Source organism: Bradyrhizobium sp. UFLA06-24, from assembly GCF_054967145.1.
Genome location: NZ_JADFUE010000026.1, coordinates 55,256 through 100,501, shown reverse-complemented (window position 1 = coordinate 100,501; position 45,246 = coordinate 55,256). Strand labels below are relative to the sequence as shown.

Here is a 45,246-nt window from a genome sequence, read left to right as displayed (position 1 = left end):
ACAGGTTTCGACCATGATACAGATGGAAAAAAGACGGCCAGAAAGGCCGGGGAGAGCTCATGGGGACGGTCCTGGATTCAGTCGGCAAAGTGATTGCCGCGTACCTCTCGAAGGAGGTGCCGGGTTACGAGCCGTTCACGCCGAGCGACCCCGAACACCTGCGCGGCGTGATCCAGCCCGGCGACGTCATGCTGGTCGAGGGCAACAACCGCATCTCCGGCATCATCAAATACCTGACGCAGTCGACCTGGTCGCATGCCGCGCTCTATGTCGGTCCTGTCGAGGGCGCGGCCGAGCCCGACGGCGAGCCGCATGTGCTGATCGAGGCCAATATCGGCGAAGGCGTCACCTCCGCTCCGCTGTCGAAGTACTTCCCCTATCACACCCGCATCTGCCGGCCGGTCGGGCTGTCCTACGAGGACCGCACCACGGTGTGCCGCTATGCGATCAACCGCATCGGCTTTGGCTATGACACCAAGAACATCATCGATCTGATGCGCTTCCTGTTCCCGCTGCCGGTGCCGCAGCGCTGGCGGCGGCGCATGATCGCGCTCGGCTCGGGCGATCCGACCAAGATCATCTGCTCGGCACTGATCGCGCAGGCCTTCGATGCCGTGCGCTACCCGATCCTGCCGAAGATCACCAAGGCCGGCAGCCGCGCCGCCCGCCGCGAGATCCTGCACATCCGCGATTCCTCGCTCTACATGCCCCGCGACTTCGATATCTCGCCCTATTTCGAAGTGGTCAAACCCACCATCGTGCACGGCTTCGACTACACGGCCTTGCACTGGGCCGACAAGCAAAAGCCGCTCGAGGAGGTGGCGGGCTCATTCGGTGTGTTTCCAGAAACGTTCCGTGCGCCGCCGCTCGTTCCTGAAGCGATTGACGAAGAAGCGCCGGCTTCGGCTGAGCAAGTGATGCCGGCGACGACGCTCGATCGCGTCACCGCCTCCGAACATGTGCCGCTGCTGAGGAGGCTGGCCGCGTATCGCCCGCGACGCCGCGGGCGGACGAGAGAGCGGGCGGCCTAGCCGCCAGCGTCGTCCCGGCGAAGGCGCCTCAACCGTCGTTGCGAGCGCAGCGAAGCAATCCAGAATCCCTCCGCGGAAACAGTCTGGATTCCTTCGCTGCGCTCGCAATGACGGCGGAGAGAACTACCGCTCCGCCCGTCCGATCACCGCCATCAGCTCCGCGATCTTCTCGCGCTGATCGGCCTTGTCGCCGCTCGCGATCGCGTGCTCGACGCAATGGGCGACGTGGTCCTTCAGGATCTCTTCCTCGACCCGGCGCAGCGCGGCGCGGACAGCCGATATCTGCGTCACGATGTCGATGCAGTAGCGGTCTTCCTCTACCATTTTCGACAGGCCGCGAACCTGGCCCTCGATCCGGCCGAGACGTTTTCCGACAGATGCCTTGATGTCCTTGCGCATGCGGTCTATATACCCTTACCGGGTATAGGTTGCAAGACCGAGTCAAGGACCGGAGCATGGAAATGAGCGACGCGGATCACGGGCATCATCACAACGGACAGACTCACGGCGGATGCGGTTGTTCCAGCAAGGCGGCCGCTGCTCCCGCGCCCGCGACTTCCTCCTGCTGCGGCGGCCATGGCGACCATTCCGGCCATGATCACGGCCATGACGCCGCCGTCACAAAGGTTCTCGATCCCGTCTGCGGCATGACGGTCGATCCTGCGACCTCGAAACATCGCTTCGAGCATCACGGCGAGACCTTCCATTTCTGCTCGGCCGGCTGCCGCACCAAATTCGCCGCGGATCCCGCCAAGTATCTCACCAAAAACAAAACGGCCGAGCCCGAGATGCCGGCGGGCACGATTTACACCTGCCCCATGCATCCCGAGATTCGCCAGGTCGGACCCGGCAGCTGCCCGATCTGCGGCATGGCGCTGGAACCGGAGGTCGCGAGCCTGGAGACGGGACCCAATCCCGAGCTCGCCGACATGACGCGGCGCTTCTGGATCGGCGGCGCGCTGGCGTTGCCGCCCGTCGTTCTGGAGATGGGCGGCCATCTCGCCGGGCCGCACAATTGGATCGATCCGACCTTATCGAACTGGATCCAGCTCGTGTTCGCAACGCCCGTGGTGCTGTGGGCCGGCTGGCCGTTCTTCGTCCGCGGCTGGCAGTCGCTGCTGACGCGCAACCTCAACATGTTCACGTTGATCGCGATGGGAACCGGCGTCGCCTATGTCTACAGCCTGATCGGCACCATCGCGCCGCAGATTTTCCCCGCAACCTTCCGCGGCCATGAAGGCGCGGTCGCGGTCTATTTCGAGGCCGCCGCCGTCATCACCGTCCTCGTGCTGCTCGGCCAGGTGCTGGAGCTGCGCGCCCGCGATGCGACTTCTGGCGCGATCAAGGCGCTGCTGCAGCTCGCGCCGAAAACCGCGCGCCGCGTCGACGCCGATGGCAGCGAGCACGAGGTCGAAATCGACACGCTCCATGCCGGCGATCGCCTGCGTGTTCGTCCCGGCGAGAAGGTGCCGGTCGACGGCATCATTCTCGAGGGCCGCTCCTCGCTCGATGAATCGCTGGTGACGGGCGAATCCATGCCGGTGACAAAGGAGGTCGACGCCAAGGTCATCGCCGGCACGCTCAATCAGTCCGGCAGCTTCGTCATGCGCGCCGACAAGGTCGGGCGCGAGACGCTGCTGTCGCAGATCGTGCAGATGGTGGCGGATGCCCAGCGTTCGCGCGCGCCGATCCAGCGGCTGGCCGATCAGGTCGCCGGCTGGTTCGTGCCGTCGGTCATCGCTGTCGCCATCGCGGCCTTCGCCGCTTGGGCCTGGTTCGGACCGGAGCCGCGGCTGGCCTTCGGCCTCGTCGCCGCCGTCAGCGTGCTGATCATCGCCTGCCCCTGCGCGCTGGGGCTCGCCACCCCGATGTCGATCATGGTCGGCGTCGGCCGCGGTGCACAGGCCGGCGTGCTGATCAAGAACGCCGAGGCGCTGGAGCGGATGGAGAAGATCGACACGCTGGTGGTCGACAAGACCGGCACGCTCACCGAAGGCAAGCCCAAGGTGGTCGCGATCGTGCCGGCATCCGGTTTCGCGGAAAAGGACATCCTGCGGCTTGCCGCCACCGTCGAGCGCGCCAGCGAGCATCCGCTGGCTGACGCGATCGTGCGCACCGCGAAGGAGAAGCAGCTTGCGCTGGGCCAGGTGGAAGAATTCGACTCGCCAACGGGCAAGGGCGCGACCGGCAAGGTCGACGGCAGGAGCGTGGTGCTCGGCAACGCAAGATATCTGACATCGATCGCCATCGACACCAAGCCGCTCGATGCCGAGGCCGAACGCTTGCGTGGCGACGGCGCGACCGTCATCAACATGGCGGTCGACGGCAGGCTTGCCGGCCTGTTCGCCATCGCCGATCCTGTCAAGGCCTCGACCCCGGACGCGCTGAAGGCACTCGCCGCTGAGGGCATCAAGGTGATCATGCTGACCGGCGACAACAGAACCACGGCCGAAGCGGTGGCGCGCCGGCTCGGCATTGCCGATGTCGAGGCCGAGGTGCTGCCCGACCAGAAGAGCGCGGTGGTGGCGAAGCTGCAGAAGGCCGGCCGCAGCGTCGCAATGGCCGGCGACGGGGTCAACGACGCACCGGCGCTGGCGGCGGCCGAGGTCGGCATCGCCATGGGCACCGGCACCGACGTCGCGATGGAAAGCGCAGGCGTCACGCTGCTGAAGGGCGATCTCACCGGCATCGTGCGGGCGCGAAAGCTGTCGCAGGCGACGATGAGCAATATCAGGCAAAACCTGTTCTTCGCCTTCATCTACAACGCCGCCGGAATCCCGATCGCCGCAGGCATCCTCTATCCGGCCTTCGGCCTGCTGCTGTCGCCGATCATCGCGGCCGCCGCGATGGCGCTATCCTCGGTGAGCGTGGTCGGCAACGCGCTGCGGCTGCGCGCAACGCGGTTGTGATGACCTCTCCTCTCCCTCTCCCCGTTCTTACGGGGAAAGGGTTGGGGTGAGGGGCCGCCTCCGCGAATTCATTGCAAGTGAGACTTGCGGAGGGTCCCCCTCATCCGAAATTCAAGCTACGCTTGAATTCCGACCTCTCCCCGCACGCGGGGCGAGGTAAGAAACAGCGGTACCCGCGGAGAGGGCCTGATGCAGCGGATTACCATCACGATCGAGGACGATCTTCTGGCGGAGATCGACGCCGCGGCCGAGGCGCGCGGCTACCAGAACCGCTCGGAGATCATCCGCGATCTCGCCCGCGCGGGCCTGCAGCAATCGAGCGAGGACACTGCACAAACGGGCGCCTGCGTCGCCGGCCTCGTCTATGTCTACGATCACGCCGCCCGAGACCTCTCGAAGCGGCTGGTGCAGGAATTCCACGGCCATCATGACCTCGCGCTCGCGACCCTGCATGTTCATCTCGACGACAACAATTGCATGGAGATGACGGCGCTGAAGGGCGATGCTGCCGAGGTCCGGCACTTTGCCGACCACATCATCGCCGAGCGCGGCGTCCGCTACGGGCGTGTGGTGATGATCCCGACGGGGGACAGCAAGCCGAAGGGGCGGAAGCACGGCCATCGGCACGAGTGAGCCTAGTGCTCGTGCCCCGGACAGGAATCGTAGGGTGGGCAAAGGCGCACTTGCGCCATGCCCACGATTAATCCCAGACGGCGTAGAGGTCGTGGGCACGCTTCGCTTTGCCCACGCTACGATACTGCCCGAGTGGCGAGATCACGCCGCCTTCGCACTCGCACCCGGCAACCCCGCCCGCGCGAGGCCGCCGTAGAGCTGCTCGTTCGGCATTTCCTCCCGCAAAATCTTGCGCACCGCGATCAGCCTGTCGAGATCGATCCCCGTCGCAAAACCCTTGCTCTCGCACAGGAACACGAGGTCCTCGAACACGACGTTGCCGGTCGCGCCGGGCGCAAAGGGGCAGCCGCCAAGGCCGCCGAGCGAGCCGTCGAGGATGCGGACACCTTCGTCCAGCGCCGCGGCGGCGTTGGCGATGCCCATGCCGCGGGTGTCGTGGAGATGGATGCAGATCGGCTTTGTCCCCGCGAGCTTGACTGCGGCGCGCGACAATTCAGCCACCTGTTTCGGCCCGGCATAGCCGACCGTGTCGGCGATCGCGACGAAATCGACACCGGCCTCGAGGCATTTGTCGACGAGACGCAGCACCTCTTTCGGCTCGACCGCGCCTGATATCGAGCAGCCCAACGCCATCGAGATCGCCGCGTTCACCAGCGGCTTGTGGCTGCTGGCATCGCGCAGCTCGCAGAGCCGCTTGATGTTGGCGATCGCCGAATCGCGCGAGCGATGCGCATTGGCCTGGCTGTGCTCCTCGGTCGCCGATACCACCGAGGCGATCTCGCCGACGCCTGATTGCAGCGCCTCGTTGACCCCGCGCTCGTTCAGCGCGAGCGCGATGCCATGGGCGCCTGGAAGGCTCGCCACCGTTCCGATGACCTCGCGGACATCGACGAATTGCGGAAAGGTCTTGGCCGGCAGGAACGAGCCGACCTCGAAATGCCTGACACCGGCAGCGTACTCCTCGCGCACCCAGCGCCGCTTGGCTTCGGTCGAAGGAAATGTCTTCACGAGCTGAAGCCCGTCGCGCAGGCCGACTTCGCGCAACACGACGCGGTCAGCAGGATAAATCGTCTCGATCCGGCTCATGCGCGCCTCCCAGCGGCTTTTGACGTGATATCGTTGCTGTCGACCTCGGCGCGAACCGCCGAGGTGTCGGCGCCGAGCGGCGCGACCTTGAGGCCTTCGCCGAGATGATCACCGTTCCACTCGATCGGCAGCGTCGGCACGTGGAACGGCTTGCCGTCGGCGGTGACGTTGGTGACGAGCCCGCCCGGCCGCAGCACGTGCGGATCGGCGAGGAGATCCTCGGGCCGGTTGATCGGGGAGAAGCAAATGTTGAGCGCGTCGAGCTTTTGCGACAGCTCGGCCACGTTCCACTGGCGGATGATCTCCGCCACACGCGGAAGGATCCGCGGACGCGCGAGGATGCGATCGGTGGTGGTGCGCAAGGCGGGATCGTCGAGAAACTCGTTCAAGCCGAACTCGCGGCAGAACGCCTGCCAGTGGCCCTCGGTCACGACGCCGATGAAGATGCGGCCCTCACCGGCGGCATCGAAAATGTCGTAGATCGGCCAGGCGTGCTCGCGCTCCGGCATCGAGCGCGGCTTGTTGCCGGTCATCTCGTATTCCACCATGTGCTGGGCAACCAGGAACAGGCAGTTCTCGAACAGCCCGATGCGGATGTCCGCACCGTCGCGCTTGCCGCCGCGTTTCTGATAGAGCGCGGCGAGAATCGCGATCACGCCGAACATGCCGCCCATGATGTCGTTGGCGGAGGAGCCGACGCGCTGCGGCTTCTCCTTGGTGCCGGTCATCGCGGCGAGCCCCGACATCATCTGCACGACCTCGTCGAGCGCGGGACGATGCTCATAGGGGCCGGAGAGAAAGCCCTTGTGGCCGGCGATGATCAGATGCGGATGCCTGCGGCGCAACTCCTCGGCGCCGAGCCCCTGCTTCTCGAGCAAGCCGTCGCGAAAATTTTCCAGGAACACATCGGCGGTCTCCAGCAGCCGGTGCATGGTGTCGCGATCCTCAGGGACCTCGAAGTCCAGCACCACGCTACGCTTGCCGCGGTTGAACAGCGGGAAGAACGCGGTGCCCATGCCGCCCAGGGAGCGGGTCTTGTCACCGGCGGGCGGCTCGACCTTGATCACCTCGGCTCCCAACTGCGCGAGGATCATGCCGCAGGTCGGGCCCATGACCATGTGGGTCATCTCGACGACCCGCACGCCCTCGAGCGGCAATCCGGTCTCAGCCATCCGTCACTCCCTGTCGGTTCGGCGCAAAGACTAGGTCTTCACAAGCCTTCTTAAAAATATAATCTGTCGAAGAATGCCTTCGCAGATCTAGAACGTTGGCCCGCTCATGGATTCGCGCCAGCTCCGCTATTTCATCGCCGTTTACGAGCAGCGGAACCTGTCGCGCGCCGCCGACCAGGTGAATGTCGCCCAGTCCGCGCTCAGCCATCATATCTCGAATCTGGAAGCCGAGTTCGCCACGCCGCTGTTCGAGCGCAAGTCTCGCGGCATGGATCCGACCGCGGCCGGCGAGCGGCTCTACGAGCATGCGCGCATCATCCTGCGCGCGATGGCGGAGGCCGAGACCGAGGTGCGCGAGGGTGCCCGCGTCATCGCCGGCGAGATCTCGATCGGCATGGCCAATTCCGGCGTCAAGGCGATCGGCGTCGAGCTGATGCGCACGGTGCTGACGAAATATCCAAAACTCAAGCTGTCGCTCACCGAGAGCCTGTCGGGCGCGACGCTGATGCATCTGATGGTCTCCAATGTCGACCTCGCCCTGGTCTACAATCCGCCCTCCGAGAAGGAGCTGATCACCGAGGCGGTGCTCGAAGAGGAGATGTTCCTGGTCGGCATCCCCAAACTCGTCGGCAAGGGCAGGGCGCCGATCCGGTTCGAGGAGCTGAGCCGGCTGCCGCTGATCCTCTTGCGCTACGGCCTCGGCCTGTCCTCCCGCGCGCTGCTCGATGATCCCGTGCTGCTCAAGCGGCTGGAGGGCGGCGCGATCCTGCACGCCAACTCCATCACGGGCATGACCGGCGCGCTGGTGGAGGGGCTCGGCTGCACCATCGCCACAAAGCTGTTCGCGCGCGAGGAGCTGGCCGCTGGCCGCCTGGTCGCGCGCAAGGTGGTCGAGCCGAAATTGACCCGCACGCTCTATCTCTGCCGCCTGCGCAACCGCCCGATGACCTACGCCATGGAAGAGATGCGTCGGTTGATGCTCTCGCTGATCGCCGACCAGGTGCGCAGCGGCGGCTGGCAGGCGACACTGGCGGGGTGAGGGGGCGGCCTCCGCCGAAACGGTGAGCGCCGCCGTCATTGCGAGCGCAGCGAAGCAATCCAGAGTCTTTCCGCGGAGGGATTCTGGATTGCTTCGCCTGCGCTCGCAATGAGGTGCGGATGGTTCGTTCGAAAATCTCGAACGCTTCCATCGATATGTTCTTCTGGATTTCCGGCTTCCAACCGCCAACATGGCACGATCCGGCAAGGTTCACAAAAGACCACAGAGATGAGCCGCCGGAACCGCGCGCTTATAGCGCGCCACGGGAGGACATCATGAGCGTCGTGGGAATCGACACGAATATCGGGATCGACACGCCATCACCATCAGGACCCGACGAGATCTCGCGGCGGCTCGAGGCGATGCCGGCGACAGGCTATGTCTGGAGGCTCGTCATCCTGCTTTCGCTCGGCGGCTGCTTCGAGATCTACGATCTGTTCCTGACCGGCTACATCGCGCCTGGCCTCAGCCGCAGCGGCCTGCTCTCCACGACGACGCAGGCCTTCTTCGGCTTCTCCGGGATCGGTGCCTTCGTCGCCGCAACCTTCGCCGGCCTGTTCGTCGGCACCTTCTTCCTCGGCTTCCTCGCCGATCGTTTTGGCCGGCGCGCGATCTTCACCTATGCCCTGCTCGCCTACACCACCGCGTCCGTGATCATGGCCTGCCAGACCTCCTCCGGAGGTCTTCTGCTGTGGCGCTTCCTCGCCGGCATCGGCATCGGCGTCGAGGTCATCACCATCGATGCCTACATCACCGAGCTGGTGCCGAGCCGGATGCGCGGACGCGCCTTTGCGGTGAACCAGTCGATCATGTTCGTCGCGGTGCCCGTTGTCGCCTTCCTCGCCTGGTGGCTGGTGCCGCTCGCGCCTTACGGCGTCGAAGGCTGGCGCTGGGTGGTGCTGATTGGCGCCGCCGCCAGCATGATCATCTGGGTGCTGCGGCTGTTCGTGCCCGAAAGCCCACTCTGGCTGGCGCGTCACGGCCGCACCGAGGACGCGTTCCGGATCCTCGCAACCCTCGAAGCCAGAGGCGGCGCAGCGATGAACCCCTCAACTTCGCCCGCGCGGCCAGCGACTCAGACGACCACACGCGTCGCCTTCGCCGATCTTTTCCGGCCGCCTTATGTCTCGCTCGTCGTCCTGTTCATGGTGTTCAACCTCTGCCAGGCCTTCGGCTTCTACGGCTTTGCCAATTGGGTGCCGACGCTGCTGGTGGAGAAAGGCATCACCGTCACCAAGAGCCTGCAATATTCCTTCATCGTCGCCTTCGCCTATCCGATCGCGCCGCTGCTCGCCGCCAGCTTCGCCGACAGGTTCGAACGCCGGTGGATCATCGCCGGCGCCTGCATCGCCATCATCGTGTTCGGGATGGCGTTCGCGCAGATGACCGCGCCGGCCTTGCTGATCGTCTGCGGCGTGCTGCTGACCGCCTGCAACACGACGATGTCCTACGCCTATCACGCCTACCAGACGGAGGTGTTTCCGACCCAGATCCGGGCGCAGGCCTCGGGCCTCGTCTATTCGATGAGCCGGCTCTCCGCGACATTCTCCGGCTTCATCGTCGCCTACATGCTGAAGGAGGCCGGCGTGACCGGCGTGTTCGGCCTGATCACCGCGGCGATGCTGATCGTGGTGATCGCCATGGCGCTGTTCGGCCCTGATGTGCGCGGCAAGGCACTGGATACGGTGTAGCTGAGTTCGCCATTGCGAGCGTAGCGAAGCAATCCAGAGTCCGTCCGCAGAGACAGTCTGGATTGCTTCGTCGCGAGAGCTCCTCGCAATGACGGAGGAGAGAGCGCCGATAGGCTCACGCCGCCAGCAGATCCTGCAACGCCGCGCCGTTGGGAACGCCGAGGCCGGAGCAGGGATCCCAGCCGGGACCGGCCTTGTACATGCCGTGCAGCGAGCCGGTGATGTCGTTATTGCCGACCGTGATGTCGCGGAACACGCCTTGCGCGTGCGAGGCGTAGATCAGTGGGTTGATGAAGCCGACCGTCTTGCCGAATTTCTTGGTCGTAGCCTCGTTGATGCGGGCGATCAGCCCGGCCATCAGCGGCGCCACCGCACTGGTGCCGCCGATCGTGGTCATCACACCGTTGAGGAATATCTGATAGCCGGTCGCCGGATCGGCATCGCCGGCGACGTCAGGCACGCCGCGGCCGCTCCGATGGGCCGGCGATTTCGGGACATGCGCGTTGGCCTGGTATTTCGGCTCCGCGAACATCACGCTGACGCCGCCACCACCCGCGCCGTCCTGCGGACCGCCGTTCCAGACCACCTCTGTAATCGAACCATTCGGCGCTCTGAGATTGGTCCCACCGCAGGCCAGCGCAAAGGGGCTCGACGCCGGGAAATCGGCATGCGGCTTGCCATCCCAGCCCTCGGCCATGTCGGCCGAACCGTTGTCACCGGACGCGACGCAGACGGTGACGCCCATGGCGGCGGCATCTCGGATCGCTTCGTTGAGACCGTCCACGAATTGCTGCGAGCTCTCCGGATCCTCCGGTCCGCCCCAGCTGATCGAGATCACCGAGGGTTTTCGCGCGTTGTCATGAACGGCGGCCTTGACCGCATCGATGAAGCCGTTGGTCGTGTTGGGCGCGAAATAGACGACCATCTTGGCGCCGGGCGCGACCGCGCCGGCCACCTCGATATCGAGCACGACCTCGCCGTCGGCGTCGGAGTGGCCGGGCTTGTTGGCACCGCCGTCGACGCTTGCGGGTGCGATCTGCGGCATCGGGATGCCCGCCTTCTTGAAGAACGTTTTCAGATCCGAGGTCTTGTAGCCTGCGCCCGTGGGATGACCCTTGGTGTCGATGTCGTTGAGCTCGATGATGGCGATGCACTGCCCGGCGCCGGTCTCGCCGCCCGGGAAGTTGTAGAGCTTGGCGATCTCTTCGACCGAGAAGCTGCCGCCCTGCCCTGCTCGCGCGGTCGCCCCCTTCTTCGCTGTCTTGCTGGCCGACTTGCGCCGGAAATGCGGCTGCGCCACCGGCCGGTTATCGAGGCCATGCACGCCGACCACGATGCCTTCGAGCTCGGCCGGGATCTGCACATTGCCCTTGCGCATGCGATAGGTCGCGCCCTCGTGCTTGACCTTGTTGAGCTTGACGCCGAAAGCCGCACCCATCGCTTTCACCGTGCCGGTCAGCTTCACCGTGCGGGAAGCCAGATGCACGCTCTTGACGTTGAGGTCATGGTGATGGGCGAAATCGTCGATCTTGGCGACATCGGCCGTATCGGCGCCCATCTGTTCGGCGAACTCGGTGCGGGAAAGATATTGTCGCTCGCGCGGCGGTTGCGCGCCGAGTGCCATCACCTGTTCGTCGTCGGCGCGTTTGGCGCGGAGACGAACGCTGATCTCGATTTCCTGCTTGGGGTCGGCCGCGCCGACGAGCTTGGCTCCCTTCGGCAATTTGCGGGCGCTGTTCGCCAGCGTGACACGCTTAGTCGAGCTTGCCATGACTTCCTCCGTTTGTGATTGGAAGGCTGATTGTCGCACCTCAACTATAGGTGTAATCTCAGCAGCGAATTGGTTCAGGTGATTGATCGATTATTTTCGCACGCGAGCTTGTTTGATAGGGCGAGCGCCCTTCACTCTCAAACCGACACGGAATGGGTCAATAGCCCCGACCATTCCGTGAATGGATTTTCGATCTAAGATTGCAACCGTCGGCTGATCCGGCCGACCAACGAAATACGTTTGTCAAAAACAATTGGGCGGAGACCGCGTGATGCCTGCAGACCGCAAATGGGTTGAGAGAAATCTGGGGTTCGATCCGATCACCACGCCGCCGCCGCGCGAGACCTTTACAGTCAAGCGTATCGCGGATGCCGCCGTGAGGAAGACCGCGAAGGTCGCGCCCGAGGACTTTCAGCGCGAGATCATCGATTTCGATTCCGAATCGACCGAAGGCCGTGAGTTCATGGCCTTCTCGACCGCGACCGGACTGTCGCGCTTCACCGACATTCCCTGGCCCAAGGGGCTCGCCCCGCAGACCGGGCCGAAGCCGGGCAACGGCAAGGGCCCGCTGCCCCGTGCCGACGTACTGGTCGTGACCTGGACCGTCGACGAAGGGCACGCAACCAGCCGCGTGCTGACGCCAGGCAAGGATTCGCACAACGACTACGTTCCTTACACGCACAACTACGCAACCATCTCGAAGAGGATGCGGAATGGCTGCCCGGCCAAGGAGCTGAAGCGGCTCGGCAGCTTCTGGACCACGACGATCGGCAAGAAGAAGGTCGTGGTCTTCAAATCCGATTCGCACATGTCGCAGGACGGTCCGCAGTTGCCGAACATCGACGTCTGGCGCCAGATCATCACGGAGGTGCAGCCGACGCTCGTCATCACCACGGGCACGGCCGGCGGCATCGGCAGAAAGGTCGAGGTCGGCGATGTCGTCGTCAGCCCGATCGTGCGCTTCGACTGCCTGTCGAAATTCAAGAAGCAGCCGTTTGCGCAGGCGCATTTCTCCAGCAAGCCGGCCAAGACGACGAAGTTCGCAACCGCCAAGACGCTGTTCAAGGCCAATGCCGGACAGCTGCCAAAGGACAACACGAGGCCGCCGAAGATATTCGTGGTCAAGCCGAGCGAACTGTCGTCCTCCGTGGTCACGACCGATTTCTTCGGCTTCGACACCTCGGACAATCACTTCAAGCTTCAAGGGCTTGGCGACGTCTCCGAGATGGGCGATGCCGTCCTCGGCCTCGTGGTGCAGGAGATGGGCGCCAAGGCGCCGCGCTGGCTTGCGATCCGCAACGTCTCCGATCCGCAGATCAAGGCCGAGGGCACCTTGAAGCAGCAGGAGCAGGTCGCCGCCCAGATCTACAAGGGGTTCGGCCGCTGGAGCACGGTCTGCAGCGCCATTGCCTGCTGGGCCAGCATCGCAGCGGAGCCTTAGGACTGATCAAGCCAAGGGTCAGCCTCCCTTGCCGAAGCGGCCCGGGGTGTCTACCTCTCGCGGATGGTTTGGTGAGAGGTTCCCATGCTGGATGCCGCCGTCAAGGCGCTGTCGCAAATGATGTCGCCGCCGATGCGATCGATCCTGTGGCGGTCGATCGGTCTTGCGCTGGTGCTCATCGTGGTGCTCGCGATCGGGCTGCAGCGGCTGCTGAGCTGGTTCGCGACCTATGGCGAGGTCTGGCTGGAGGGCCTGCTCGGGCCGAGCTGGCACTCCTCGCTGGAGGTGCTGGCCTGGATCATCTCCATTGCCGCCGGCTTCGGCGTCGTGTTCGGCAGCGTATTCCTGATGCCGGCGATCACCTCGCTGGTGGCGAGCTTCTTCGTCGACGACGTCGCCGACATCGTCGAGCGCGAATATTATCCGGCCGAGCGGCCGGGCATGGCGCTGCCGTTCAACCAGGCGATCCTCGAAGGCATCAAGACCGCGCTGTTGACCATTCTGGTCTATCTCGCCGCGTTGCCGCTGGTGTTCCTGGCCGGCGCCGGTTTTCTGATTTTCTTCCTTGCGGCAGCATGGCTGCTCGGGCGTGAATATTTCGAGCTTGCCGCGATGCGCTTCCGCTCGCCGGAGGATGCGAAAGCGATGCGCCGCGACAATGCCGCGACGATCTTCACCGCGGGCCTGTTCATCGCGGCTTTCGTCTCGATCCCGGTCGTGAACCTGGCGACTCCGATCTTCGGCATGGCCTTCATGGTCCACATGCACAAGCGGCTGTCGGGCTCCCGGCCCGAGCTGATCGAGCCGGCGCGGCAGGTGCGATAGCGGTGCTCACACCGTCTTCTCCGGCCACCGGCAGAGGTCGTTGATCAGGCAGACCTCGCAGCGCGGCTTGCGCGCAAGACAAGTGTAGCGGCCGTGCAGGATGAGCCAATGATGAGCATGCAGCATGAATTCGGCCGGGATCACCTTTTCGAGACCAAGCTCGACCTCGAGCGGCGTCTTGCCGGGTGCAAGGCCCGTGCGGTTGCCGACGCGGAAGACGTGCGTGTCCACCGCCATCGTGTGCTCGCCGAAGGCCATGTTGAGCACGACATTGGCGGTCTTGCGTCCCGCGCCCGGCAGCGACTCGATCTCGGCGCGCGTGCGCGGCACCTCGCCGCCGAACTCGGCGAGAAGTTTCGCCGATAGCGCGATCACGTTCCTGGCCTTGGTGCGATAGAGGCCGATGGTCTTGATGTAGTCGCGCAAACGCTCCTCGCCGAGGTCGAGCATCTTCTGCGGCGTGTCGGCGATCTTGAACAATTCCCGTGTCGCCTTGTTGACCCCGGCATCGGTCGCCTGCGCCGAGAGCACCACGGCGACCAGCAGCGTGAAAGGATTGACGTGCTCGAGCTCGCCCTTCGGCTCGGGATTGGCCTTGCGGAAACGGCTGAAGACCTCGCGAACTTCGGCCGGTGTCCAAGGCTTGATGGAATTGGGTTTCGCCGCCTTGAGAGATTTCTTCGCGGGCTTGTTCTCAGCGGGCCTGGGCTTCGCGGCGGCCGCCTTTGCCGTTTTCTTCGGCACCGCCGCTTTGCGCGGGGCCGGCTTGCGGGTGATTTTCGCCATGATCGGGATATACTGAGGGACGATGAGCACAGGCAACGAAATTGAGCGCGAGAATGAGCAGCAGATCTTCTCCGCGCTGCTGACGCCGCATCGCTCGCTCAACCGCACCGGCTTTCTCGCCGTGATGCTGTTCCTGAGCGTCGTCAGCTTTGCCACCGGCATCGTCTTCCTGATGAAGGGCGCCTGGCCGGTGCTCGGCTTTTTCGGCCTCGACGTGCTCGTGGTCTGGTGGGCCTTCAAGGTCAATTTCCGCACCGCCCGGGCGCGCGAGGAGATCACCGTCACGACCTCCGAATTGCGCGTGCGGCGGATCAGCCATCGCGGTCAGGTCGCCGAATTCACCTTCAATCCGCTCTGGGTCCGCCTCGACATGGAGGTCGACGAGGATTTTGGCATCGAGCATCTCTACCTGATCTCGCGCGGTCAGCAGATCCAGATCGCGCGGTTCCTCGGACCGGATGAAAAAGCAAGCTTTTACAAAGGCTTGATTGAGGCGCTCAACGCCGCCAAGCGGGGCCCGACCTACAACCCGATCACCTGATCGGCGGGTCGGAAATCGGGTGGTTTCGACCCGGTGCCGGGCCTACATTTCCGCTCATGATGACACTCGCCATACATGACCAGCGCCTGGCCAGACCGGGCTCCCAGACCGCCGCGTTGCGCGACTATGATTCGGTGCGCCGGGCGATCGCTTTCATCTCGGAAAACTGGCGCGCGCAGCCGACCATCGAAGCGGTGGCGGACGCGGCCGGCGTCACGCCGGATGAGCTGCACCATCTGTTCCGCCGCTGGGCGTCGATCACGCCGAAGGCTTTCATGCAGGCGCTGACACTCGACCACGCCAAGGGACTGTTGCGGGACTCTGCGAGCATCCTCGATGCGGCACTCGACTCCGGGCTTTCAGGTCCCGGCCGCCTGCACGACCTCTTCGTCACCCACGAGGCGATGTCTCCCGGCGAATGGAAGAACGGCGGCGCAGGACTCACTTTGCGCTACGGCTTCCATCCCTCGCCCTTCGGCACCGCGATCGTGATCGCGACGGACCGCGGCCTTTCAGGTCTCGCCTTCGCCGATTCGGGCGAGGAGCAGGTCGCGCTCGCCGACATGACGCGGCGCTGGCCCAACGCCACCTATGTCGAAGACCACGAAGGCACCGCACCGCTGGCGGCGCGCATCTTCGACACCAAGCTGTGGCGGCCGGACCAGCCGCTCCGCATCGTGCTGATCGGCACCGATTTCGAGGTGCGGGTATGGGAGACGCTGTTGAAGATCCCGATGGGGCGCGCGGTGTCCTATTCGGACATCGCCTGCAACATCAACAATCCGAAGGCCTCGCGGGCCGTCGGCGCCGCCGTCGGCAAGAACCCGGTCTCCTTCGTCGTGCCCTGCCACCGCGCGCTCGGCAAGAGCGGCACGCTCACGGGCTATCACTGGGGCATCACCCGCAAGCAGGCGATGCTGGGCTGGGAAGCCGGACAGCTGGGAATGCAATGATCTTTCTTCCCCCTCGCCCCGCTCTTGCGGGGAGAGGGTCGGGGCGAGGGGCGGCTTCCGCAAAATCGGAGGCAGCTGGACTCGCGGAGAGTCCCCCTCACCCGGAATCCGCGCTGCGCGCGAATTCCGGCTCTCCCTGCAGGCGGGGAGAGCCGAAGAAGCCTATCCCGCCAGATCCAGCTTCGACGCCACCGTCGAATCCGCATTCAGCCGGTAGATGATCGGAACACCGGTCGCGAGTTCGCGCTTCAAGATTCCTTCGGGCGAGAGCTTTTCCAGCACCATGATCAGCGCGCGCAGTGAGTTGCCGTGCGCGGCCACCAGCGTGCGCTTGCCGTTGAGCACGCCAGGTAGAATCTCCTGCACGTAATACGGCAAGGCGCGCGCGAGCGTGTCCTTCAGGCTTTCGCCGCCGGGCGGCGGTACATCGTAGGAGCGGCGCCAGACATGGACCTGCTCCTCGCCCCATTTCTTGCGGGCGTCGTCCTTGTTGAGGCCGGAGAGATCGCCATAGTCGCGCTCGTTCAGCGCGAGGTTCTTCGAGGTCGGCAGGCCCTGCTGGCCGAGTTCGCCGAGAATGAGATCGAGCGTGTGCTGCGCGCGCGTCAGGACCGAGGTGAAGGCGACATCGAACACGAGCCCCTGTGCCTTGAGCTTGCGCCCGGCTTCCCTGGCTTCCTTCACACCAAGCTCGGTGAGGTCAGGATCTTTCCAGCCTGTGAACAGGTTCTTCAGATTCCATTCGCTCTGGCCGTGGCGCACGAGCACGAGAAGACGTTCGCTCATTGACTGCTTTCCGTTCGCTAATTTGGTTAGATGTCGGCGAGGCCGAGCACGTCGGCCATGGAATAGTGCCCCGGATTCTTGCCATGCGCCCACAGCGCCGCCTTCAGCGCGCCATGGGCGAACAGCATGCGGTCCTCGGCCTGGTGCGACAGCGTCAGGCGTTCGAACGGGCCGAGGAACGTCACGCTGTGATCACCGGCGACGGTGCCGCCGCGCAAGGAGGCAAAGCCGATCGCGCCCGGCTTGCGCGCGCCGGTGATGCCATCGCGGCCGCGCTCCGAATGCGCCTCATCGAGCGGGATACCGCGACCGCTCGCCGCCGCCTGCCCCAGCATCAGCGCGGTGCCGGAGGGCGCATCGACCTTCATGCGGTGATGGGATTCGACGATCTCGATGTCGAAGCTCTCGTCGAGCGCCTTGGCGACGCGCTTGACCACCGCGGCCAGCAGATTGACGCCGAGGCTCATATTGCCTGACTGCACCACGACTGCGCGGTTTGTGACACTCTTGATCACGGCGTTGTCGGAGCCCGAAAGCCCGGTGGTGCCGACGACGTGGACGATGCCGCGCTCCGCCGCGATCGCGACATTGGCGATCGTTGCGGCCGGCACGGTGAAATCCAGGATGCCGTCGGCATCCTTCGACATCGCCCAGAGGTCGGCGGACAGCTTGATGCCGTTGGCGGGCAGACCGGCCAGCACGCCGGCATCCTTGCCAAGCAGCTCCGAGCCCGGCGCCTCCAGGGCGCCGGCCAGCACCGCGCCTTTGCTGTCGGCAATCGCCCGTACCAGGGCGCGGCCCATCCGGCCGCCGGCTCCGGCTACAATCAAGCGCATGTCTGACATGGTGTGATCCTCTCAGCTGCGTTGTAGCGGCGCGATGCAGTTCCGGCAACCGAGGGGGATCTGAAGCCGTCATTCCGGACCGCCCCAAGGGCGAGCCCGGAATGACGGGGCGCCTCAACCGTCCTGCGGCTGCGGGCCGTCATAGCCCTCGATGATGATGAGGTCGGCGATCGAGTGCGGCTGCCGCACCTTGATGTTGGCCTGGTATTCCGGCGAATTGTAGCAGGCGATCGCGGTCTGATAGTCAGGGAATTCGATCACGACGTTGCGGGTTCGGCTGGCGCCCTCGACAGTGGTGAACTTGCCGGCGCGGACCACGAAGCGGCCTCCCCATTTCTTGAAAATGGGACCGTTGGCGACGGCATAGGGCTTGTAGCCCTCGTCATTGCTCACGTCGACGCGCCCGATCCAGTAGCCTTTTGCCATTGTTCTTCTCCTTGGTTTTTGCCGTTAGCCGAGTGCTTGCACGATCTCGGCCTGGATGGCGTCAGCCGCGGCCTTGGGGTCCGCAGCTTCCACCACAGGACGCCCGACGACGAGATAATCCGCGCCAGCGCTGATCGCGCGAGCGGGTGTCATGATGCGCTTCTGATCTCCGGTTGCCGAGCCCGCCGGGCGAATGCCGGGCGTGACCAGAGCCATCTGGTGGCCGACGATCTTGCGCAAGGCTCCGGCTTCTTCGGGCGACGACACCAGCCCGTCGATGCCGAGCGCCCGCGCCTGTTGCGCGCGCGCTTCGACCAGTTCGGAAACGCCGAGCCGGAAGCCTGCCGCGCGCAGATCATCGTCATTGTAGGAGGTCAGCACCGTGACGGCGAGGAGCTTCAGCTTTGAAGAACCGCGACCTTCAACTGCGCCCTTCATGGTCTGCGGATAAGCGTGCACGGTCAGGAAGGTCGCACCGAGCTTTGTGATGCTCTCGACGCCCTGAGCCACGGTGTTGCCGATGTCGTGCAGCTTGAGATCGAGAAAGACCTTCTTGCCGCTGTCGGCAAGCTTTGCCACCAGCGGCAATCCACCGGCATAAGCGAGGCGATAGCCGATCTTGTAGAAGGTGATGCTATCGCCGAGCCTTGCGATCATCGCCTCCGCAGCATCGACGCTTGGCAGATCGAGCGCGACGATCAGACGATCCTTCGGGGCGATTTCGGCTGGCGTCATGTCACCTCACATCATGCGTTGGGAAATGTCGATCAATTGCCGCGCCAGCTCCTTCAGGGCCGCGATGTCGCCCTCGTTCTTCAACCTGTCCATATCGTCATAGGCCTGGTCGGCAAAGGCGAGCGTGAGCTGGCTGGCAATCACATTGGCGTGGCAGGAGGTCAGGATCAGCCGCAAGGCCTGGAGCGCGCGGGCGGCACCTAGCCGGCTCTGCGATGCGCCGGCGAGCGCAAAGGTGCGATTGCGGAACACCTCGCCGCGGGCCTCGTGCAGTTCGTGGACGCGGCTGACCCAGTCGATCGCGTTCTTGAGCAGCGGCGGCACCGAGGCGTTGTATTCGGGCGAGACGATCAGCACGCCATGATGCGCACCGATCATGCGCTTCAGATTGATCGCATTCTTGGGTACCCCCGACTTGGCCTGGAGATCGCCGTCATAGATCGGCAGCGGAAAATCGGCGAGCGAGATGCGGGTGACGTCAACGCCGGCCTGGGCGAATTCATACGCGGCGACCGCGGCCAGCTTCACATTGTGAGAGCCGCTGCGGGTCGAACCAGGAATGACCAGGATTTTCGGAGCTGACATCCGGGCGGCGAACTCCGTTCACCTCTCCCGCTTGCGGGGGAGGTCGACGCGCGAAGCGCGGCGGGAGGGGGCTTTCTCGACTGGGGGAATCCACCGTGGAAACACCCCCACCCCAACCCTCCCCCGCAAGCGGGAGAGGGAGCGCACCGCGTTCGTGGCGACAGATTAGTCCTTGCGATACACCCAGACGCGGGCCGGCGGAAGGTTCATCCAGATCCGTTCCGAGGCCTCTGTGGACACACCGGGCAGTGATTTCGGGATCGGCGGCACGACCGCATAGGTGAACTGGACGAAGGGCGCGCCGGGCGCGAGCGCCGTGAAGGCGTCGCGGATCAGCCGCAGCCGCGTCAGCATCGGTTTCGTGACCAGCGGCAGGCCGGAGACGACGGCGCTCGCCGGCGCGCTCAGGACATTCCAGAGCGTGTCGCGCAGACGATAGGCATCGCCCTGCACCACCTTGGCCTGCGGATAGCGGTCGCGCAGCAGGGCGCAGAAGCCGGGATTGTATTCGACGAGGACGAGACGCTTCTGGTCGACGCCGCGCTCGACCAGGGCCGAGGTGATGGCCCCCGTGCCGGGCCCGAGCTCGACCACCGGCGCATCCGAATCGGGATCGACATAGTGAGCCATGGTCCGCGCCAGCAGCTTGCCGGACGGCATCACCGCGCCCATGTGCAGCGGCTTTTCGATCCACGACCTGAGAAAACGCACCTCGTCATCGAGACGGGGCTTCTTCAACGCACGCGCGGACGATGGCAAGGGCATGTCAGGACCGGACGGGACCGCGGGACCGCGGCGTGTCAGAAAATGGTCATAAAGACGTATAGGCCGAACACGATACGGTCAAGCCGAGTCAGTTCGCCCGATTACCGAAGAAATCCTTGACCTTGGCGAAGAAGCCCTCGGATTCCGGCTGGGTATTGCCGGAGGAGAGCTTTTCGAACTCGGCCAGCAATTCCTGCTGTTTCTTGGTGAGGTTCTGCGGGGTCTCGACCACGACCTGGACGTACATGTCGCCCATCTGCCGTGAGCGCAACACCGGCATACCCTTTGACGCAATGCGGAATCGGCGGGCGGACTGGGTTCCGGCGGGGACCTTCACCTTGGCCTTGGCCTTGTCGATGGTCGGCACCTCGAATTCGCCGCCGAGCGCGGCGGTCACCATCGAGATCGGCACGCGGCAATGCAGATCGGCGCCGTCGCGCTGGAAGAACTGGTGCTGGGCCAGCGAGAGGAAGATGTAGAGGTCGCCGGGCGGGCCGCCACGGACGCCGGCCTCGCCTTCGCCGGCAAGCCGGATCCTGGTGCCGTCCTCGACACCTTGGGGAATGTTGACCGATAGCGTCCGCTCGCGGGTGACGCGGCCCTGTCCCGAGCAGGAGGGGCAGGCATCCTCGATCATCTGGCCACGGCCCTGGCAGCCGGGGCAAGTGCGCTCGAGGGTGAAGAAGCCCTGCGACTGCCGCACGCGGCCGGCGCCGCCGCAGGTCGAGCAGGTCTTCGGTTTGGTGCCGGCCTTGGCGCCAATGCCCGAGCAGGCCTCGCAGGTGACCGAGACCGGGATCTCGATCTGAGCGGTCTTGCCGCTGAAGGCCTCCTCGAGGGTGATTTCCATGTTGTAGCGCAGATCGGCGCCACGCTCGCGGCCGCCGCGGCCGCGCTGCCCGGCCATGCCGAACAGATCTTCGAAGATGTCGGAGAAGGACGAGGCAAAGCCGGCGCCGAAACCGGCACCGCCGCCGCCACCCTGCTCGAAAGCGGCGTGACCGTAACGGTCATAGGCGGCGCGCTTGTCCTTGTCCTTGAGGACCTCGTAGGCCTCGTTGATTTCCTTGAATTTGACTTCGCTGGTCGCATCGCCGGGATTGCGGTCGGGATGGAATTTCATCGCCAGCTTGCGGAACGACGACTTCAGCTTGCTCTCGTCGGCATCGCGTTCGACTTCGAGGGTCTCGTAGTAGCAGCGCTTTGTGGACGTGGACATGTCTGACTCAGGTCTATCCGATCGCGATTCAGGTCGGGGCGAAACACCGTCGCCACGCGACGATATAGGCAGCCTTCCGCATCTCCGCAGAGGGCTGCATGGCAGTGTTGAGCATAGCGGCTGGGAATTGATCCATCGTAACGGGCCGATCGCCCGCCCGCTCCGACACGAAAGCCTCCCCCCTCAGGGGGGAGGCCAGAGAAGCGTGTCGGGTCCAAGCCGTCCGCATCATACCCTCGCGGGCTTTAGGCGGACTTCTTGCTGTTCTTGTCGTCGTCGACCTCGGTGAATTCCGCGTCGACGACGTCATCCTTCGCAGCGTCCTTGGCCGCGTCGGATTCGGCCTGCTGCTTGTACATGGCCTCGCCGAGCTTCATCGAAGCCTGCGCCAGCGTATTGGTCTTGGCCTTGATCGCCTCGGCATCGGTGCCCTTCAGCGCTTCCTTGAGGTCGCTGACGGCATCCTCGATGGCGCGGCGTTCGGTCTCGGAGACCTTCGAACCGTGCTCAGCCAGCGCCTTCTCGGTCGAATGCACCAGCGCGTCGGCATGGTTCTTGGCATCGACCGCTTCGCGGCGCTGCTTGTCGGCCGCGGCATTGGCCTCGGCGTCCTTCACCATCTTGTCGATGTCGGCTTCCGACAGACCGCCGGAGGCCTGGATGCGGATCTGCTGCTCCTTGCCGGTGGCCTTGTCCTTGGCCGAGACGTTGACGATGCCGTTGGCGTCGATGTCGAAGGTCACCTCGATCTGCGGCATGCCGCGGGGGGCCGGCGGAATGCCCATCAGGTCGAACTGGCCGAGCATCTTGTTGTCGGCCGCCATTTCACGCTCGCCCTGGAAGACGCGGATGGTGACGGCATTCTGATTGTCTTCAGCCGTCGAGAACACCTGGCTCTTCTTGGTCGGGATCGTGGTGTTGCGGTCGATGATGCGAGTGAACACGCCCCCCAGCGTCTCGATGCCCAGCGACAGCGGGGTCACGTCGAGCAGCAGCACGTCCTTGACGTCGCCCTGGAGCACGCCGGCCTGGATCGCAGCGCCAATCGCCACGACTTCGTCCGGGTTGACGCCCTTGTGCGGCTCCTTGCCGAACAGCTGCTTCACGACTTCCTGGACCTTCGGCATGCGCGACATGCCGCCGACCAGCACGACTTCGCCGATCTCACCGGCGGTGACGCCGGCGTCCTTCAGCGCCTTGCGGCAGGGCTCGACGGTCTTCTGGATGAGGTCGTCGACCAGCGCCTCGAACTTGGCGCGGGTGAGCTTCATCGTCAGATGCTTCGGGCCGGTCTGGTCCGCGGTGATGAAGGGCAGGTTGATCTCGGTCTGCGTCGTCGACGACAGCTCGATCTTGGCCTTCTCTGCGGCTTCCTTCAGGCGCTGCAACGCGAGCTTGTCGTTGCGCAGGTTGATGCCCTGCTCCTTCTGGAATTCGTCGGCGAGATAGCCAACGAGCCGCATGTCGAAATCTTCGCCGCCGAGGAAGGTGTCGCCGTTGGTCGACTTCACCTCGAACACGCCGTCGCCGATTTCGAGAATGGAGATATCGAAAGTGCCGCCGCCGAGGTCGTACACGGCGATGGTGCCGGCCTTGGTCTTGTCGAGGCCATAGGCGAGCGCGGCCGCGGTCGGCTCGTTGATGATGCGCAGAACTTCAAGGCCCGCGATCTTGCCGGCGTCCTTGGTCGCCTGGCGCTGGGCGTCGTTGAAGTAGGCGGGAACGGTGATGACGGCCTGGTCGACCTTCTGGCCGAGATGGGCTTCCGCGGTCTCCTTCATCTTCTGCAGGATGAAAGCGGAGACCTGCGAGGGCGAGTAGGTCTGGCCGTCGGCCTCGACCCAGGCGTCGCCGTTGGAAGCCTTCACGATCTTGTACGGAACGAGCTTCTTGTCCTTCTCGACCATCGGGTCGTCGTAGCGGCGGCCGATGAGGCGCTTCACTGCGAAGAAGGTGCGCTCGGGATTGGTGACGGCCTGGCGCTTGGCCGGCTGGCCGACGAGGCGCTCGCCGTCATCAGTCACGGCGACGATCGAAGGCGTCGTGCGCATGCCTTCGGAATTCTCGATGACTTTGGCGTTTTTGCCATCCATCACGGCGACGCACGAATTCGTGGTGCCGAGGTCGATCCCAATGACCTTTCCCATGGTCCTGATATCCTTCTTTTTGCGGCAGGTTGGTTGGGCCCAGAAGGCACCCAATCCGAAACCCCCTAAGATCAAACATTCGCGAGATTGCGATGGTTGAGGCTCATATAGGAGGGGGGGAGGGGCCCGCAAGGACCGAACGCAAGTTTGGACCGTGAAAACATTGGGATTTGGCAGATCATATCCGGGCTCGACCGAGCTTGCGGATGAGGAATTATTAACAGGTCGGTGGTCTGCCGGCGCTTCCGCCGGGGAGATGCCCCGCCCTGTTACCGGCCCGCCAAACCCGCTAAAAGGCGGACCGGCCGAACGGCTGGAGGCTCGCCCTCGGGGCTGCTTTGCGCGACAAAGCGGCCCGCCTGCCGACCATCGAACGGCCTCAATGTGAACCAATCAGAGTGCCCATGAAGCTGACCCGCCCCCTCGCCGCGCTCGCCCTCCTCGTCGTCTCCGCATGTCAGGCGCTCGCTGCCGACGCCGTCTATCCGCCTGGGCTGCGCCTCGGCATGGTGCCGCTGGTCGGGCTGAACACGGCAAAGACCTTTCCGGGCTTCGAGAGCGAGGACGGCAGCGTCAAGGTGCTGGTCACCGAGCTGCCGCCGGCGGCCTATGGCGAAGTCGTGGCCGCCTTCAACGCCAATCCGGCCGGCAGCAACGGTGTCAAGCCGGACAAGATCGAGACGCCGGCGGGCCTTGCCTATTTCACCACCGAGAGCGGCAAGTCCGGCGAGACCCCGGTGAAGCGCTATTCGATGATCGTGCCCGGCGCCGGCTTCTCCGGCTACGTCGCGGTGCAGGTCCCCGAAAAGGCGTCGAAGATCTACACCGACGAGGCGGTGAAGCAGATGTTTGCGACCGCCGTGACCCGCAGGGAGGTATCGGCGGAAGAACAGCTCGGACTGATGCCGTTCAAGATCACCGAGCTTGCCGGCTTCAAGGACATCCGTACGCTGGCGCCGGGAGCCAGCATCATCCTGGCCGACGGCAGTGAGAGCGCAGGCTATGAATCCAAGCCGTTCATGATCCTCGGCGTGATCGGCGCGACGCCGCAGGCCGCCGACGACCGCGCCCGCTTCGCCCAGGAGGCCGCGCTTCAGATTCCCGGTCTGCGCGAATCCCGCGTCACCATGTCCGAGCCGATCCGCATCAACGGCCAGCAGGGCTTTGAGACCCGGATCGATGGCGTCAGCGGCAAGGACAAGACGCCCGTCACGGTGGTGCAGTGGATTCGCTTCTCGAGTGGCGGCGCGTCGCTGCGCATCATCGCCAGCGCGCCGCGCGATCAGTGGTCTGACGCCTTCACCCGCTTCCGCGCCGTGCGCGACGGCATCCAGCCGAAGGGGTAGGGCGACGGTGACGGGCCCGACAGCCCAACCGCTCACCAGCGCCGGCTGCATTTTCAGGCTTTCGTTCGTACACGAACGGAACTAGGCTTCCCGCATTGGATCAGCTTTAGATCATCCTTCAGGGGAGGCGGACGATGCTTAATCGACGACAGATCTTGGCCGCGCTGGGGACGACCGCGCTTGCGAGCTTCGCCCCCTCAACTCTTTTCGCAGCAGCCGCGATCAAGCCGGACGATAGTTCCGCGCTGCTCGTGATCGACGTCCAAAACTGCTTCCTGCCCGGGGGCAGTCTCGCGGTGAAGGAAGGCGAGCAGGTCGTGCCCGTGATCAACAAGATCGCGAAGGGCTTTGCGAACGTGGTGATGACGCAGGACTGGCACACGCCCGGCCACGTCTCGTTCGCCTCTGTGCATTCCGGCAAGAAGCCGTTCGAGACCATCGACCTGCCCTACGGCAAGCAGGTGCTGTGGCCCGACCATTGCGTGCAGGGCACCGAGGGCGCCTCGCTGTCGAAGGACCTCTCGATTCCGCAGGCCGAGCTCATCATCCGCAAGGGCTTTCACAAGGACGTCGACAGCTATTCGGCCTTCCTCGAAGCCGACGGCAAGACGACCACTGGCCTTGCCGCCTATCTGAAGTCACGCAAGATCAAGCGCGTCTTCGTCGCGGGTCTCGCCACCGACTTCTGCGTCGCCTGGACCGCGCTCGATGCGCGCAAGGCGGGCTTCGAGGTCTATGTCGTGGAAGACGCCTGCCGCGGCATCGACAATCAGGGCTCGCTGGCCAAAGCCTGGGCCGATATGGCCAAGGCCGGCGTGAAGCGCATTCAGTCCGCCGACATCGCGGTCAGCTCGTAAAGCTCTCACGCAGTCATTCCAGGGCGCGCATCAGCGCGAGCCCGGAATGAGGAGAGCAGGAAGCGCGCTGACGCCGCTCAGTTCGCGTCGTTGCTGTTGGCCGCGGGCGCGGGCTTTGCGCCGCCCTTGGCGACGCCGACCAGCGCCGGGCGCAGCACGCGCTCGCCGATGGTGTAGCCGGCCTGCATGACCTGCACGACGGTGCCCGCTGGCACCGAGGCGTCAGGGACTTCGTACATCGCCTGCTGGAAGTTCGGATCGAATTTCTGGCCCTGCGGGTCGAACTTCTTCACGCCGTGCTTTTCCAGTGCGTTGAGCAGCGAGCGCTCGGTGAGTTCGACGCCCTCGATCAACCCCTTCAGGCCGGCATCGGCATTGGCGCGCGCTTCCGCCGGAACGGCATCGAGAGCGCGCTGCAGATTGTCGGCGATGTCGAGCACGTCGCGGGCAAAGCCCGTGATGCCGTAGAGGCGGGCGTCAGCCACTTCCTTGGTGGTGCGCTTGCGGAGGTTCTCCATCTCTGCCAGCGTCCGCAGCATGCGATCACGCGCTTCACTGGCTTCCTTCTGCAACAGCTCGACCGAGCCCGGCTCGGGATCGTCGGGCATGATGTAGGGTTTCGACACTACGGGCTCGCCGGTCGGCGCGGTCGTGTCTTGGGGTTGCCGGTCTTGCTCGCTCATCGGCGGTAATCTCGAACTCGTTTCAAGGGATTTTGCTGGCCCGGATATCGTGCTTCGGGCGCCGAAAATCAAGCGCCCGTGATCGCAGGCAAATACCGGTCAGCCCCCCAACAGGCGGCTGACGATGCGGGCGGCATAGTCCACGGTCGGGATCACACGGGCATAATTCAGCCGGGTCGGCCCGATCACGCCCAAAACGCCGACGATATGGCCGGCGGCATCCCGATAGGGCGAGATGATGGTGGAGGAGCCCGACAGCGAAAACAGCTTGTTCTCGCTGCCGATGAAGATGCGCACGCCCTCGGCGGTTTCGGCGCGTCCCAAGAGGTCGATCACGCCGCGCTTGGTTTCGAGATCGTCGAACAGCAGCCTGACACGCTCGAGATCCTCCAGCGCATGCAGGTCTTCCAGCAGGTTGGCGTGGCCGCGGACGATGAGCTGGCGGTCCTCGTTCTCGCCGCCGGACCAGCTGGCGATGCCCGCGGAAATCACCTTTTGCGCGAGCTGATCGAGCTCGGCGCGGGCCTCTGCGAGCGCGGTTTCCAACTCGAGGCGCGCCTCGGCCAAGGTGCGGCCGCGGATCCGCGCGTTGAGGAAATTGCCGGCTTCGGTGATGGCCGAGGAGGGAACTCCGGGCGGCAACGTGAGCACGCGGTTTTCGACCTGGCCATCCTCACCGACCAGAATCACCAGGGCCTTTTCGGGTTCCAACCGGACGAATTCGATGTGCTTCAACCGCGCATTGGACTTCGGCGTCAGCACCACGGCGGCCGCACGGGTGAGGCCGGAGAGCCGGGTCAGGGCCTGATCCAGCGCGGCTTCAACCGAGTGGGCCTCGCCGACGGACGTGAGCTGGCTCTGAATCGACTGGCGTTCGGCCTCGTTGAGATCGCCGACCTGCATCAGCGCATCGACGAAGAAGCGCAGGCCGAGTTCCGTCGGCAGCCGGCCGGCCGAGGTATGCGGGGCGTAGATCAGGCCGAGCTGTTCCAGATCGGCCATGACGTTGCGGACCGAGGCCGGCGACAGCGGCATGGCGATCAGCCGCGAAATGTTGCGCGAGCCGACCGGCTCGCCGGTCGCGAGGTAACTTTCGACAATTTGACGAAAGATGTCGCGGGAACGCTCGTTGAGCTGGGCGAGGCCTGCGCGCGGCGCGATCAGATGGATCGGATCGTGATGGGCCACAGACGGTAACTCCTCTCAGATCCTCATAATTTGTCCATCCGGGGCGGTTCTGACAAGCGTTGCGTTTGCGGGGTGGATATCCGGGGGTGAAAAAGCCTTGCTGCCCACCCTCACCCCCCCTACAAGCACCGCGAACAGCCCTATCCCTTGCGAGTTTTGGAGGATTTTCCCATGCGGCCAAGCCGCCGTGCGCCCGACGAATTGCGCCCCGTGACGCTTGAGCGCGGCGTGGTCAAATATGCGGAAGGCTCCTGCCTCGTGAAATTCGGCGACACCCACGTGCTGGTTACCGCCACGCTCGAAGAACGCCTGCCGCCCTGGCTGAAGGGCCAGGGCCGCGGCTGGGTCACCGCCGAATACGGCATGCTGCCGCGCGCGACCTCGGAGCGCACCCGCCGCGAAGCGGCCGCCGGCAAGCAAAGCGGCCGCACCGTCGAGATCCAGCGCCTGATCGGCCGCTCGCTCCGCACCATCGTCGATCTCGAAGCGCTCGGCGAGCGCCAGATCACGGTCGATTGCGACGTGCTGCAGGCCGACGGCGGCACCCGCACCGCCTCGATCACCGGCGCCTGGGTCGCGCTCGCCGACTGCATCGCCTGGATGAAGGCGCGCAACATGATCAAGACCAATGTGATGCGCGACAACGTCGCCGCGATCTCCTGCGGCATCTACAACGGCACCCCGGTGCTGGATCTCGACTATGCCGAGGATTCGGAAGCCGAGACCGACGCCAATTTCGTCATGACCGGCGATGGCCGCATCGTCGAGGTGCAGGGCACCGCGGAACGCGAGCCATTCACACAGGACGAGTTCCTGGCGTTGATGACGCTGGCGCGCAAGGGCGTGTCGCGGCTCGTGGACTTGCAGAAACTGGCTGTCGCGTAGTCAATAGGCCCATGCACCGTCGAATCACCGGAAAGCTCGTCATCGCCACCCACAATCCCGGCAAGCTCGCCGAGATGCGGGAGCTGCTCGCGCCTCACGGCGTCGAGGCGGTGTCGGCCGGCGAGCTCGGCTTGGGCGAACCTGAAGAGACCGGCAACGATTTCCGCAGCAATGCCGCGATCAAGGCGATCGCCGCAGCACAGGCGACCGGCCTTCCGTCCTTCGCCGACGATTCCGGCATCGTGGTCGACGCGCTCGACGGCGCACCCGGCATCTACAGCGCCCGCTGGGCCGGACCGTCGAAGGATTTCGCCGCGGCGATGGCGCAGATCGAACGCCTGTTGCAAGAGCGCGGCGCCACCACGCCTGACAAGCGCAAGGCCCATTTCGTCTCGGCACTCTGCGTCGCCTGGCCCGACAATCACCTCGAAGAGGTCGAGGCGCATGTCCACGGCACGCTGGTCTGGCCGCCTCGCGGCACCGCCGGTTTCGGCTACGACCCGATGTTCCTGCCCGACGGCCACGCGCGCACCTTCGGCGAGATGACTAGCATCGAGAAGCATGGCCTGCCGCCGCTTGGCCTTGGCCTGTCGCACCGCGCCCGCGCCTTCGTGAAACTGGCGGAGATCTGCCTTGAGCCGCGCTAATAAGGATGCGTTTGGCGTCTACGTGCATTGGCCGTTCTGCCTGTCGAAGTGTCCCTATTGCGACTTCAACAGCCATGTCCGCCACGCCGCGATCGACGAGGCGCGGTTTGCGAGCGCCTTCGCCCGCGAGATCGCAACCACGGCCGAGCGCGCGCCCGGCCGCGAAGTGACGTCGATCTTCCTCGGCGGCGGCACGCCGTCTCTGATGCAGCCGGCAACCGTCGGCGCCGTTCTCGATGCGATCGGCAGGCATTGGAGCGTCGCCAAGGACGTCGAAGTGACGCTGGAAGCGAACCCGACCAGCGTCGAAGCCACGCGCTTCGCAGGCTATCGCGCCGCCGGCGTCAATCGCGTTTCGCTCGGCGTGCAGGCGCTCGACGATGCCTCGCTGAAAGCTTTGGGCCGCATGCACAGCGCGCGGGAAGCGCTCGATGCCGTCGCCATCGCGCGCCGCTCGTTCGACCGTTACTCGTTCGACCTGATCTACGCCCGCCCCGACCAGACGCCTGACATGTGGGCCGATGAATTGCGCGTCGCCATCGGCGAAGCCGCCGAGCATCTGTCGCTCTATCAACTCACCATCGAGGAAGGCACGCCGTTCTTCGGCCTGCATCAGGCCGGCAAATTGAAGACGCCGGACGAAGCGATCGCGCGCGCTCTCTACGACATGACACAGGAGACCTGCGACAAGCTCGGCCTGCCCGCCTACGAGATTTCCAACCATGCGCGGCGCGGTGCAGAGTGCCGGCACAATCTGGTGTACTGGCGCGGCGAGGAATATGCCGGCATCGGCCCCGGCGCGCATGGCCGCCTCGACATCGACGGCGTGCGCCATGCCACCGCGACCGAGAAGCGTCCCGAAGCCTGGCTGATGCGCGTCGAAAGCAGCGGCCACGGCGTCGTCACCGACGATCTCCTCAACAGCGAAGAACGCGCCGACGAATTCTTGCTGATGGGATTGCGCCTGGCCGAAGGCATCGACCCCGAGCGCTACAAGACACTCTCCGGCCGCCCGCTCGACCCCCGCCGTATCGCGCTGCTGCGCGAGGAAGGCGCGATCACCGTCGATGCGACGGGCCGCGTGCGCGTGACCAGCAGCGGATTCCCGGTGCTGGATGCGGTGGTCGCGGACCTCGCCGCGTAGCGAGATCTCGTAGGCTGGGCAAAGGCGCACTTGCGCCGTGCCCACGATCTCTCTCGATCACGAAGAATGCGTGGGCACGCTTGGCTTTGCCCACCCTACGGCACAGTCGCCCTGGGCTACGCCCCAAAGCTCTTCGGCGAGCCTGCGACCGCCACACCGCCGCCGGTCGTCACCTTCATCACCGCAAGGCCCCGCTCATTGGTGCCGTCGGCGCGGAAGCGGAACAGGCCGTCGATGCCGGCGAAGCCGGAAGGATTGGTGAGCACGTCGGACGAGAAGCGCGTCGTGCCTTGCGTGCGCGCGAGCGCGGCGACGAGCGCGACGGCGTCATAGGCGAGCGTCGCGGTGCGGATCGGCTCGGCGCCGTATTTGGTGCGATAGCGGCCGGAGAAGGCGCGGAAGCCGGCCGGATCCGGCGCAGCGTAGAGGCCGCCTTGCAGCGCGGGGCTGGCATAGACACGTGGATTGTCCCACAGGCCGGTGCCGAGCATCTGGATGTTGCGCAGATTCGCGCCGGCCGCAGTCATCGCATCCGCGACCGCGACGACGGCATCGCCATCATCGGCGATGAACAGCGCATCCGCACTGCCGAGCTGCTGCGCAACGTTGCGCGCCGGCGTGGCGCGATCGGCGCCATATTTCTCGAATGCGACGATGCGGCCGCCGCGGCGCGGCACCGCGGCCTTCACCGTGGCTTCGACCACGTTGCCATAGGCATTGTCGGGCACCAGCACGGCGACCGAGCGTTTCCCGATGCCGGCGGAATATTCGATGATGCGATTGACGTCGGACTCCGGCAGGAAGCTCAGCAGGTAAACGCCGCGGCCGGCGATGCTCGAATCGGTCGAAAACGCGATCACCGAGATGTTGCGCGTGCGCGCGACCTGCGCCACCGCCGGCACCGATTGGGCGAACAGCGGCCCCAGAATGATCTCGGCGCCTTCGTCGACCGCCTGCTGCGCGCCCGCTTGCGCGCCTTGCGGGCTGCCATTGTCGTCCTTGATCAGGAGCTGGATGTTCGGATTCTGGAACTCGGCCAGCGCCATCTCCGCGGCGTTGCGCATGGATTGCGCGGCGAGGCCGGCATTGCCGGCGGCCGAGAGCGGCAGAATCAGCGCGACCTTGACCCCGCCGGTGCCGGCCGTGGTGGCCTGCTGCGGCGGGCCGGCGGGCTGAGCCGGTGGCGCGGAACTTGAGAACGGACTGGAGAACTGGCTGAGACTCTGCTGCACGCCGGCGCAGGCCGAGAGCAGGGGCGCGCCGAGTAGCAGGCCGAGCGCGCTTCGCCGGGTCGCCCTTGATATCAGGGGCCCCTGGACGGGAGACTTTGGATGACGCGGGCCCTGCATGGCAGCTTCTCTTCTGACCGGCCGTTGCCAGCCCGTCACAACATTCGTCACGTTTGCCGCGACACAAGCCGCGGATTCAGACATATTGTCGGCAAATAGTTAACCAAAACAAAAGGATAATGACCGCTGAAGGCAGCGTTCCTCCCGTCCTGGCCAGCCATTCGCCGCCCCTGGCGCAGCATCAAGGCGGCGTTTCCGCCGCCAATATGGCGTGAGCGCTTCATTCCCTCTCGAATGCAATCCAGTTGGATCACATTCCCGTCTTTCCTCGCCCCTTGCCTCGGCACGATCTTTTTCGGAGGACCAGTTCCCAGCCCTCCAGATCGTACCTAAGTTGACCTTATTATGCGCGCAAAGCCGGCCCCGATAAATACGCCTGAAGCCCTAGACCCCGCCGCGCGCGGCTTCTCGATCGATGCCCATCGCATCACGGTACCGAAGGCCGCGCCCGGCCTTCATCTGGTCGCAACCCCGATCGGAAACCTCGGCGACATTACGCTGCGGGCGCTGCAGACCCTGGCCGGCGTCGACGTCATCGCCTGCGAGGACACGCGCATCACGCGCCGGCTGACCGAGCGGTACGCCATCGCGGCGCCGCTGAAGCAATACCACGAGCACAATGCGGAAGCCGCACGGCCAAAAATCCTGGAAGCGCTTGCGGCAGGCGGTTCGATCGCGCTGGTCTCGGATGCCGGGACACCGCTGATCTCCGACCCCGGCTTCAAGCTGGTGCGAGAGGTCTGTGCGGCCGGCCATGCGGTCCATGCGCTGCCCGGTCCGTCCTCGGTGCTGGCGGCGCTGTCTGTCGCGGCGCTGCCGACCGACCGCTTCTTCTTCGAGGGGTTTCTGCCGGCGAAGTCGGCGGCGCGGAGGTCACGCCTTGCGGAACTCGCGCGCATCGATGCCACGCTGGTGATGTTCGAATCGGGAAATCGGATGCAGGACACCTTGACCGATCTCGCCGAGATCATGGGTGATCGCGATGCCGCGGTCTGCCGCGAGCTGACCAAGCTGCACGAAGAAGTCAGGCGTGCGCCCCTCGCCGAACTGGCGCGACAAGCAGATGCGCCCGAGACGCGCGGCGAGTTCGTGCTGGTGATCGGGCCGCCCGCCGCGGATGCCGACGTGCTGACATCCAATGCGCTGGACGATCTCCTGCGCGAACAGCTTGCCGCGCACAGCGTCAAGGATGCCGTGGCGCATGCGGTTGCTCTCTCGGGGCGACCGCGCCGCGAGGTCTATGCCCGCGCGCTCGAGCTCGCCAAGGACCTGCGGGGCGGCGATGGCGAAGAGTGAGGTCCCGGCGGAACCGAAAATGGCCTCGCCCGCGCGCGTCGCCGCGTTCCGGACCGGCATTTCCGCCGAGAGCCGCGCCGCCGCCTACCTCATGGCGAAGGGCTACCGCATCCTCGCCAAACGCTACCGCACGCCGCATGGCGAGATCGATCTGGTGGCGCGGCGCCGCAACCTGATCGCCTTCGTCGAGGTCAAGGCGCGCGCCAGCCTCGACGAGGCGGCCTATGCCGTGACACCGCGCCAGCAGCAGCGCATCATCGACGCCGCGCAGGGCTGGCTTGCCGCGCATCCCGAGCATGCGGAATTCGAATTGCGATTCGACGCCATGCTGATTGCGCCACGCTCGCTTCCACGCCATGTGTTGGCGGCATTCGACGCCTCGACCTGAAAGGCAGACCATGAAACTGAACGTCGCCGTCCAGATGGACCCTATCGCCCGCATCAACATCAAGGGCGATTCGACCTTTGCGTTGCTCCTGGAGGCGCAGAAGCGCGGCCACGGCCTGTCTTATTACACGCCCGACAAGCTCTCGATGGTCGGCGAGGAGATCGTTGCGCCCGTGCAGCTGCTCACCGTGCGCGACGACGCCGGCGATCATTTCACCCTGGGCGAGCCCAAGCGCGAGGCGCTGAACGGCTTCGACGTGGTGCTGCTTCGCCAGGATCCGCCGTTCGACCTCGCCTACATCACCTCGACGCACCTGCTCGAACGCATCCATCCGAAGACGCTCGTGGTCAACGATCCGGCTTCGGTGCGCAATGCGCCGGAAAAGCTGTTCGTGATGAACTTTCCGCAGCTGATGCCGCCGACGCTGATCTCGCGCGACATGGATGAGATCAACGCGTTCCGCGACAAATACGGCGCCGTGGTGATGAAGCCGCTGCACGGTCATGGCGGCGCCGCGGTGTTCCGCGTGATGCCGCAGGACATGAATTTCGGCTCGCTGTTCGACATGTTCTCGGTCACCTTCAAGGAAGCCTGGGTGATCCAGCAATTCATCCCCGAGGTGAAGCACGGCGACAAGCGCATCATCCTGGTGAACGGCGAGTTCGCCGGCGCCGTGAATCGCGTGCCTGCCGCCGACGACCTCCGCTCCAACATGGTGCGCGGCGGCGCCGCGCAGGAGACCGAGCTGACACCACGCGAGCGCGAGATCTGCGCCACCGTTGGTCCTGCGCTGCGCGAGCGCGGCCTCTTGTTCGTCGGCATCGACGTCATCAACGGCAATCTCACCGAGATCAACGTGACCTCGCCCACCGGCATCCGCGCCATCGCACGGCTCGGCGGCCCCGACGTGGCCGCGAAGATCTGGGACGTCATCGAGCAGAAGCGAAAGAAGTAGGTACCCGCGTAACTCGGATGGAGCGCATTTCGCCAAGGGATCGATTCCCGGATTTCGCTGCGCTCCATCCGGGCTACGGGCATCGATACAAGTGCCCCCGGCCTTTCACTAACCACACGTTCACCATAGCGCCCTGCGTGAAACTACGGGGCCACTGGCCGAGCGAATAACGCGCCGTTCACCATCTGCCTAAAACGCGGGCCGTCACGCGACATCACACTCGGCCTCGCAACATCCCTTATACTTTTACTCCCTACTCATCGATGCGGGGGGAACCCGCCACGTGCGGTCCGAGTGCCCCGCGTATGAGTAGAGCGTATGAACACCGCACGCATTGTCGTTCTCGTCATCGCACTGGGCGCCGGTGGCGTCGCTGCGTATCTGGCTAGCAACTACGACAAACAGCCCGCGCCCGTTGTCCCGGTGGCCGAGAAGCTGCCGACGGTCGAGGTGCTCGTCGCCAAATCCGACATCCAGCTCGGCCAGGCCGTGAAGGCGGAGGATCTGCAATGGCAGACCTGGCCGCAAGCGACCGCCAGCAGCGCCTTCATCCGCCGCGACTCCAGGCCCGACGCGCAGACCCAGATCGCCGGCTCGATCGCGCGCGTGCCCTTGATGCAGGGCGAGCCGATCCGCGACCAGAAGCTGGTGAAGGCCGACGGGTCCGGCTTCATGGCCGCGATCCTGCCGTCAGGCATGCGGGCCGTATCCACCGAGATTTCAGCCGAGACCGGAGCCGGCGGCTTCATCCTGCCGAATGACCGCGTCGACATCGTGCTGACACGGCGCCTGAAGAATCCCGATACCAACGGCCCGACCGCCGGCAACGACCTGGTCGTCTCGGAGGTCGTCCTGACCAACGTCCGGGTGCTCGCGATCGACCAGGCGCCGAAGGAAAAGGATGGCCAGAACGCCGTGATCGGCAAGACCGTCACGCTCGAGCTCCGGCCCGACCAGGTCGCGACGCTCTCGGCCTCGCGTCAGGGCGGCACGCTGACGCTCGCGCTTCGCAGCATCGCCGACGCCAACGCAGCCGACAATTCGGCCGAGGACCTCGCGCTCAAGCAGCATCAGACCGGCGTGAACGTGATCCGCTACGGCGTATCGGCAAGACAACTGACGTCACAGAAGTGATGGGGACAGCATGAAGGACGGGGGATATCGGACGGGCCTGCGCATTCGGGGGAAGCGCGCCGGCTCGTTCTGGGCGGGGGTGATGCTGATGCTGGGGCTGATCGCAGCCCCCGATCTCGTTCGCGCCGCGGATGCGCCGGTCGGAGACCAGGCGCCGATGCAGGCGCCGGATCTCGGCGTGTCGACGGTCGCGACCATCGCACCCGCCAGGACACGCTTCCTGTCGCTCGGCGTCGGCAAGTCGGTCGTCATCGACCTGCCGCGCGAGGTCAAGGATGTGCTGGTGGCCGATCCCAAGATCGCCAACGCGGTGATCCGTTCGTCGCAGCGCGCCTATATCATCGGCGCCCAGGTCGGCCAGACCAACGTGGTGTTCTTCACCGCCGACGGCCAGCAGGTCGCCGCCTACGACATCGCCGTGAAGCGCGATCTCAACGGCATGCGCGCGGCGCTGCGGCAGTCGATGCCCGGCGTGCAGATCGAGGGCGTGGGCGACAGTGTCATGCTGACCGGATCGGTGTCGAGCCCGGTCGAGGCCCAGCAGGCGGGCGACGTCGCCGCAAAGCTGGTCGGCGGCGCGGACAAGGTCGTCAACAACATCGTCGTGCGCGGCCGCGACCAAGTGATGCTCAAGGTCGTCGTCGGTGAAGTCCGTCGCGACATCGTAAAGCAGCTCGGCGTCGATCTCAGTGCCAGCCTCAACGCCGGCACCGCGGTCGTGAATTTCAACAACTCCAATCCGTTCTCGGTCTCGGGCGGCCCGATCGTCAGCAACAACGGCCTCGGCGTCACCGGCCTCGCCAAGGGCGTCGCCACCGTCAACGCCACGATGCGCGCGATGGAAAGCGCGGGCGTGATGCGGACGCTGGCCGAGCCGAGCCTGACGGCGATCTCGGGTGAATCCGCGACGTTCGTCGCCGGCGGCGAATTCCCGATTCCCGGTGGCTACGCCTGCGATCCGGTCACGCACGTTTGTACCACCCAGGTCACCTACAAGAAGTTCGGCATTTCCCTGAACTTCACCCCGGTCGTGCTCAGCGAGGGCCGCATCAGCCTGCGCGTGATGACCGAGGTCTCGGAGCTGTCGAACACGAATTCGATCACCTTGACGCAGGCGGTCTCCGCGAACTCGAACAACTCGATCACGATCCCCTCGCTCCAGACCCGCCGCGCCGAGACCACGCTGGAAATCCCGTCGGGCGGCTCGATGGCGATGGCCGGCCTGATCCAGCAGCAGACCAAGCAGGCGATCAACGGCCTGCCCGGCCTCGACCAGGTGCCGATCCTCGGTGCGCTGTTCCGCAGCCAGGACTTCGTCAACAACGAGACCGAGCTGATGGTGATCGTGACGCCGTACGTAGTGCGCGCGGTCGCCCAGAAGGAATTGTCGCGGCCCGACGACGGCTTCGCGCCGTCCTCGGATGCGCAATCGGCGCTGCTCGGCCGCATGAACCGCCTCTATGGCATCGCAGCGCGCCGCATCGATCCGATCGACGGCGCCAGCGGGGATTTCGGCTTCATCATCGACTGACACGAACGGTTTGGGGACCGGGCAGGACACGGGAAGAGGGGACCAGGCGATGACGAAGACATCCGCCGATCGACGCCGCAATTTGCGCATCGCGCTCGCGCTGACGGGGCTCTCCGTCATGCTGGGAGCCTGCAACACCACCGGTGACGTCGTCACCACCCAGACGGTGCCGACCGACTACCGCATGCGCCACCCGATCGCGGTGCAGGAAGGCAAGCGTTCGATCGTGATCTTCGTCGGTAAGGCGCGCGGCGGGCTCTCGGATGCCCAGCGCGCCGACGTGATGGGCATTGCCCGGGACTGGGTGCGGGAAGGCACCGGCTCCGTCGTCGTCGACGTGCCCATCGACACCGCGAATGCGCGCGCCGCGGCAGCGACCTATCACGAGATCCGCGCCGTGCTCGGCGGCGGCGGCGTGCCGTCGCGCGCCATCGTCCAGCATCCCTATCGTCCGGAAGATCCCGGCCTGCTGCCGACCATCCGCCTCAGCTATTCCAAGATCACCGCAGTCGCCGGCCCCTGCGGGCTGTGGCCCGAAGACGTGGGGCCGTCGATCCTCGACCCCGGCTACAACGAGAACCGGCCCTACTTCAATCTCGGCTGTGCCAGCCAGCGCAACCTTGCAGCCATGATCGACAACCCCGCCGATCTCGAGCAGCCGCGCGCCGAGACGCCGGCCTATACCGCACGGCGCGACATTGCCTTCGACCGCTACCGCAAGGGCATGACGACCACGACCACTTATTCCGAGGCTGACAAGGCCAAACTCAGCGAAATAGGCAGATGACTGAGATCCACGACGAAGAAGCGGACGATCCGCAGCACCCCGAGGAACACATTGCGCCGGTTCCCCGCATCTCGGTGCAGGCCTTTTGCGAGACCGAGCAAACGCTCAAAGCGGTGACTGCGGCCGGCGAGGATCGCCGTCTCGCCAAGGCGCATCTCACCGCGAAGAGCGGCGGCCTCGCCGCTGCAATCGAAGTCTATGAAACGATGCCGACGCCGAACGTCATCGTGATCGAATCCGACGGCACCCGGGATATTCTCGAAGGCCTCGACGATCTCGCCGGCGTCTGCGATCCCGGCACGCGCGTGGTCGTGATCGGCAATCCGAACGACACGGCGCCCTATCGCGAGCTGGTGCGCCGCGGCGTCAACGACTACGTGGTCGGGCCGGTCGAGACCATCGACGTGGTACGCTCGATCTGCAGCCTGTTCTCGGCGTCGGAAGCCATCATCACCGGCCGCATCATCGCGGTGGTTGGTGCCAAGGGCGGCGTCGGCGCGTCCACCGTCGCGCACAACGTCGCCTGGACCATCGCGCGCGACCTCGCGCTCGATTCCGTCGTGATCGATCTCGACCTCGCCTTCGGCACCGCCGGTCTCGACTACAACCAGGATCCGGCGCAGGGCATCGCCAATGCGGTACTGTCGCCCGATCGGCCGGACACGGCCCTGATGGAGCGCCTGCTGGCCAAATGCAGCGAGCATCTCAGCCTGCTGGCCGCGCCTGCCACGCTCGATCGCGTCTATGATTTCGGTGCGGAAGCATTCGATGCGATCTTCGATACGCTGCGCATGACCACGCCCTGCATCGTGCTCGACGTGCCGCATCAATGGTCGGCCTGGACCAAGCGCGCGCTGGTCAATGCCGACGACATCGTCATCGTGGCCGAGCCGGACCTCGCCAATCTGCGCAACACCAAGAACATGCTGTCGGTGCTCAAGACGGCGCGGCCGAACGACCGGCCGCCGCTCTACTGCATCAACCAGATCGGCATGCCCAAGCGGGCCGAGATCGACGTCAAGTCCTTCGCCAAGACGATGGAAGCCCAGCCGCTTGCCGTGATTCCGTTCGATTCGAAGCTGTTCTCGACCGCAGCCAATAACGGCCAGATGATCGCGGAGGTCTCCAAGAGCCATCGCACCACCGAGCTGTTCCAGACGATGGCCAACCGCCTCGCCGGCCGCGGCGAGGTGCGCAAGCCGAAGCGCTCGCTGCTCGGGCCGCTGCTGAAGAAGCTGAAGGCAAAGACCGGACGCGGATCGGCGCCGCACCGCAAGGCGTCATAGACGCACTTAAGAAAGAGCGGATTACTTGTCCGCCCGCTGCTGCTGCTTCTTCGCCAGCAGCTGGCGCAGCGCCGTGATTTTGGCTGCGGCCTGGTCCGGCGGCAGATCGGCCTTCACGAGGATTTCGGCCTCGCTCTCGCGGCCCTCCAATCCCAGCACCAGCGCGAGATTGGCGCGGATCCGCGCATTGTTCTGATTGCGCTGATAGGCGCGGCCGAGCACCTGTTCGGCCTTTGGCAGATTGTTTTGCAGCACATAGGACAGGCCCAGATTCGACAGCACGCTGGGCTCGTCCGGCACGATCTTCAGCGCGGCCGCATAATATTGCTGCGCTTCCTCGTTGCGGCCGAGCTGATCGAGGACCGCGCCCTGTGCCGACAGAATGCGCCAGTCGGGATCTTCGGGCGTATGGGCCCGGCTCAGCACGTCGAAAGCCTGCTGGAAATTGCCGTTGTCGGCGAGCGCGCGCCCGTAGCCGGCGAGCAGCGCCTTGTCGCTGGGATGGCCGAGCACGGCCTGCTCCATCACCGCGACGGCCTGGGCGCGCTGGCCGCTCTCGCGCAGCGCCTTGCCGTAATCGAGAGCGATTTTGGGATCGTTTGGCTTGGCGCGGTAGCGCTCGCGCAAGCCGTCGATTTCGCGCCCGCCGTCGGCCGCCGCCGCCGGTTCCGACTTGCCGCCGAGCGCGCCGGTGACGTCCTCCAGGCTCGTGGTCTGGCAGCCACCGAGGGCAAGCACCGCGAGCGCGGGGAGCAGGAATCTCGCCGGGGAGGAGGCAAGGGACGAACGCTTGGACATACTCTGATCACCGCCGGCGGACTGATCAGAGATGCTTTGCCGATTAACGCTAAAGTCCCGTTAAGAAACCGGCCGGTTCGGCTCAGTCGGTGAATTCCGCACCGAATTCGCAGCCGATGCGCCAGCGCAGGCGGCACTGACGCGAATAGTCCGGCGCGAAGATGATGGTGAATTGCGGCGGCACCTCCAGGAATTCCGCCACGACCTTGACGCCCCCGTCCGAGATATCCGTGATGGTGCAGTCTCGCGGCAGCGAGCCCGCGCCGAAATGAATCTTGGCCAGCCGGCTGCACACCCGTCGTTCGCTTCTGCGGCGATTTGCAAGCATTTTGACTTCTTCACCCGTTAGATCACGGCCCATCCCGCAGCCTTAGGAGTAGCGGACATTCGTTGGAATGTGCTGAGCGTTGCCGCTCGCATTCGAGGCGTAATGTCCGGAGCGCGTTTACGATCGCTTAGGGCTCGCGGCGGCTGCGATTTCGTTCCCGTATTGTTCTTGCCAGACCCGCCGCTTCCTGCTACCCTTGATTGTGCAAGAGGGCAGCATGGTTCAGCGGGTTTCGACAGTCGCCTTTGAGGGGATCGAGGCCCGTGCGGTCGATGTGCAGGTGCAGGTCGCGCCCGGCCTGCCGGCCTTCGCCATCGTCGGGCTTCCCGACAAGGCGGTGTCGGAGGCGCGTGAGCGGGTCCGTTCGGCGCTGATTGCTTCAGGACTGGCGCTGCCGGCGCGGCGGATCACCGTCAACCTGGCGCCCGCCGATGTCCCGAAGGAAGGCAGCCATTACGACCTGCCGATCGCGCTCGGACTGATGGCGGCGATCGGCGCGATCCCGCCGGATGCGCTGACCGGTTTCACCGTGCTCGGCGAGCTTGGTCTCGACGGATCGATCGCGCCCGTCGCGGGTGTGCTTCCTGCTGCGATCGGCGCCAATGTGCGCGAGGAGGGCTTGATCTGTCCTGCCGCCTGCGGCTCTGAAGCGGCGTGGGCGAGCCCTGATATCCAGATCATCGCGGCGCATTCGCTGATTCAGATCGCCAATCATTTCAAGGGCACGCAGGTGCTGTCGCGGCCCGTGCCGAAGGTGCATGAAGCCGCGAGCTCGCCGCTCGACCTGCGCGACATCAAGGGCCAGGAGAGCGCCAAGCGCGCGCTGGAGATCGCGGCCGCCGGCGGCCATCATCTCTTGATGATCGGCGCACCGGGCGCCGGCAAATCGATGCTGGCGGCCCGCCTTCCGTCCATCCTGCCGCCGCTGTCGCCGAGCGAATTGCTCGAGGTCTCGATGATCGCCTCCGTGGCCGGCGAGATCGAGGGTGGCGCGCTGACGTCGCGGCGGCCGTTCCGCTCGCCGCATCATTCCGCCAGCATGGCTGCGCTCACCGGCGGCGGCGCGCGCGCCAAGCCCGGCGAGATCTCGCTGGCGCATCAGGGCGTGCTGTTCCTCGACGAGTTGCCCGAGTTCGATCCGCGCGTGCTGGATTCGCTGCGCCAGCCGCTGGAGAACGGCGAGGTCTCGGTTTCCCGCGCCAATCACCGCGTCACCTACCCTGCGCGCTTCATGCTGATCGCGGCGATGAATCCCTGCCGTTGCGGCAACGCGTTCGAGCCCGGCTATGCCTGCAAGCGCGGCCGCGTCGACCGCTGCACCGGCGACTACCAGGCACGCATCTCCGGACCGCTGATGGACCGCATCGATCTGCGCATCGAGGTCCCCGCCGTCACCGCAGCCGATCTGATCCTGCCGCCGCCCGCGGAAGGCTCCGCCGAGGTTGCTGCACGCGTCGCGGCCGCGCGCGATATCCAGCTCGCGCGCTACAGAGATGCCGGCATGCCGCAGGTCCGCACCAATGCCGAAGCGCCGGCCGCGGTGCTCGAGGACGTCGCCAAGCCTGATACGCAAGGACAAAAGCTGCTGCGCGATGCCGCCGAGACCATGCGGTTGTCCGCGCGTGGTTATCATCGCGTGCTGCGGGTGGCACGCACGCTCGCCGATCTCGACCGCGCCGAGAAGATCGGCCGGCTGCATCTGGCCGAGGCGCTGTCCTACCGCGCACTCGCAGAGGATGTACGGCAGATGGCGTGATCATCCCGCGCGTCAACCCGGCGGTAACGAGTTTCCTTTACGCTCTGCAAACCATAAGGCCTGCGAGTTTTGGGAACAGTTCCCGAGGGGCCTTGGCGAGTGGCGTGTCATGTTGCGTTTCAAGATCCTGGCCTCAGTGCTCCCCCTGTTGGCGGCCGCAGTGTTCGCCCAGGGCGAGATCGGATCGGTCTCGCATCCCTGTGTCGCCATCGGCGACACCTCGGTCGAGCTCACCTCCCTGTTCTGGACGGCCCCCATTCAGATCGCCTTCACCGACGATCCCGCGCAGGCGACGATCCGGGTGCAGATCACGGACGACGCGGACGCTGCCGACTTTGCCGTGGTCGACGACGGCGCCAGCGACGAGCCGAGCGCCTGCCAGGACAATCCCTCCACGCATCTGGTGGCGATTTCCAGCCAGGGCGCCCGTGACCGTCCGACGGTCTATCTCACCAGCGAAGGCCCGGCCGATTACCGCATCTATGTCCGCTCGAAGACATTTTCGCAGAAGGAAGCCGCGGCCCTGATCGTCGGCGCCCATGGCGGCCACCGCCATCTCCAGGCGGCCTCGCTCTAAGGCATTAACACCTCGTCAACCCTGTTTCGAGGCCGGGCCAAAGCCTCAAGCTGTTCGCAAGGTCGGCAAGACATCGTCGCGCATGGCGGCGGCAGGTTTCGGGTAAGAGTCGGGGTCGGTGGCGATGGGTCGGACGTTCCGGATCAAGGTGCGCATGCGCCGCTTCAGGCGATTGCACCCCAGAATTGCCTTCGCGATCCGCTCCTTCATGATCTTCTCGGCGACGTTCGGCGGCGCCTATGGCTTCGTGACCGGCAGCCGCTCTGAAAATTCCGGCTACGATCCCAACACATTCGCGATCGGCGCGAGCTTTCTGTTCGCGCTCGCCTGCCTCGGCCTTGCGACGTTGAGCATGCGGCTGCGCTTCGTCAACAAGCGGATGCGCAAGCTCGCGGCCCACAACGAGGCGCTGATCGACCGCAATTGGGAGCTGAAGGAAGCCGAAGAGCGCGCCCGCAGCCTGTTCGAGCAGCAGGGCGATCTCATCGTGCTGCGCGACCATCAGGGCCGCATCACCTTCGCCAACGATGCCTATTGCGCCCTGGCGGGACAGAGACGCGGCGCGCTGATCGGCACACGCTTCGACTTTGACGTGCTGGAGCAGGGCGACAGCGCACGCGAGAGCAACGGCACGCGCATTCACGACCAGAGGATCTCGACGCCTTCAGGCCCGCGCTGGATCGCCTGGCGCGAAGGCCTTGTGCGGCTCGATGCCGGCCAGCCCGCCGAACTGCAAAGCGTCGGTCGCGACGTCACCGACCGCACCGAGACCGAACGCGCGCTCTCGGATGCCCGCGATCAGGCCGACGCGGCCAACCGGGCCAAATCGCGCTTTCTCGCCATGGCCTCCCACGAGATCCGCACACCGCTCAACGGCATCATCGGCATGGGCGGGCTCCTGCTCGACACCAATCTGACGCCGGAGCAGACGACTTACGCCAGAGCGGTGAAAACCTCGGGCGAAGCGCTGATGGCGCTGATCGAGGAGCTGCTCGACTATTCCAAGATCGAGGCCGGCAAGCTCGATTTCTACCAGCGCCCCTTCGCCCTTTCGACCCTGATCGAAGAGGTGACCGAACTGCTGGCGCCGCGGGCCCAGGCCAAGAAGCTCGAGATCGCCGCTTACGTCGACGAGCGATTGCCGCTGGAGGTCGCCGGTGACGCGGCGCGGCTGCGCCAGGTGCTGCTCAACCTCGCCGGCAACGCCATCAAGTTCACCGCATCGGGCGGCGTGGCGCTGATCGTCGAGCCCGGCATCTGGCGGAACGAAATCAGCTTTCTTGTGCGCGACACCGGCATCGGGATCGCACCCGAGGCGCAGTCGCGCATCTTCCGTGAATTCGAGCAGGCCGACGACCGCGTCGCCCGCACCTATGGCGGTACCGGCCTTGGCCTCGCCATCAGCGAACGCATCGTCAAGCGCATGGGCGGCCGTATCACGCTGGAGAGCGAGCCCGGCAAAGGTTCGACCTTCGAGGTCGCAATTCCGCTCGCGGCCTCGCAAGGCAGCGCCGGGCAGACGACCTTCCCGAGTCCTGATCTCACCGGCAAGTCGATCCTGTTGGTGGCCGACGGCATCGAAGCGTCCCTGATCGCGCGCCGGCTGGAGCGCTGGGGCGGCCAGACCTGCCTGGTCGCCGATGCGACCGTCGCCGAAGCACTGCTGCCTGAGCGCGCCTGGCATGCTGTGCTGCTCGATCGTGCGTTCGGTCCCGATATCACCGATCGCCTGGGCGAAGTCGCCCGCGCCCATGCGACGCAACGGCTGGTGCTGCTGACGCCGAGCTCGCGTCATGAAAAGCTCTCGACCGCCTTCACCGGCTTCCTGGTGAAGCCGCTCCGCGCAGCCTCCCTGGCCGCGCGCCTTACGCTGGCGCCGGAAGTCCCCTCGCCCGATCTCGCACCGGACCCTGTCGAACCGGCGCCGGTCGGAACGCGCGCGAGCGGCCTCTCGATCCTGGTCGCCGAAGACAATGAGATCAACGCGCTCTTGATGCGGTCCCTGCTGACGAAGCTCGGTCACCGCGTCGTCATCGCGGTTCATGGCGAGGCCGCGCTGGAATCCTGGCTCGCGGCCGCATCGGCCGGCACGCCCTATGATCTGGTCCTGATGGACATCCAGATGCCGCAGCTCGACGGCATCGAGGCGACCAAACGCATCCGCGCCCACGAGGCCGCGAGCGGCCTCCCCGGCACGCCCATTCTGGCACTCACCGCGAACACGCTGGTGGAGGATCGCTACGCCTGCTTCGAGGCAGGCATGAACGGATTTTTGATCAAGCCGCTCGATCGCGAGAAGCTGGAGGAAGCCCTGGCTGGGCTGGCGGCCTCGCGGCAGCTTGCCGTTTGACCAGCAACGAAATCCGCCGCTTATTCGGGTGCGGGGCGGTCCAGGATATCTCGCACACGCAGGGCCAGTTTCGCCTGCGAGACCGGCTTTTCGAGAACCTCCACACCTTCATCCAGCCGCCCCTGATGAACGACGGCGTTCCTTGAATATCCGGTCATGTAGAGGATCTTCAGTCCCGGCCGGATTTGCTGCGCCCTTCGCCCAAGCTCACGCCCGTTGATTCCGGGCATGACGACATCGGTCAGGAGCAAATCCACCTTCGGCTCTTCCTGAAGCAGGATGGTCAGCGCTCCCTGGGCGCTGGGCGCGGACAGGATGCGGTAATTCAGGTCCCGCAGAACCTCGCAGACATAGGTCCTGAGGTCGGCATCATCCTCGACAACGAGGATCGTCTCCACCTTCTCGCCTTCGGGCAACACTTCGTCCGGCTCCGCGGCGGGTGCCAGGCCAGCACCGAGGTGGCGCGGGAAGTACAGCTTGATGCTCGTGCCGTGGCCGACCTCGCTGTAGATCTTCACGTGCCCGCCGGATTGCTTGACGAAGCCATAGACCTGGCTGAGGCCGAGCCCGGTCCC

General features: G+C 65.3%; 43 protein-coding genes (1 of these 43 running past the window's edge). 24 read left to right on the top strand and 19 right to left on the bottom strand.

The features are described from left to right. Positions 1–59 precede the first annotated feature (59 nt). Complete coding sequence (locus IF809_RS21620; protein WP_128963173.1) at positions 60–1,031, top strand: YiiX/YebB-like N1pC/P60 family cysteine hydrolase; 972 nt, start codon at positions 60–62, stop codon at positions 1,029–1,031. A gap of 123 nt (positions 1,032–1,154) precedes the next feature. Here IF809_RS21620 and IF809_RS21615 read toward each other — a convergent pair whose 3' ends face one another. Further along, on the bottom strand, positions 1,155–1,430 hold the full coding sequence (locus IF809_RS21615) for a metal-sensitive transcriptional regulator (RefSeq protein ID WP_024338640.1): 276 nt from the start codon (positions 1,428–1,430) through the stop codon (positions 1,155–1,157). A 62-nt stretch (positions 1,431–1,492) separates the two neighbouring features. Between IF809_RS21615 and IF809_RS21610 the strand changes: the two genes are divergently transcribed. Together IF809_RS21610 and nikR are read left to right on the top strand one after the other, a co-directional pair. Then, positions 1,493–3,940: a heavy metal translocating P-type ATPase gene (locus IF809_RS21610; RefSeq protein ID WP_462838451.1), complete on the top strand. Its 2,448-nt coding sequence runs from the start codon at positions 1,493–1,495 to the stop codon at positions 3,938–3,940. Positions 3,941–4,129: 189 nt separating this feature from the next. Further along, positions 4,130–4,573, top strand: a complete 444-nt coding sequence (gene nikR / locus IF809_RS21605; RefSeq protein ID WP_462838450.1) for a nickel-responsive transcriptional regulator NikR — start codon at positions 4,130–4,132, stop codon at positions 4,571–4,573. A 141-nt stretch (positions 4,574–4,714) separates the two neighbouring features. Here the strand turns inward: nikR and IF809_RS21600 are convergent, their stop codons facing one another. Both IF809_RS21600 and IF809_RS21595 read right to left on the bottom strand, forming a co-directional pair. After that, positions 4,715–5,659 carry a hydroxymethylglutaryl-CoA lyase gene (locus tag IF809_RS21600; protein ID WP_462838449.1) on the bottom strand — a complete coding sequence of 315 codons (945 nt, stop codon included), beginning with the start codon at positions 5,657–5,659 and terminating at the stop codon, positions 4,715–4,717. Next, entirely contained in the window at positions 5,656–6,831 is a 1,176-nt protein-coding gene (locus IF809_RS21595) for a CoA transferase (protein ID WP_128963177.1), read from the bottom strand. The genes IF809_RS21600 and IF809_RS21595 overlap by 4 nt, the downstream gene beginning before the upstream one ends. 106 nt (positions 6,832–6,937) lie before the next feature. Between IF809_RS21595 and IF809_RS21590 the strand changes: the two genes are divergently transcribed. Both IF809_RS21590 and IF809_RS21585 read left to right on the top strand, forming a co-directional pair. Beyond that, entirely contained in the window at positions 6,938–7,870 is a 933-nt protein-coding gene (locus tag IF809_RS21590) for a LysR family transcriptional regulator (protein WP_462838448.1), read from the top strand. A 275-nt stretch (positions 7,871–8,145) separates the two neighbouring features. Continuing rightward, on the top strand, positions 8,146–9,561 hold the full coding sequence (locus IF809_RS21585; RefSeq protein WP_462838447.1) for an MFS transporter: 1,416 nt from the start codon (positions 8,146–8,148) through the stop codon (positions 9,559–9,561). Positions 9,562–9,676: 115 nt separating this feature from the next. On the opposite strand, the gene IF809_RS21580 is transcribed toward IF809_RS21585, so the two are convergent. After that, entirely contained in the window at positions 9,677–11,332 is a 1,656-nt protein-coding gene (locus IF809_RS21580) for a S53 family peptidase (RefSeq protein ID WP_128963180.1), read from the bottom strand. Positions 11,333–11,603: 271 nt separating this feature from the next. On the opposite strand from IF809_RS21580, the gene IF809_RS21575 reads away from it, so the two are divergent. Together IF809_RS21575 and IF809_RS21570 are read left to right on the top strand one after the other, a co-directional pair. Further along, positions 11,604–12,773, top strand: a complete 1,170-nt coding sequence (locus tag IF809_RS21575; protein ID WP_462838446.1) for a phosphorylase family protein — start codon at positions 11,604–11,606, stop codon at positions 12,771–12,773. 84 nt (positions 12,774–12,857) lie between these two features. Beyond that, positions 12,858–13,598: a sulfate transporter family protein gene (locus tag IF809_RS21570; protein ID WP_128963182.1), complete on the top strand. Its 741-nt coding sequence runs from the start codon at positions 12,858–12,860 to the stop codon at positions 13,596–13,598. 6 nt (positions 13,599–13,604) lie between these two features. On the opposite strand, the gene nth is transcribed toward IF809_RS21570, so the two are convergent. After that, a complete protein-coding gene (gene nth / locus IF809_RS21565) occupies positions 13,605–14,384 on the bottom strand; it encodes an endonuclease III (protein WP_462838445.1) in 780 nt (259 codons plus the stop codon). A 22-nt stretch (positions 14,385–14,406) separates the two neighbouring features. Between nth and IF809_RS21560 the strand changes: the two genes are divergently transcribed. Both IF809_RS21560 and IF809_RS21555 read left to right on the top strand, forming a co-directional pair. Further along, positions 14,407–14,925, top strand: coding sequence for a DUF2244 domain-containing protein (locus IF809_RS21560; RefSeq protein ID WP_128963184.1), 519 nt, complete (start codon positions 14,407–14,409; stop codon positions 14,923–14,925). Positions 14,926–14,981: 56 nt separating this feature from the next. Continuing rightward, positions 14,982–15,878 (top strand): methylated-DNA--[protein]-cysteine S-methyltransferase, encoded by an 897-nt coding sequence (locus IF809_RS21555; protein WP_462838444.1) that lies wholly within the window; start codon positions 14,982–14,984, stop codon positions 15,876–15,878. 162 nt (positions 15,879–16,040) lie between these two features. On the opposite strand, the gene IF809_RS21550 is transcribed toward IF809_RS21555, so the two are convergent. The 8 genes from IF809_RS21550 to dnaK all read right to left on the bottom strand — a co-directional run bounded on the left by IF809_RS21550 (position 16,041) and on the right by dnaK (position 23,386). Then, positions 16,041–16,664 (bottom strand): 2,3-bisphosphoglycerate-dependent phosphoglycerate mutase, encoded by a 624-nt coding sequence (locus tag IF809_RS21550; RefSeq protein ID WP_128963186.1) that lies wholly within the window; start codon positions 16,662–16,664, stop codon positions 16,041–16,043. A 26-nt stretch (positions 16,665–16,690) separates the two neighbouring features. Next, positions 16,691–17,509: a 4-hydroxy-tetrahydrodipicolinate reductase gene (dapB, locus tag IF809_RS21545; RefSeq protein WP_128963187.1), complete on the bottom strand. Its 819-nt coding sequence runs from the start codon at positions 17,507–17,509 to the stop codon at positions 16,691–16,693. A 114-nt stretch (positions 17,510–17,623) separates the two neighbouring features. Beyond that, complete coding sequence (locus IF809_RS21540; RefSeq protein ID WP_128948834.1) at positions 17,624–17,935, bottom strand: DUF1330 domain-containing protein; 312 nt, start codon at positions 17,933–17,935, stop codon at positions 17,624–17,626. Positions 17,936–17,959: 24 nt separating this feature from the next. Beyond that, positions 17,960–18,670 carry an orotidine-5'-phosphate decarboxylase gene (pyrF, locus tag IF809_RS21535; protein WP_462838443.1) on the bottom strand — a complete coding sequence of 237 codons (711 nt, stop codon included), beginning with the start codon at positions 18,668–18,670 and terminating at the stop codon, positions 17,960–17,962. A gap of 6 nt (positions 18,671–18,676) precedes the next feature. Next, the gene (locus tag IF809_RS21530) at positions 18,677–19,255 is read right to left on the bottom strand and encodes an NADPH-dependent FMN reductase (RefSeq protein ID WP_128963189.1); all 579 of its coding nucleotides are present in this window, start codon (positions 19,253–19,255) and stop codon (positions 18,677–18,679) included. A 165-nt stretch (positions 19,256–19,420) separates the two neighbouring features. Further along, complete coding sequence (locus IF809_RS21525) at positions 19,421–20,020, bottom strand: class I SAM-dependent methyltransferase (RefSeq protein WP_128963190.1); 600 nt, start codon at positions 20,018–20,020, stop codon at positions 19,421–19,423. 88 nt (positions 20,021–20,108) lie between these two features. After that, entirely contained in the window at positions 20,109–21,239 is a 1,131-nt protein-coding gene (gene dnaJ / locus IF809_RS21520) for a molecular chaperone DnaJ (protein ID WP_462838442.1), read from the bottom strand. Positions 21,240–21,484: 245 nt separating this feature from the next. After that, a complete protein-coding gene (gene dnaK / locus IF809_RS21515; RefSeq protein ID WP_128963192.1) occupies positions 21,485–23,386 on the bottom strand; it encodes a molecular chaperone DnaK in 1,902 nt (633 codons plus the stop codon). Between the two features lie 404 nt (positions 23,387–23,790). Here dnaK and IF809_RS21510 point away from each other — a divergent pair, with 404 nt between their 5' ends. Further along, positions 23,791–24,732, top strand: a complete 942-nt coding sequence (locus IF809_RS21510) for a hypothetical protein (protein WP_453981206.1) — start codon at positions 23,791–23,793, stop codon at positions 24,730–24,732. A gap of 134 nt (positions 24,733–24,866) precedes the next feature. Further along, positions 24,867–25,589, top strand: coding sequence for a bifunctional nicotinamidase/pyrazinamidase (gene pncA, locus IF809_RS21505; RefSeq protein WP_462838441.1), 723 nt, complete (start codon positions 24,867–24,869; stop codon positions 25,587–25,589). Positions 25,590–25,666: 77 nt separating this feature from the next. Here the strand turns inward: pncA and grpE are convergent, their stop codons facing one another. Next, positions 25,667–26,272, bottom strand: a complete 606-nt coding sequence (gene grpE, locus IF809_RS21500; protein WP_453981208.1) for a nucleotide exchange factor GrpE — start codon at positions 26,270–26,272, stop codon at positions 25,667–25,669. 99 nt (positions 26,273–26,371) lie between these two features. Then, the gene (hrcA, locus tag IF809_RS21495; RefSeq protein ID WP_128963196.1) at positions 26,372–27,460 is read right to left on the bottom strand and encodes a heat-inducible transcriptional repressor HrcA; all 1,089 of its coding nucleotides are present in this window, start codon (positions 27,458–27,460) and stop codon (positions 26,372–26,374) included. Between the two features lie 171 nt (positions 27,461–27,631). On the opposite strand from hrcA, the gene rph reads away from it, so the two are divergent. Genes rph through hemW form a run of 3 tightly spaced genes read left to right on the top strand, consistent with a single transcriptional unit; the run spans position 27,632 to position 30,136 of the window. Then, positions 27,632–28,345, top strand: a complete 714-nt coding sequence (rph, locus tag IF809_RS21490) for a ribonuclease PH (RefSeq protein WP_462838440.1) — start codon at positions 27,632–27,634, stop codon at positions 28,343–28,345. Between the two features lie 11 nt (positions 28,346–28,356). Next, entirely contained in the window at positions 28,357–28,992 is a 636-nt protein-coding gene (rdgB, locus tag IF809_RS21485) for an RdgB/HAM1 family non-canonical purine NTP pyrophosphatase (RefSeq protein ID WP_462838439.1), read from the top strand. Next, positions 28,979–30,136 (top strand): radical SAM family heme chaperone HemW, encoded by a 1,158-nt coding sequence (gene hemW / locus IF809_RS21480; RefSeq protein WP_462838438.1) that lies wholly within the window; start codon positions 28,979–28,981, stop codon positions 30,134–30,136. The genes rdgB and hemW overlap by 14 nt, the downstream gene beginning before the upstream one ends. Before the next feature lie 116 nt (positions 30,137–30,252). On the opposite strand, the gene IF809_RS21475 is transcribed toward hemW, so the two are convergent. Beyond that, a complete protein-coding gene (locus tag IF809_RS21475) occupies positions 30,253–31,485 on the bottom strand; it encodes a penicillin-binding protein activator (protein ID WP_188637429.1) in 1,233 nt (410 codons plus the stop codon). Positions 31,486–31,830: 345 nt separating this feature from the next. On the opposite strand from IF809_RS21475, the gene rsmI reads away from it, so the two are divergent. From rsmI to IF809_RS21440, 7 genes are all read left to right on the top strand, one after another. Then, positions 31,831–32,781 (top strand): 16S rRNA (cytidine(1402)-2'-O)-methyltransferase, encoded by a 951-nt coding sequence (gene rsmI, locus IF809_RS21470; RefSeq protein WP_462838437.1) that lies wholly within the window; start codon positions 31,831–31,833, stop codon positions 32,779–32,781. After that, the gene (locus tag IF809_RS21465; RefSeq protein ID WP_128963201.1) at positions 32,768–33,169 is read left to right on the top strand and encodes a YraN family protein; all 402 of its coding nucleotides are present in this window, start codon (positions 32,768–32,770) and stop codon (positions 33,167–33,169) included. The genes rsmI and IF809_RS21465 overlap by 14 nt, the downstream gene beginning before the upstream one ends. A gap of 10 nt (positions 33,170–33,179) precedes the next feature. Continuing rightward, complete coding sequence (gene gshB / locus IF809_RS21460; RefSeq protein WP_128963202.1) at positions 33,180–34,124, top strand: glutathione synthase; 945 nt, start codon at positions 33,180–33,182, stop codon at positions 34,122–34,124. 318 nt (positions 34,125–34,442) lie between these two features. Then, a complete protein-coding gene (gene cpaB / locus IF809_RS21455; RefSeq protein WP_453981213.1) occupies positions 34,443–35,258 on the top strand; it encodes a Flp pilus assembly protein CpaB in 816 nt (271 codons plus the stop codon). A gap of 10 nt (positions 35,259–35,268) precedes the next feature. Next, positions 35,269–36,789 (top strand): type II and III secretion system protein family protein, encoded by a 1,521-nt coding sequence (locus tag IF809_RS21450; RefSeq protein WP_128963204.1) that lies wholly within the window; start codon positions 35,269–35,271, stop codon positions 36,787–36,789. Between the two features lie 49 nt (positions 36,790–36,838). Then, positions 36,839–37,576 (top strand): CpaD family pilus assembly protein, encoded by a 738-nt coding sequence (locus IF809_RS21445; protein WP_462838436.1) that lies wholly within the window; start codon positions 36,839–36,841, stop codon positions 37,574–37,576. Further along, positions 37,573–38,862: an AAA family ATPase gene (locus tag IF809_RS21440; protein WP_462838435.1), complete on the top strand. Its 1,290-nt coding sequence runs from the start codon at positions 37,573–37,575 to the stop codon at positions 38,860–38,862. Before IF809_RS21445 ends, IF809_RS21440 begins: the two co-directional genes overlap by 4 nt. 21 nt (positions 38,863–38,883) lie before the next feature. Here the strand turns inward: IF809_RS21440 and IF809_RS21435 are convergent, their stop codons facing one another. Together IF809_RS21435 and IF809_RS21430 are read right to left on the bottom strand one after the other, a co-directional pair. Then, positions 38,884–39,660, bottom strand: coding sequence for a tetratricopeptide repeat protein (locus IF809_RS21435; protein ID WP_462838434.1), 777 nt, complete (start codon positions 39,658–39,660; stop codon positions 38,884–38,886). An 82-nt stretch (positions 39,661–39,742) separates the two neighbouring features. Further along, positions 39,743–39,988: a PilZ domain-containing protein gene (locus IF809_RS21430; RefSeq protein ID WP_011083489.1), complete on the bottom strand. Its 246-nt coding sequence runs from the start codon at positions 39,986–39,988 to the stop codon at positions 39,743–39,745. Between the two features lie 217 nt (positions 39,989–40,205). Between IF809_RS21430 and IF809_RS21425 the strand changes: the two genes are divergently transcribed. From IF809_RS21425 to IF809_RS21415, 3 genes are all read left to right on the top strand, one after another. Next, complete coding sequence (locus IF809_RS21425) at positions 40,206–41,744, top strand: YifB family Mg chelatase-like AAA ATPase (RefSeq protein ID WP_462838433.1); 1,539 nt, start codon at positions 40,206–40,208, stop codon at positions 41,742–41,744. 109 nt (positions 41,745–41,853) lie between these two features. After that, positions 41,854–42,321: a hypothetical protein gene (locus IF809_RS21420; RefSeq protein WP_462838432.1), complete on the top strand. Its 468-nt coding sequence runs from the start codon at positions 41,854–41,856 to the stop codon at positions 42,319–42,321. A gap of 124 nt (positions 42,322–42,445) precedes the next feature. Then, positions 42,446–44,671, top strand: coding sequence for a PAS domain-containing hybrid sensor histidine kinase/response regulator (locus tag IF809_RS21415; protein ID WP_462838431.1), 2,226 nt, complete (start codon positions 42,446–42,448; stop codon positions 44,669–44,671). A gap of 20 nt (positions 44,672–44,691) precedes the next feature. Here IF809_RS21415 and IF809_RS21410 read toward each other — a convergent pair whose 3' ends face one another. Continuing rightward, positions 44,692–45,246, bottom strand: partial view of a hybrid sensor histidine kinase/response regulator gene (locus tag IF809_RS21410; protein WP_462838430.1) — the 3' end only. The gene runs 1,416 nt beyond the window's last position; only the last 555 of its 1,971 coding nucleotides appear in the window; its start codon lies off the right edge, out of view; its stop codon occupies positions 44,692–44,694.

Excerpts from the sequence above, each read along its gene's own strand:
- IF809_RS21620 (WP_128963173.1), top strand. The coding sequence starts at position 60 with ATGGGGACGGTCCTGGATTCAGTCGGCAAAGTGATTGCCGCGTACCTC.
- IF809_RS21615 (WP_024338640.1), bottom strand. The coding sequence starts at position 1,430 with ATGCGCAAGGACATCAAGGCATCTGTCGGAAAACGTCTCGGCCGGATC.
- IF809_RS21610 (WP_462838451.1), top strand. The coding sequence starts at position 1,493 with ATGAGCGACGCGGATCACGGGCATCATCACAACGGACAGACTCACGGC.
- nikR (WP_462838450.1), top strand. The coding sequence starts at position 4,130 with ATGCAGCGGATTACCATCACGATCGAGGACGATCTTCTGGCGGAGATC.
- IF809_RS21600 (WP_462838449.1), bottom strand. The coding sequence starts at position 5,659 with ATGAGCCGGATCGAGACGATTTATCCTGCTGACCGCGTCGTGTTGCGC.
- IF809_RS21595 (WP_128963177.1), bottom strand. The coding sequence starts at position 6,831 with ATGGCTGAGACCGGATTGCCGCTCGAGGGCGTGCGGGTCGTCGAGATG.
- IF809_RS21590 (WP_462838448.1), top strand. The coding sequence starts at position 6,938 with ATGGATTCGCGCCAGCTCCGCTATTTCATCGCCGTTTACGAGCAGCGG.
- IF809_RS21585 (WP_462838447.1), top strand. The coding sequence starts at position 8,146 with ATGAGCGTCGTGGGAATCGACACGAATATCGGGATCGACACGCCATCA.
- IF809_RS21580 (WP_128963180.1), bottom strand. The coding sequence starts at position 11,332 with ATGGCAAGCTCGACTAAGCGTGTCACGCTGGCGAACAGCGCCCGCAAA.
- IF809_RS21575 (WP_462838446.1), top strand. The coding sequence starts at position 11,604 with ATGCCTGCAGACCGCAAATGGGTTGAGAGAAATCTGGGGTTCGATCCG.
- IF809_RS21570 (WP_128963182.1), top strand. The coding sequence starts at position 12,858 with ATGCTGGATGCCGCCGTCAAGGCGCTGTCGCAAATGATGTCGCCGCCG.
- nth (WP_462838445.1), bottom strand. The coding sequence starts at position 14,384 with ATGGCGAAAATCACCCGCAAGCCGGCCCCGCGCAAAGCGGCGGTGCCG.
- IF809_RS21560 (WP_128963184.1), top strand. The coding sequence starts at position 14,407 with ATGAGCACAGGCAACGAAATTGAGCGCGAGAATGAGCAGCAGATCTTC.
- IF809_RS21555 (WP_462838444.1), top strand. The coding sequence starts at position 14,982 with ATGATGACACTCGCCATACATGACCAGCGCCTGGCCAGACCGGGCTCC.
- IF809_RS21550 (WP_128963186.1), bottom strand. The coding sequence starts at position 16,664 with ATGAGCGAACGTCTTCTCGTGCTCGTGCGCCACGGCCAGAGCGAATGG.
- dapB (WP_128963187.1), bottom strand. The coding sequence starts at position 17,509 with ATGTCAGACATGCGCTTGATTGTAGCCGGAGCCGGCGGCCGGATGGGC.
- IF809_RS21540 (WP_128948834.1), bottom strand. The coding sequence starts at position 17,935 with ATGGCAAAAGGCTACTGGATCGGGCGCGTCGACGTGAGCAATGACGAG.
- pyrF (WP_462838443.1), bottom strand. The coding sequence starts at position 18,670 with ATGACGCCAGCCGAAATCGCCCCGAAGGATCGTCTGATCGTCGCGCTC.
- IF809_RS21530 (WP_128963189.1), bottom strand. The coding sequence starts at position 19,255 with ATGTCAGCTCCGAAAATCCTGGTCATTCCTGGTTCGACCCGCAGCGGC.
- IF809_RS21525 (WP_128963190.1), bottom strand. The coding sequence starts at position 20,020 with ATGCCCTTGCCATCGTCCGCGCGTGCGTTGAAGAAGCCCCGTCTCGAT.
- dnaJ (WP_462838442.1), bottom strand. The coding sequence starts at position 21,239 with ATGTCCACGTCCACAAAGCGCTGCTACTACGAGACCCTCGAAGTCGAA.
- dnaK (WP_128963192.1), bottom strand. The coding sequence starts at position 23,386 with ATGGGAAAGGTCATTGGGATCGACCTCGGCACCACGAATTCGTGCGTC.
- IF809_RS21510 (WP_453981206.1), top strand. The coding sequence starts at position 23,791 with ATGAAGCTGACCCGCCCCCTCGCCGCGCTCGCCCTCCTCGTCGTCTCC.
- pncA (WP_462838441.1), top strand. The coding sequence starts at position 24,867 with ATGCTTAATCGACGACAGATCTTGGCCGCGCTGGGGACGACCGCGCTT.
- grpE (WP_453981208.1), bottom strand. The coding sequence starts at position 26,272 with ATGAGCGAGCAAGACCGGCAACCCCAAGACACGACCGCGCCGACCGGC.
- rph (WP_462838440.1), top strand. The coding sequence starts at position 27,632 with ATGCGGCCAAGCCGCCGTGCGCCCGACGAATTGCGCCCCGTGACGCTT.
- rdgB (WP_462838439.1), top strand. The coding sequence starts at position 28,357 with ATGCACCGTCGAATCACCGGAAAGCTCGTCATCGCCACCCACAATCCC.
- IF809_RS21475 (WP_188637429.1), bottom strand. The coding sequence starts at position 31,485 with ATGCAGGGCCCGCGTCATCCAAAGTCTCCCGTCCAGGGGCCCCTGATA.
- rsmI (WP_462838437.1), top strand. The coding sequence starts at position 31,831 with ATGCGCGCAAAGCCGGCCCCGATAAATACGCCTGAAGCCCTAGACCCC.
- IF809_RS21465 (WP_128963201.1), top strand. The coding sequence starts at position 32,768 with ATGGCGAAGAGTGAGGTCCCGGCGGAACCGAAAATGGCCTCGCCCGCG.
- gshB (WP_128963202.1), top strand. The coding sequence starts at position 33,180 with ATGAAACTGAACGTCGCCGTCCAGATGGACCCTATCGCCCGCATCAAC.
- cpaB (WP_453981213.1), top strand. The coding sequence starts at position 34,443 with ATGAACACCGCACGCATTGTCGTTCTCGTCATCGCACTGGGCGCCGGT.
- IF809_RS21450 (WP_128963204.1), top strand. The coding sequence starts at position 35,269 with ATGAAGGACGGGGGATATCGGACGGGCCTGCGCATTCGGGGGAAGCGC.
- IF809_RS21445 (WP_462838436.1), top strand. The coding sequence starts at position 36,839 with ATGACGAAGACATCCGCCGATCGACGCCGCAATTTGCGCATCGCGCTC.
- IF809_RS21440 (WP_462838435.1), top strand. The coding sequence starts at position 37,573 with ATGACTGAGATCCACGACGAAGAAGCGGACGATCCGCAGCACCCCGAG.
- IF809_RS21435 (WP_462838434.1), bottom strand. The coding sequence starts at position 39,660 with ATGTCCAAGCGTTCGTCCCTTGCCTCCTCCCCGGCGAGATTCCTGCTC.
- IF809_RS21430 (WP_011083489.1), bottom strand. The coding sequence starts at position 39,988 with ATGCTTGCAAATCGCCGCAGAAGCGAACGACGGGTGTGCAGCCGGCTG.
- IF809_RS21425 (WP_462838433.1), top strand. The coding sequence starts at position 40,206 with ATGGTTCAGCGGGTTTCGACAGTCGCCTTTGAGGGGATCGAGGCCCGT.
- IF809_RS21420 (WP_462838432.1), top strand. The coding sequence starts at position 41,854 with ATGTTGCGTTTCAAGATCCTGGCCTCAGTGCTCCCCCTGTTGGCGGCC.
- IF809_RS21415 (WP_462838431.1), top strand. The coding sequence starts at position 42,446 with ATGGGTCGGACGTTCCGGATCAAGGTGCGCATGCGCCGCTTCAGGCGA.